The 57,671-nt window shown below is 32.1% G+C and carries 43 protein-coding genes (2 of these 43 cut by a window edge); 20 read left to right on the forward strand and 23 right to left on the reverse strand.

The window, feature by feature from the left end; genetic code table 11:
- Window positions 1-2,006 carry the 3' portion of a peptidase domain-containing ABC transporter gene (locus DG435_RS00265; protein WP_106794118.1) on the forward strand. Its footprint begins 124 nt before the window's first position, so the window shows 2,006 of its 2,130 coding nt (coding positions 125-2,130); its start codon lies off the left edge, out of view; it ends in the stop codon at window positions 2,004-2,006.
- Between the two features lie 93 nt (window positions 2,007-2,099).
- Here the strand turns inward: DG435_RS00265 and DG435_RS00270 are convergent, their stop codons facing one another.
- Both DG435_RS00270 and DG435_RS00275 read right to left on the reverse strand, forming a co-directional pair.
- Entirely contained in the window at window positions 2,100-2,291 is a 192-nt protein-coding gene (locus DG435_RS00270; protein WP_106794117.1) for a hypothetical protein, read from the reverse strand.
- A gap of 155 nt (window positions 2,292-2,446) precedes the next feature.
- Window positions 2,447-4,186 (reverse strand): helix-turn-helix domain-containing protein, encoded by a 1,740-nt coding sequence (locus tag DG435_RS00275; RefSeq protein WP_159025700.1) that lies wholly within the window; start codon window positions 4,184-4,186, stop codon window positions 2,447-2,449.
- Window positions 4,187-4,303: 117 nt separating this feature from the next.
- On the opposite strand from DG435_RS00275, the gene DG435_RS00280 reads away from it, so the two are divergent.
- Window positions 4,304-5,347, forward strand: a complete 1,044-nt coding sequence (locus DG435_RS00280; RefSeq protein ID WP_106794115.1) for a low specificity L-threonine aldolase — start codon at window positions 4,304-4,306, stop codon at window positions 5,345-5,347.
- Window positions 5,348-5,377: 30 nt separating this feature from the next.
- Here the strand turns inward: DG435_RS00280 and DG435_RS00285 are convergent, their stop codons facing one another.
- Window positions 5,378-5,698 carry a YegP family protein gene (locus DG435_RS00285; protein ID WP_106794114.1) on the reverse strand — a complete coding sequence of 107 codons (321 nt, stop codon included), beginning with the start codon at window positions 5,696-5,698 and terminating at the stop codon, window positions 5,378-5,380.
- Window positions 5,699-5,822: 124 nt separating this feature from the next.
- A complete protein-coding gene (locus DG435_RS00290; protein ID WP_106794113.1) occupies window positions 5,823-6,146 on the reverse strand; it encodes a YbaB/EbfC family nucleoid-associated protein in 324 nt (107 codons plus the stop codon).
- Between the two features lie 70 nt (window positions 6,147-6,216).
- On the opposite strand from DG435_RS00290, the gene DG435_RS00295 reads away from it, so the two are divergent.
- From DG435_RS00295 to DG435_RS00305, 3 genes are all read left to right on the forward strand, one after another.
- Complete coding sequence (locus DG435_RS00295; RefSeq protein ID WP_106794112.1) at window positions 6,217-8,352, forward strand: S9 family peptidase; 2,136 nt, start codon at window positions 6,217-6,219, stop codon at window positions 8,350-8,352.
- A gap of 87 nt (window positions 8,353-8,439) precedes the next feature.
- Window positions 8,440-9,480, forward strand: coding sequence for a PLP-dependent cysteine synthase family protein (locus DG435_RS00300; protein WP_106794111.1), 1,041 nt, complete (start codon window positions 8,440-8,442; stop codon window positions 9,478-9,480).
- Window positions 9,481-9,750: 270 nt separating this feature from the next.
- The gene (locus tag DG435_RS00305) at window positions 9,751-11,010 is read left to right on the forward strand and encodes an aminotransferase class I/II-fold pyridoxal phosphate-dependent enzyme (RefSeq protein WP_106794110.1); all 1,260 of its coding nucleotides are present in this window, start codon (window positions 9,751-9,753) and stop codon (window positions 11,008-11,010) included.
- Window positions 11,011-11,132: 122 nt separating this feature from the next.
- Here the strand turns inward: DG435_RS00305 and DG435_RS25360 are convergent, their stop codons facing one another.
- The 4 genes from DG435_RS25360 to DG435_RS25805 form a co-directional block, all read right to left on the reverse strand.
- Window positions 11,133-11,279, reverse strand: a complete 147-nt coding sequence (locus DG435_RS25360) for a hypothetical protein (protein ID WP_159025699.1) — start codon at window positions 11,277-11,279, stop codon at window positions 11,133-11,135.
- 372 nt (window positions 11,280-11,651) lie between these two features.
- On the reverse strand, window positions 11,652-11,834 hold the full coding sequence (locus DG435_RS00310; RefSeq protein ID WP_106794109.1) for a hypothetical protein: 183 nt from the start codon (window positions 11,832-11,834) through the stop codon (window positions 11,652-11,654).
- 235 nt (window positions 11,835-12,069) lie between these two features.
- Window positions 12,070-13,188, reverse strand: a complete 1,119-nt coding sequence (locus DG435_RS00315) for a GNAT family N-acetyltransferase (protein ID WP_106794108.1) — start codon at window positions 13,186-13,188, stop codon at window positions 12,070-12,072.
- Window positions 13,189-13,324: 136 nt separating this feature from the next.
- Window positions 13,325-15,040, reverse strand: coding sequence for a transporter (locus DG435_RS25805; protein WP_234420900.1), 1,716 nt, complete (start codon window positions 15,038-15,040; stop codon window positions 13,325-13,327).
- A gap of 61 nt (window positions 15,041-15,101) precedes the next feature.
- Between DG435_RS25805 and DG435_RS00330 the strand changes: the two genes are divergently transcribed.
- Genes DG435_RS00330 through DG435_RS00340 form a run of 3 tightly spaced genes read left to right on the forward strand, consistent with a single transcriptional unit; the run spans window position 15,102 to window position 19,146 of the window.
- Window positions 15,102-15,371, forward strand: coding sequence for a DUF4834 family protein (locus DG435_RS00330; protein WP_024769555.1), 270 nt, complete (start codon window positions 15,102-15,104; stop codon window positions 15,369-15,371).
- A gap of 32 nt (window positions 15,372-15,403) precedes the next feature.
- The gene (locus tag DG435_RS00335; protein ID WP_106794107.1) at window positions 15,404-17,845 is read left to right on the forward strand and encodes a YfhO family protein; all 2,442 of its coding nucleotides are present in this window, start codon (window positions 15,404-15,406) and stop codon (window positions 17,843-17,845) included.
- 8 nt (window positions 17,846-17,853) lie between these two features.
- Window positions 17,854-19,146, forward strand: coding sequence for a glycosyltransferase family 4 protein (locus DG435_RS00340; RefSeq protein WP_369871529.1), 1,293 nt, complete (start codon window positions 17,854-17,856; stop codon window positions 19,144-19,146).
- A gap of 53 nt (window positions 19,147-19,199) precedes the next feature.
- On the opposite strand, the gene DG435_RS00345 is transcribed toward DG435_RS00340, so the two are convergent.
- Together DG435_RS00345 and DG435_RS00350 are read right to left on the reverse strand one after the other, a co-directional pair.
- Window positions 19,200-19,817 (reverse strand): response regulator transcription factor, encoded by a 618-nt coding sequence (locus DG435_RS00345; protein WP_106794105.1) that lies wholly within the window; start codon window positions 19,815-19,817, stop codon window positions 19,200-19,202.
- 13 nt (window positions 19,818-19,830) lie between these two features.
- Entirely contained in the window at window positions 19,831-22,731 is a 2,901-nt protein-coding gene (locus tag DG435_RS00350; RefSeq protein WP_108840537.1) for a two-component regulator propeller domain-containing protein, read from the reverse strand.
- Window positions 22,732-23,236: 505 nt separating this feature from the next.
- Between DG435_RS00350 and DG435_RS00355 the strand changes: the two genes are divergently transcribed.
- The 7 genes from DG435_RS00355 to DG435_RS00385 all read left to right on the forward strand — a co-directional run bounded on the left by DG435_RS00355 (window position 23,237) and on the right by DG435_RS00385 (window position 33,663).
- Window positions 23,237-24,778: a BspA family leucine-rich repeat surface protein gene (locus DG435_RS00355; protein ID WP_106794318.1), complete on the forward strand. Its 1,542-nt coding sequence runs from the start codon at window positions 23,237-23,239 to the stop codon at window positions 24,776-24,778.
- A gap of 261 nt (window positions 24,779-25,039) precedes the next feature.
- Entirely contained in the window at window positions 25,040-25,915 is an 876-nt protein-coding gene (locus DG435_RS00360; RefSeq protein ID WP_106794348.1) for an ion transporter, read from the forward strand.
- A gap of 40 nt (window positions 25,916-25,955) precedes the next feature.
- Entirely contained in the window at window positions 25,956-26,426 is a 471-nt protein-coding gene (locus tag DG435_RS00365; protein ID WP_106794319.1) for a sporulation protein, read from the forward strand.
- Window positions 26,427-26,522: 96 nt separating this feature from the next.
- A complete protein-coding gene (locus tag DG435_RS00370; RefSeq protein WP_106794320.1) occupies window positions 26,523-28,232 on the forward strand; it encodes a cadherin repeat domain-containing protein in 1,710 nt (569 codons plus the stop codon).
- 315 nt (window positions 28,233-28,547) lie between these two features.
- Window positions 28,548-29,900 carry a BspA family leucine-rich repeat surface protein gene (locus DG435_RS00375; RefSeq protein ID WP_159025727.1) on the forward strand — a complete coding sequence of 451 codons (1,353 nt, stop codon included), beginning with the start codon at window positions 28,548-28,550 and terminating at the stop codon, window positions 29,898-29,900.
- Between the two features lie 307 nt (window positions 29,901-30,207).
- A complete protein-coding gene (locus tag DG435_RS00380; RefSeq protein WP_159025728.1) occupies window positions 30,208-32,022 on the forward strand; it encodes a BspA family leucine-rich repeat surface protein in 1,815 nt (604 codons plus the stop codon).
- A 183-nt stretch (window positions 32,023-32,205) separates the two neighbouring features.
- A complete protein-coding gene (locus tag DG435_RS00385; RefSeq protein ID WP_106794323.1) occupies window positions 32,206-33,663 on the forward strand; it encodes a polysaccharide biosynthesis C-terminal domain-containing protein in 1,458 nt (485 codons plus the stop codon).
- A gap of 64 nt (window positions 33,664-33,727) precedes the next feature.
- On the opposite strand, the gene DG435_RS00390 is transcribed toward DG435_RS00385, so the two are convergent.
- Entirely contained in the window at window positions 33,728-35,059 is a 1,332-nt protein-coding gene (locus DG435_RS00390) for a hypothetical protein (protein ID WP_106794324.1), read from the reverse strand.
- A gap of 238 nt (window positions 35,060-35,297) precedes the next feature.
- Between DG435_RS00390 and DG435_RS00395 the strand changes: the two genes are divergently transcribed.
- Entirely contained in the window at window positions 35,298-36,278 is a 981-nt protein-coding gene (locus DG435_RS00395) for a hypothetical protein (RefSeq protein WP_106794325.1), read from the forward strand.
- A 139-nt stretch (window positions 36,279-36,417) separates the two neighbouring features.
- On the opposite strand, the gene DG435_RS00400 is transcribed toward DG435_RS00395, so the two are convergent.
- The 3 genes from DG435_RS00400 to uvrA all read right to left on the reverse strand — a co-directional run bounded on the left by DG435_RS00400 (window position 36,418) and on the right by uvrA (window position 41,705).
- The gene (locus DG435_RS00400) at window positions 36,418-37,512 is read right to left on the reverse strand and encodes an amidohydrolase family protein (RefSeq protein ID WP_106794326.1); all 1,095 of its coding nucleotides are present in this window, start codon (window positions 37,510-37,512) and stop codon (window positions 36,418-36,420) included.
- Window positions 37,513-37,805: 293 nt separating this feature from the next.
- Window positions 37,806-38,471: a hypothetical protein gene (locus DG435_RS00405; RefSeq protein ID WP_106794327.1), complete on the reverse strand. Its 666-nt coding sequence runs from the start codon at window positions 38,469-38,471 to the stop codon at window positions 37,806-37,808.
- A gap of 453 nt (window positions 38,472-38,924) precedes the next feature.
- Window positions 38,925-41,705: an excinuclease ABC subunit UvrA gene (gene uvrA, locus DG435_RS00410; RefSeq protein ID WP_106794328.1), complete on the reverse strand. Its 2,781-nt coding sequence runs from the start codon at window positions 41,703-41,705 to the stop codon at window positions 38,925-38,927.
- 241 nt (window positions 41,706-41,946) lie between these two features.
- Between uvrA and DG435_RS00415 the strand changes: the two genes are divergently transcribed.
- Entirely contained in the window at window positions 41,947-42,531 is a 585-nt protein-coding gene (locus DG435_RS00415) for an RNA polymerase sigma factor (RefSeq protein ID WP_106794329.1), read from the forward strand.
- A 234-nt stretch (window positions 42,532-42,765) separates the two neighbouring features.
- Here the strand turns inward: DG435_RS00415 and nth are convergent, their stop codons facing one another.
- From nth to DG435_RS00435, 4 genes are all read right to left on the reverse strand, one after another.
- Window positions 42,766-43,434 carry an endonuclease III gene (gene nth, locus DG435_RS00420; protein WP_106794330.1) on the reverse strand — a complete coding sequence of 223 codons (669 nt, stop codon included), beginning with the start codon at window positions 43,432-43,434 and terminating at the stop codon, window positions 42,766-42,768.
- A 69-nt stretch (window positions 43,435-43,503) separates the two neighbouring features.
- Window positions 43,504-44,253: a LytTR family DNA-binding domain-containing protein gene (locus tag DG435_RS00425; protein WP_106794331.1), complete on the reverse strand. Its 750-nt coding sequence runs from the start codon at window positions 44,251-44,253 to the stop codon at window positions 43,504-43,506.
- Window positions 44,254-46,644 carry a tetratricopeptide repeat protein gene (locus DG435_RS00430; RefSeq protein WP_106794332.1) on the reverse strand — a complete coding sequence of 797 codons (2,391 nt, stop codon included), beginning with the start codon at window positions 46,642-46,644 and terminating at the stop codon, window positions 44,254-44,256. It lies immediately after the preceding gene.
- 154 nt (window positions 46,645-46,798) lie between these two features.
- Window positions 46,799-48,958 (reverse strand): tetratricopeptide repeat protein, encoded by a 2,160-nt coding sequence (locus DG435_RS00435; RefSeq protein WP_106794333.1) that lies wholly within the window; start codon window positions 48,956-48,958, stop codon window positions 46,799-46,801.
- 264 nt (window positions 48,959-49,222) lie between these two features.
- Here DG435_RS00435 and bcp point away from each other — a divergent pair, with 264 nt between their 5' ends.
- Window positions 49,223-49,672 (forward strand): thioredoxin-dependent thiol peroxidase, encoded by a 450-nt coding sequence (gene bcp, locus DG435_RS00440; RefSeq protein ID WP_106794334.1) that lies wholly within the window; start codon window positions 49,223-49,225, stop codon window positions 49,670-49,672.
- 76 nt (window positions 49,673-49,748) lie between these two features.
- Here bcp and DG435_RS00445 read toward each other — a convergent pair whose 3' ends face one another.
- Complete coding sequence (locus DG435_RS00445) at window positions 49,749-51,197, reverse strand: TonB-dependent receptor (RefSeq protein WP_024769540.1); 1,449 nt, start codon at window positions 51,195-51,197, stop codon at window positions 49,749-49,751.
- Between the two features lie 167 nt (window positions 51,198-51,364).
- On the opposite strand from DG435_RS00445, the gene DG435_RS00450 reads away from it, so the two are divergent.
- Together DG435_RS00450 and DG435_RS00455 are read left to right on the forward strand one after the other, a co-directional pair.
- Window positions 51,365-52,126, forward strand: coding sequence for an MBL fold metallo-hydrolase (locus DG435_RS00450; RefSeq protein ID WP_106794335.1), 762 nt, complete (start codon window positions 51,365-51,367; stop codon window positions 52,124-52,126).
- 3 nt (window positions 52,127-52,129) lie between these two features.
- Window positions 52,130-52,627 carry a hypothetical protein gene (locus DG435_RS00455; RefSeq protein WP_024769538.1) on the forward strand — a complete coding sequence of 166 codons (498 nt, stop codon included), beginning with the start codon at window positions 52,130-52,132 and terminating at the stop codon, window positions 52,625-52,627.
- Window positions 52,628-52,684: 57 nt separating this feature from the next.
- Here DG435_RS00455 and DG435_RS00460 read toward each other — a convergent pair whose 3' ends face one another.
- From DG435_RS00460 to DG435_RS00475, 4 genes are all read right to left on the reverse strand, one after another.
- A complete protein-coding gene (locus DG435_RS00460; protein ID WP_106794336.1) occupies window positions 52,685-53,527 on the reverse strand; it encodes a DUF4249 family protein in 843 nt (280 codons plus the stop codon).
- 12 nt (window positions 53,528-53,539) lie between these two features.
- Window positions 53,540-55,900: a TonB-dependent receptor gene (locus DG435_RS00465; protein ID WP_106794337.1), complete on the reverse strand. Its 2,361-nt coding sequence runs from the start codon at window positions 55,898-55,900 to the stop codon at window positions 53,540-53,542.
- Window positions 55,901-56,194: 294 nt separating this feature from the next.
- Window positions 56,195-57,232, reverse strand: a complete 1,038-nt coding sequence (locus DG435_RS00470) for a leucine-rich repeat domain-containing protein (protein ID WP_159025729.1) — start codon at window positions 57,230-57,232, stop codon at window positions 56,195-56,197.
- Window positions 57,233-57,513: 281 nt separating this feature from the next.
- Window positions 57,514-57,671, reverse strand: partial view of an esterase-like activity of phytase family protein gene (locus tag DG435_RS00475; RefSeq protein ID WP_106794339.1) — the 3' portion only. 2,710 nt of this gene lie beyond the right edge of the window; 158 of the gene's 2,868 nt are visible here — the last part of the coding sequence; its start codon lies beyond the right edge, outside the window — the gene reads right to left on this strand; its stop codon occupies window positions 57,514-57,516.

Below are 57,671 nucleotides of genomic sequence, written 5' to 3' on the forward strand. Positions count from 1 at the left end.
AATTGGATCTAAACTCGTTGCGCCGTAAATATTCTATATCTTCTAAAGGAGCAACATTACAAGGTCTTATAAAATTAGCAGATAACCTTCAATTTAGTTCCAGACCATTGCGTCTTGAATTAGAAGAGCTTTCGCAATTAAAAACTCCATGTGTTTTACATTGGGATTTAAATCATTTCGTAGTACTTACATCAGTAAAAGGAAATAAAATCACGATCCACGATCCAGCGGTAGGAAAAAGAATAATGAAGCTATCAGAAGTTTCGAAACATTTTACAGGAGTAGCTTTAGAGCTAACGCCTACACCTGATTTTAAACCAGAAAAAATTTCGAAACGAGCAAAGTTATCTGATTTCTGGAGCAGAATTACGGGTTTAAAAAGAGTATTAATACAAATTCTGATACTGTCATTATTATTACAGCTATTTGCTATAGCAACTCCATTTTATATGCAGTTGGTGGTAGATGATGTTATTATTAGCAGAGATCTGGATTTATTATTGATACTAGCATTAGGTTTTGGCCTTATGAAACTGGTTAATTTGGCAGTTACTGCGTTACGCGGAGTCGTTATTTTGTATATGGGAACACAACTCAATATCCAGATGGCAGCAAATCTATTACGGCATTTGTTAAAACTACCAATGGATTACTTTGAAAAAAGACATATTGGTGATATCATCTCCCGATTTGGATCTCTAGAAGATGTAAAGCAATTACTAACTACCGGTCTTATTGAAACTATTGTAGATGGGATAATGGCTATTGGGCTTTTGGTAATGATGTTTGTATATAGTACTACACTAGCTTTTATCGTTATGGCAGCTGTAGCGTTGTATATTATTGTACGATTAGCATTATATCGCCCGTACAGGCAATTAAAAGAAGAAGCTATTGTAGCAGATGCCAAACAGAATTCTAATTTTATGGAAACCGTTAGAGGTATCCAGAGTGTGAAGCTATTTGGTAACGAAAGTCAACGACAAACCGTATGGCATAATTATTATGCCGATGCTATGAATACAGGGATACGAATTGGAAAACTGGATATCGGATATAACTTTATTAATGGATTTTTATTTGGCGTCGAAAATGTTATTGTGATTTATTTGGCAGCCTCATTAGTGATGGATAGCTTAATGACTATTGGGATGTTATATGCTTTTATGTCTTATAAAAGTCAGTTTACAGAAAAGGCTTCTGCTCTGGTTAATAAATTTATACAGTTTAAAATGCTTTCCCTTCATATGGAACGCCTAGGGGATATTATCCTTACCGAGCAAGAAGAAGATATTGATAGCAAAAGACAATTGCCACAGGTAAAAGGAGAGCTTGACTTGGAGAATATTAGTTTTAGATACTCTGATAATGAACCGTATTTGTTTAATAATCTTAATTTTAAAATAGAAGAGGGGAGTTCTATAGCAGTAGTGGGAGCATCCGGTTGTGGAAAAACTACCCTTATGAAGGTGATGTTGGGATTACTAAAACCAGAAACAGGTACCATCCTTATTGATGGGTATGATATAAGAAAGGTTGGGTTAAGAACATATAGAAATTTGATAGGTACAGTAATGCAAAATGATCAGCTATTATCGGGAAGTATAGCAGATAATATTTGTTTTTTTGACCCGGACTCTGATCAGGAATGGATAGAACAAAGTGCAAAAATGGCGGCTATACATCAAGATATCATGGCAATGCCAATGGGATATCATACCTTGATAGGGGATATGGGGAGTAGCCTGTCTGGAGGACAAAAACAAAGGTTATTGTTAGCAAGAGCTTTATACAAAAAACCTAAAATATTGTTTCTCGATGAAGCTACCTCACATCTTGATGTAGGGTTAGAGTCTGTAGTGAATACTACCGTAAAAAAGTTGAATATTACAAGAATAATTATCGCGCATAGACCAGATACTATTGCTATGGCAGACCAAGTAGTTATCTTACAAAACCGTCAACTGTTAGAAGTGAAAATACCGGATGTTGCTGTAGCGGTTTAAAGAATAAAAAAGGCCTACTCCTTGAATATTAAAAATAGGAAATAGGCTTTTCTATAAGTGATGCAACTTTTAAGAATCTATATGAAAAATTGTTTAAATCCCTCCTCCAGTATGGCTATTACATGGATTGCAAGAATTACTATGACATATTCCTCCTCCGCCACTTGCATCTTGGGCAGGGCCGTTAAAATGAACACCGCCATAAATTTCATTTAGATTGTTAATTTTAGAGATTTCAAACTTTTTTAGTGTAAGTTTTTTAGACTTGAATGATTGCTTTTTCATTAATTATTATTTAGAATTTTAGAATATCGAAAGTATATAAAACTTTATTTTTTACCCAGAAGTATAAACTCTATTACACGAAATTCCAGAATCTAGAGTAACTTCTTATCAAATTTTACTGCGGTGAATTCGATGTGTAAGTGGCACAACCCTTTTTATTTTGTTACTTGTTTATTATCTTCATTTTTTCGTAATTCCCTAATAAAATAGGATGGTTTAATTTTAATTTGTTTATAAAAAGCATTAGAAAAAGTTTCTGCACTATTATATCCCATCTCATTGGCGATAGCTTTTATAGTAAATTTTCGTAATGTGCTATTTGTCTTTAGCTCTTTTACTGCGTGTGCTATACGAAGTTCATTGAGATAAGTAGTGAAGGTTTTATTCTTATAATAGTTAATCACCCTAGACAAATATTTAACATTGGTATCAATATCATTAGCTATTGATTGTGCGCTGATGCCAAGAGTAAGATATTTTAGTTCTTTTTCAAATTCATCTAATTTACTTAATATATGAGTTACATGTTTTTCAGGGACTTGTATAGTTTTATTAGCAGCAACAGTTTCTGTTTTTTTATCCATACGTAGAGGCTCAGAAACTGCAGTATGTTCTTCCATTAGTTTTTCAAATCTTAAACGATACAACCTTTTTTTTCTATATTGATAATAGAGCAAGCCACCAGAAGATAATAGTAATATAATAAGTATCAGTATACTTGATATATATGTCCTATTGCTTTTATTCAATTTTTCTATCAATACACCTTGTTCTTTTTTTAATAAGGGGATGTCATAATCTTCTTTTACTTTTTTACTAATAAAAATTTGATCATTTAAATATTTATCCAGAACAGTATTGAGTTTATTAAGGTATTTATTTTGATTTTGTAAATCATTTATGCTCTTGTAATAATTTTTTAGATATTCATAAGTCTTAATATGAGCATATTGAGGAGTAGATTTTAGCGTTTCTAATATAGAATCTGTTTTTTTAAAATAAGATATTGCCTTTTCTCTATTACCTAGGTCATTATATGATTTTCCGAGATAATAATAACTATCAATTGTCTTTGCCTTATCCTCAAACTCAATCATTGTGGGTAGAGCTTTATTAATACTATCAATAGCCGTTTGATACTTTTTTTTTACATATTGGTTAATACCTTCACAAAGTATAAAGTACGACTTCATGGAAACTACATTAGAATCAGTGCTTATAGAAGCTTTCTTATAACCCAGTGTATTGTAATAGGTAGTAGAATCATATCTTTTGAGTCCTAAATAAGTTTCAGCAATGATATGTAATGTGTATAAATAACGAAACTTATGTGTATATTCAGTTTCATTAGAATAATATTTCTCACACTTTTTAAAAATAACCAAAGCTTTTTCTTTGTCATTTAAATGCTCACTTTTAATAGTAGCAATATGATAATCTACTCTGTACACTAAATCAATGTTTTTATTTAAAATGGCGTGTTTACGTGCTTTGTTTAGGTTATCAATTGTTTTTTTAATATTTCTTTTTTCGTACAAAAAAAGTTGAGCTTTAGCAAAATAAGCAAGAGCTGGATATTCTTTATCTTGCTTATTCTTTGTAATCAGTATTATACTATCTAGATATTTTTGTTGTTCTTCATAGTTTGATATAAAGCTAAATAGATCTAGGCCTTTAGCAATTTTTAAAGTGTCTCTATTATGTTTTGCTCTTTCTAAATAATATTCAGCAATTTTTTTAGCTTTTGTAGAATCTGTCTTTCGAATTTCGAAAAACTGTTGAACAAGTTCTTTGTAATTCTTTTGTTGTAAAGAATCTGTAAAATTTTGTACCGTTAGTGAGGTCGAAGCAAAAAGAAATTGAAGTAAAAGATAACATATGAAAAACCTATACATAATATTTTTTTGGAGGAACATTTATTTTAGAGCAATATGCTAGTGCCATTCGCAAAAATAACATTATTTTTATTGGTCGAGTAGATTGCAATATAAATCATATAGTATAATAAAAAAATGAAAATAGATCTTAGAAGCGATACGATTACCAAGCCTACTCCAGAAATGCTTACCGCTATGATGAATGCTGAGGTAGGGGATGATGTATATAAAGAAGACCCTACAGTAAATGCATTAGAAGAAAAGGTAGCACATATGTTTGGTAAAGAAACTGCATTGTTTTTCCCCTCGGGGAGTATGGCAAACCAGGCAGCGATTAAGTTGCATACACAACCTGGCGAACAATTAATTGCTGATGAATATGCTCATGTGTATAATTATGAAGGAGGAGGGGTTTCTTTTAATAGTGGCGTATCTTGTAAATTACTAAGTGGGCATAGAGGTATGGTTACAGCTACCCAGGTAGAAGCAGCAATTAATCCGCCAGATTTTTATCATAGCCCATTAACAAGTTTGGTGTGTATAGAAAATACAACCAATAAAGGAGGTGGAGCATGTTATGATTTTGAAGAAATTAAAAAAATAAAGCAAGTATGTGATCAGAATGATCTGGGATATCATTTGGATGGAGCACGACTATGGAATGCCCTTGTAGCCAAAAATGAAAGCGCTATACAATACGGAGAAATTTTTGATTCGATCTCTGTTTGTTTAAGTAAAGGTCTGGGAGCACCAATAGGATCTGTTTTGATTGGCGATGCTAAAATTATGGAGAATGCAATCCGAGTCAGAAAAATCTTAGGAGGAGGAATGCGTCAGTTAGGGTATTTGGCAGCAGCAGGATTATATGCTATTGAGCATCATATCGACCGATTAGCAGAAGATCATAAAAGAGCTAAAGAAATTGGCGAAGTATTAAAAAAACTACCTTTTGTAACACAAATCGAACCCATAGATACCAATATAGTTATATTTGTTGTAGATGGCGATGAGGAAGATTTTATTGCACAGATGGCATCAAAAGATGTTCATTTTTATGGAATGGGGCAAGGCAAATTAAGATTTGTGACGCATTTGGAATATACCCAGCAAAAGCATGAGCACTTTTTAGAACTGTTAACTTCAGTAACTCTGAATAAAAATAAAGCTGTTCATATATAATGAACAGCTTTATTTATAAACACTTAAAAATTAAATTTCTTTAGTATCGGCACCAGATGCATTTTCTTTTACAGAATTGATACCATTTTCCATTCCAGACTCAGAAGCATACATTTGACTACTACCTATTATCTGGCCATTACCAGCTTTTAGGTTAAAATAGAACTTACCATTTTTAGCTGTTTTACGTTCGTATCGACCATCTTCAGATGCATTTTTCTTAACTGAAGCGATTCCATTTTCAGCAGCAGATTTACTGTTGTAAACCTCACTACTTAAGATAACTTGTCCGTTTTTTGCTTTTAAGGTAAAATGATAGCTGGACCCTTCCTTATTTTTGAGTTCAAACATATTGTCAGATTTTAGTTAATTTTTTAGCTTTTGTTAAAATTATAGAATTAAAAGGAGAAAGAAAAATATAAAAATAGCTAACTGCATTTTTTTAAAGCCAACGTCCTTATAATTGATAACAAGGCTATTTAAATAAATCCAGTCCAGGAATATTTGGCATACCTTCCTTTGCTACTGCAGCCAATTCTGTTTCATTAACCTGTGTTGCTTTTGCAATAACATTATTTAAAGCTAAAATTAAATAATCCTCTAACTGTTCTTTGTCTTCTAATAGTTGATCAGATATAGAGATTTTTTTGACTTCTCTATTAGCTGTGAGTGTGATTTTAAGCAAACCATCAGGACTTTCTTCATCTACTAAAACGGTGTTTAACCTTTCTTTAGTTTCCTCTACTTTTTTCTGAGTTTCCTTTAATTTACCCATCATCCCCATCATATCTCCAAACATGTGTATGTGTTTTTAAAATTTATAAACACAAAATTAGTACTTTGGCTGTTAATAAACTAACAAGATTATTATGAAAACTTCATTCATTATATTCTTATTATCTCTTATTTTCGCAACTTCTTGTAAAAAAAACACCATGACGACATTGGATTCTAAAGTTCAACCACCTATAGTAGCTAAAAAGCCTACAAATCTTGAAAAGCATGATGATGTGCGTGTTGATAACTATTTTTGGTTAAATGACCGTGAAAACCAAGAGGTAATTGACTATTTAGAGCAAGAGAATACCTATAATGATAAAATGACTGCTCATACAAAGAAGTTTCAGACAGATCTTTTTGAAGAAATGAAGAGTCGTATTAAAGAAGATGATTCTTCGGTTCCGTATAAATTAAATGGGTATTGGTATTTAACCCGTTTTGAAAAAGGAAAAGATTATCCTATATATTCTAGGAAAAAAGAAAGTCTTGATGCAGAAGAAGAAATCCTCTTTGATTGTAATAAAGAAGCCGAGGGACATAGTTATTATAGATTATCTGGACTTAGTATTAGTCCTGATAACACACTGGCGGCATTTGGTGTAGATACTGTAAGCAGACGTAAATACACTATACGAATAAAAAACCTTGAAACGGGTGAAATATATCCAGAGACTATAGAAACAACGACAGGTGGCAGTACTTGGGCTACAGATAGTAAAACTTTATTTTACACCAAAAAAAATGACGAAACATTGCGGTCTGATAAAATTTATAGACATGCTTTGGGAACTCCGGTATCAGATGATATAGAGATTTTTAATGAAACAGATGATACCTTTTCTACATTTGTTTATAAAACCAAATCTAAAAAATATCTTGTCATAGGATCAAGCAGCACATTAACTTCAGAATATAGAATTTTAAGAGCCGATGATCCTACAGGAGAATTTAAAGTTTTTCAGCCAAGAATAAGAGGAGTAGAATATGGAATTGCCCATTACGATGATCATTTCTATGTATTGACTAATGCAGATGAAGCTACTAATTTTAAACTAATGAAAGTGTCTGAAGGTAATACTGTCAAAGAGAACTGGAAAGATGTTATACCACACCGGAAAGACGTTTTGCTTGAAGATGTAGAGATTTTTAAAGAGTATTTAGTTATTAGTGAGCGTAATAATGGTCTTAATAAGATTAATATTAAACGATGGGACGGTACAGCTAATTATTATCTTCCTTTTGATAACGAAACCTATACCGCTTATGTGAGTACAAATCCTGATTTTGATACCAAAAACCTTAGGTATTCTTATAATTCTCTTACCACTCCTAATTCTGTAATTGATTTTGATATGGAATCTAAGAAAAAAGAAGTGAAAAAGGAACAAGACGTACTTGGTGGTAAGTTTGATAAAAATAATTATGTTTCAGAAAGAGTATGGGCAACAGCAGAAGATGGAACTAAGATTCCTATTTCATTAATATACAAAAAAGGAGTAAAGAAGGACAGAAATAATCCATTATTACAATATGGTTATGGCTCATATGGATCAACTATTGATCCTTATTTTTCTACAGCCAGATTAAGTTTATTGGATAGAGGGTTTATTTATGCCATTGCTCACATAAGAGGAAGCGAATATCTGGGAAGATCCTGGTACGAGGACGGAAAACTTCTTAAAAAGAAGAATACATTTACTGATTTTATTGATTGCTCAAAATCTTTAATCGCGCAAGGATATACCTCTGCCAGCCATTTATATGCAATGGGAGGTTCTGCCGGAGGATTATTGATGGGAGCGATAGTTAATATGGCTCCAGAATTATATAATGGAGTAGTGGCAGCGGTGCCTTTTGTAGATGTTGTAAGTACGATGCTTGATGATAGTATCCCGTTAACCACAGGAGAATACGATGAATGGGGTAATCCTAATGAAAAAGAGTACTATGCGTATATGAAATCATATTCTCCTTATGATAATGTTGTAGCTCAAGAATACCCAAATATGTTAATAACTACTGGTTTACATGATTCTCAGGTGCAATATTGGGAACCGGCAAAATGGGTAGCAAAATTAAGAGAGTTAAAGACAGATAATAATTTATTAGTATTGCATACAAATATGGAAGCCGGACATGGAGGAGCTTCAGGGAGATTTGAAGCACTTAAAGAAGTAGCAGAAGAATATGCCTTTTTATTAGATTTAGAAAGTATCAAAGAGTAATTAAAAAAAAATAATGTAACTTCGTACCGTTTTTGTAACAGTTAGTGGACCCCCATTTTATTCCACGAATCTGTAAAACACATTTATATGAGAGAAGATATTAGGGCTTATAATAATGTTTTAGAGCTTATTGGCGATACCCCGCTTATAAAATTAAACAGAATTATGAAAGACTTTCCGGGAAATTACTACGCAAAAGTAGAATCTTTTAACCCGGGACACTCCACCAAAGATAGAATTGCACTTTATATTATAGAAGAAGCAGAAAGAAGAGGTATTCTTAAACCCGGTGATACCATTATTGAAACAACAAGTGGTAATACAGGTTTTAGTTTAGCAATGGTTAGCGTGATCAAAGGCTACGATTGCATTCTTGCTGTTAGTTCTAAATCCTCTAAGGATAAAATTGCAATGCTTAAGAATATGGGAGCAAAGGTATATGTATGCCCGGCCCATGTAAGTGCTGATGATCCAAGATCGTATTATCAGGTGGCAAAAAGACTTCATGAAGAAATAAAAGGATCTGTATATATAAATCAATATTTTAATGAATTAAATATTGATGCTCATTATAATTCTACAGGACCAGAAATTTGGGATCAAACCAATGGTAAGCTTACACATTTTATTGCATGTTGTGGAACCGGAGGAACTATCTCAGGTACTGCAAGATTTTTAAAAGAAAAAAACAGTAATGTACGTGTTTTAGGAATCGATGCTTATGGATCGGTTTTAAAAAAGTACCATGAAACCAGAGAATTTGATGAGGAAGAAATATATCCTTATAGAATTGAAGGTCTAGGTAAAAATTTAATCCCTACTGCAACAGATTTTGATGTTATAGATAAATTTGAGAAAGTAAGTGATGAAGATAGTGCACATACAGCTAGAGAATTAGTAAAAAAAGAAGGGCTGTTTTTAGGATATACAAGTGGCGCAGCTATACAAGGTGTAAAACAACTTGCTGAGCAAGGTGAGTTTGATGAAAATAGTAATGTTATTGTTATTCTTCCTGATCATGGATCACGATACATGAGTAAAGTATTTAGTGATGATTGGATGACAGAGCAAGGATTTTTTGATAGCAAGAATGAAATTGATGCAACAAAAGTTCAATTCATTAAATAAAATATATTTAAAATAGAATTATAAACATCTCGATATTTCGGGATGTTTTTTTTGATATAATTTTTACAATATGCTTCTTACTTCCTCAATTGTTGATATCAATTTTATTTATTAAATTACAGAAAATCATTAAAATACTTGTGGTTCATTGTGTAGTAGATTTTATAAAGTGTTAAAATAACACTTTATAAAAGTGAAATTGAATATAATTATGTCATCAAATCAATTTTCCGTATTTTCGCACACTTATAAGAAACAATTTTTTGATAAATGAGAGATTTATTTGATAAGATTTATAAAGACAAAGGACCATTAGGAAAGTGGGCGGATCAGGCAGAAGGATATTTTGTTTTTCCTAAACTAGAAGGGCCTATATCAAATAGAATGAGGTTTCAAGGGAGAGAAGTAATTACCTGGAGTATCAATGACTATTTGGGATTAGCAAATAAAGAAGAAGTTCGTAAGGTAGATGCAGAAGCAGCTGCAGCTTACGGGTCTGCATATCCAATGGGAGCAAGGATGATGAGTGGGCATACAGATCTTCATGAACAGTTACAAGATGAATTGGCAGAATTTGTCGATAAAGAGGCATCATATTTATTAAATTTTGGATACCAGGGAATGGTTTCTACTATTGATGCACTGGTAAGCAAAGATGATATCATTGTATATGATGTAGATGCACATGCATGTATTATTGATGGAGTACGATTACATCAAGGACAACGCTATACATATCGACATAATGATATAGAAAGTATTGATAAAAACTTGATGAGAGCCACAAAAATGGCACAAAAGACCGGAGGAGGAATTTTACTGATTTCAGAAGGTGTTTTTGGAATGCGAGGAGAGCAAGGAAGATTAAAAGAAATTGTAGCTTTAAAAGAAAAGTATAACTTTAGATTGTTTGTTGATGATGCACATGGATTTGGTACATTAGGAGCAACAGGAGCAGGAACAGGTGAGGAGCAAGGTATTCAGGATCAAATTGATGTGTATTTTGCAACTTTTGCTAAATCTATGGCTAGTACAGGAGCGTTTATTGCTGCCGACCAAGAGATTATAGATTATTTAAAGTATAATTTACGTTCTCAAATGTTTGCAAAATCATTGCAGATGCAATTAGTAGTAGGAGCTCTTAAGCGTTTAGATATGCTTAGAACAATGCCTGAACTAAAAGCTAAGCTATGGCAGAATGTAAATACTTTGCAGAATGGGCTTAAAGAAAGAGGTTTTGACCTAGGAACTACACAGAGTTGTGTTACACCAGTATATTTAAAAGGAAGTATTCCTGAAGCTATGGCTCTGGTAAAAGATCTTAGAGAGAATTATGGAATTTTCTGTTCTATTGTAGTATATCCTGTTATACCTAAAGGATTAATATTATTGAGATTAATCCCTACAGCTTCTCATACTTTGGAAGATATAGAAGAAACACTTAATGCGTTTTCTGCAATACGAGAACGATTAGAAAACGGAACTTATAAACGTATGTCTGCTGCTGTTGCTGCTGCAATGGGAGAATAAAGAGCTAACTTCTATATTTCTTGAAATAAGGAGTTGATTTGACTACAAAATAAATAGAATTATAAAAAAGGCTACTAAAAAGTAATTTTAGTAGCCTTTTGAGTATAAATACTCTAAGTATTTTAGCAATGACAAGTCACATTTAATGTTGGGTCTTTGGTGATCTGCTCATCCATACGTGCTCCACCAACAATTTTTCTAAGATTTAATTCTGTAACAGTTGACTTTTCAAGGGATAATTTTTTGAAATTTAATTTTTGTTTTTTCATAATCGTAATGATTTAAAGTAAATTAATATTTAATAGATTTTTCCCGAACCATTATAGACACTCAGGCATATGTCTTTGTGTTTACTGTTGTTACATTTTGTAACTGAGGTAAATGTATAATTTGACTATAATGTTATGTCCTGATTCTTTTAGTCTTCAAGAAATCAGGACAATATTTTGATGAAAGAAAAACATATAGATCAAACTGAGACCAAATCTGGATGTTTAGCTACTTGGGAAGTTGTTAAGGAGATAATCAATATCTATCATATAAGGAGGTGCCATATTGATTAGCTCTTGACTATATTAAAAAAAGGATCCAACTTTAAAAAGTCAAACCCTTAATATTTTTGTTTTTAGATTGCTTTATATCTATTTACAAAAATGTCTGTCAAATACACACGTTCCATTTTCGCAACGACATTTTCCATCAAGCCTTTCTGCACAATTAAGAAGCAGACAGATATCTGGACCACGATATCCTCCAATAATGGTTGTCTGTTCTTGTTTTTTTAGCTTTTTAACTCCATTTACATTTAAAATGTTTTTTAACATGATTTACAGTTTTAAGAATTTGAAAACTCTGATTTTTTTAAAGACACTCAGACTTTATGTCAAAGTTTTATATCTACTTATTATAAGTAGGAATGTTGGTCTTACTAAAAATAGATAAAATCTAAGAAGATGGTGTTAGCTATTCATTATTTAACTAAGTATTAATAATTTTAAATATAAAATTAGGATTACAATAATCCTTAACACATTAATATGTAGATAAAACTAAAGGACGTTAAATACTTTTTCTAAACGTTCGCCTCATCTTGTGTTGCTCATGTTCATAGCCATTCCAAAGGGCCTGGATTGCTTTATTTTCTTCAAGTTCGGGATTAGTTTCGACAACTTCGATCCCATTACGAAGAAAAGCTTCATTCATTTCTTTAAAAATAAGTGCAGTAACTCCTTTATTTTGGTATTCAGGATCTACTCCTATAAGATAAAAAGCTGCTGTATCATTTCTACGCTGTGCTTTTAGGATATGAAGAAATCTTAGAGGGTATACTTTACCATTCATTTTTTTCAAAGCTTTGGAAAATGAAGGCATTACGATAGAAAATGCTATGAGTTTACCTGTTTTATCCGCGATGCAGGTAATATACTCGGGATTTAGATATGGTAAGTATTTTTTCTTATACATATCTATTTGGTATTGCTGTATAGGAACAAAAGTTTGTAAACTACTATAGGTTTTATTTAGTAGATCAAACATGTCATCAGCATATTGAAGTATCTCTTTGCTTTTGTTAAATTTAAGGAGTTGAAGCTGATAACGTTCTTTAATAACCTGAGCAAATTTTATTACCTTTTCTTTGGTCTTTTTCGGAACTCTTATTTTGTATTCTACCCATGTAGCAGCAGGTTCAAAATTAAGTTGCTCCATATGTTTCGAATAGTAAGGGTAATTGTACCAGGTAATCATGGTATTTAACTCTTCAAATCCTTTAATTAGAATTCCTGCTTTATCCATATTTGAAAAACCTACAGGGCCCTCCATATATTCTAAACCATGCTGAGTTCCATATTCTGAAACTTTTTGTAATAATGCTTTGGTTACTTCAATATCATCAATGACATCAAACCATCCAAAACGTACTTTTGGTTTTTTTTGTTCGTTTACTTCAATCCAATTGATAATTGCAGCGATTCTTCCTACTATGGTATCGCCTTTGTAAGCTAAGAAATATTTTGCATCAGAGTTTCTAAAAACAGGATTCTTCTTTGGATTCATCACATCTACTTCTTCCTTGATAATAGAAGGAACATAATATGGGGAATCTTTATATAATTCAAAAGGAAATTTAACAAACGTTGTTAAATCTCCTTTTGAAGTAATTTCTTTAATCGTAATCATATATCATCTCTAATTCATCACAAATATATAATCCTTTTATTAAATATTATGATTGCATACAGATCATTTTAATAATAATTGCATTAGATTCTTTATTTAAATGCTTAAAAGAGTTTTATTCCTGCTTTTTTCACCACTACTGATCTATTTTTTCTAATTCTTTGTCTAGATCCGAGTCATCGGTCTTATTATCTTTTTCCTCTTTGTTTTTGCGTTTTTGTTCTTCTTTTTTTCTTTTCTTTTCTTCTTTTTGACGCTTCTTTTTCTCTTTTTTTCTTCTCTTTTCTTCTGCTTTCTTATTTTTTTCTTGCTCCTTTTGGTACTTTTCGTACTCAGCATCTACATCTTCCTCTTGCTTTTTCTCTTCTTTTTCTTCTTGCTTTTTCTCTTCCTTTTCTTTATTGTCAGAATCTAGCTCTTTTTCCATTTTTTCGAGTTCCTGGAGCTCTTTATCTATATCTTGTAGCTCTTGATCAACCCCTTGTTGTTTCTCCATTTTATCCAATTCAGCATCAATATCATCGATCATTTTTTGCTTTTCTTTCTCTGCTTGGATTTCAGCTTTTTCAGCTTTTCTAGCTTCTTTTGCTTCACGTTTTAGACGTCTAGCTTCTTCTTTCTTAAATTTCTTACCTTCTTTTTTAGCGATCTTTTCATTTTCGATACGCTCACGCTCCAGTCGTTCTGCAGTTCGTCTTTCATCAAGATCTTTTTCAATACCTTCTCTTAGACTATCATCTTCAAAATCATTAACAAAAGGAGTTGTTTCTAATTTAAGACTATCATTTTCATTTTCTTCACCTTCTTCACGGTCATCAAACTCATCTTCATTTTCTTCATCATTTTCTCCTTCACCTTTATTCTCTTCTTTTTCTCCGTCTTTAATACCACCTTCTAATCCTGGCTGTTCAATGATCTCGTCTTTGGTATGCCAGTCAAATCGATAAGAAGCCCCAAAACTAAAAGTAAAAATAGAAGGGGTATCTTTAAAATTGAATGCAATATTTGCATCCAACTGTAAGTCTTTATTATATAAATAGGCCCCTCCGAGTCTAAGAATATTATCACTGTAAAAATCACTTTTTTGTCCCTGGTATTCTCCAAAAGCTGCCCATTTCTCATTAATTGCATGGGTAGAAGTAATAATCCAACCAATAATCGGATCATCTGTAGTTACTTTATCAACAATCAAGTTGGTCACTAATACCCAGTTTCCATTTAAACTAGTGGTCCAGTTATTCTGAGTCATTAAAACAATCTTTGGGCTAAAAGTATCGTCGTTTGGCGCAGTAAATGGATTGTCCTTTGATACAAAATTAGCTCCAACATAAGCAGAAACTGCTGGGATAAGGCTTTTCCACTTAAACCTGTAGCGCTCTTTCCAGCTTTTTAATTCATCATAATTAGTAGAATCTTTTTTTGGTCTCTTATAGGGATCGTAAATAAGGTATTTTGCACCAATCGTATTTACTTCAAAATTACTTCTCTTTATTTTTTCTTCGTTACCGCCAATGGTTTGTCTAACCCCATCTGCTCTAAATGTACCATTTAACCTAAGTTCTAATTGTTCAATTAACAAGCCATATCGCACAGAATAATCAAACTTAAAAACATTAGTCTTTGTATTAAGGAGTTTATGTTTCTCTTTTCCAAAACCAAAACCACCTTCTAATTGTAAAACATTATTACCAACCGAAAAAGCACCTTGTGATGTACCAGGTCTATTGGTATTGATCTTCTCGGTATATTGTGCAGAAACCGTTAGGCTACATAAAAATAGGGTAATTAATAACAGAATAGACTTAGGGCACATATTCAATAGATTTGGTTCAAATATAGCAGATTTTATCATTTTTTTAGGACTGTCTACCTGTAATTGTATGCAGAGTTCATTATTTTTGAAAAAAAATGTTATGCAAGAAGCATCACTACAAGGGGTATTAAAGATAATTCTCATTATAATCTTAGTATATTATGGACTAAAGGTAATAACGCGATTATTTGGTCCTCTATTGCTTAGATATGTTACAAAGAAAGCAGGAGAGAAATTTAAACAACAATTTGATCAATACCAACAACCCCAGCAGTCTGCAGAAGGTGAAGTAACTATTGAAAAAAAATCGAAACAAAATTCTTCTAATAAAGATGTAGGAGAATATATCGATTATGAGGAAATTGATTAATTTGGCTCTTTATTAGTAAACTCACACACATCATGTCTTTAATCAAAAGATTCTTACCTCATATACTTGTCATTTTAGGTTTTGTAATAGTTTCATTGGCTTATTTTAACCCAGTATTAAGTGGGAAAATGCTCTATCAAAATGATATAAAGCATTATGAGAGTATGGCTAAACAACAAAACGATTATCGGACTAGTACCGGTAAAGAAACGTATTGGAATAATTCTGCTTATGGGGGAATGCCTACTTATCAGCTAGGAGCAAAATTCCCACATGATTATATGGATAAATTGGATCGTTTGATTCGTTTTTTACCTAGACCAGCAGATTATCTTTTTCTTTATTTGCTTAGTTTTTATATTCTGATGCTTGTCATGCGTATCCCATGGAAAATTGCGATTTTAGGAGCATTAGCCTTTGGGTTTTCTACATATTTAATTGTCATAATAGGAGTAGGGCATAATTCTAAAGCACATGCAATCGCTTACTTTCCGTTGGTTCTTTCAGGGATTATAATGGTTTTTCAGAAAAGATATGTTTGGGGATTTTTATTGACAGCACTGGCCATGGGCTTAGAGATACAAGCCAATCATTATCAGATGACATATTACCTGGGGTTACTTACTCTGGTTATGGGAGTAGCTTATTTTATCGACGCTATACGAAAAAAAGAAATTCCACATTTTTTAAAATCTGTAGGTACATTGGTGCTAGCGGTGCTATTAGGGTTGGCGACAAATGCAACAACTTTATTATCTACATCAGAATATGTTGATACCAGTATTAGAGGTAAAAACCTATTAGCAGAAACTACAGCGACTTCTTCAGAGAAGAATGGATTGGATTATGAATATATTACAGAATACAGTTATGGTAAATTAGAATCATTAAATCTTTTTGTTCCTAAATTAATGGGATTAGGTAGAGCATCTGATTTGGGTACAGATTCTGCTTTTTATCAAAAATTGATTGAATTAGGACAGCCTAGAGATCAAGTTAATTATTATGCTAAGGTTACAGGACTATATTGGGGAGAACAACCTTTTGTAGAAGCTCCTCCATATTTAGGAATAACAGTAGTGTTTTTAGCACTTTTAGGATTGCTATTGGTTAAAGGAAGGCTTCGCTGGTGGCTGATAGCAGGAATGATATTATCACTGGCTTTGAGTTGGGGTAAGAATTTAGAGTTTCTAACAAGGTTTTTTATTGATTATGTACCTTTTTATAATAAGTTCAGAGCAGTATCAAGTATTCAGGTCATTTTAGAGTTATTAATACCTATTGCTGCTGTTTTTGGGTTACACCGTTTCTTTAATGACAAAATATCTATTGAAGAAAGGCAAAAGAAATTTTTAATTTCATTAGGAGTTTTTGGAGGATTGTGTCTGATTTTCTGGCTATTTGGAGGAAGTTTATTTAGTTTCAAGTCGTCTTCAGAAGTTCGATTAGGAATTGAACAACCTGCTATTTTTGATGCTATCAAAGAAGATCGAATTGCAATCATGAAAAGTGATAGTTTGCGTTCACTTCTGTTTATAATTCTAATGGGAAGTGTGCTTTGGCTTAGTTTAAAGAAAAAGTTTTCAGAAAATATTACCCTTATCGCACTAGGAGCACTAATTGTAATAGATTTAGTTACTATAGATAGACGTAGTGTTGATAATGAAGGTTTTATCTCTAAGCGTGAATACAGAAACTATTTTCAACCAACTGCGGTGGATAAAGAAATTTTAAAAGACGAATCTTATTTTAGAGTATTAGACCAGGCTAGAGGTTTTAATAATTCACACACGAATTACTTTTTTAATTCTATTAACGGATATACTGCAGTACGTCCCAGAAAAATGGAAGATATGTATTTCGGCCATATTGCCAAAGGTAATCTGGAAGTAATCAATATGCTTAACGTAAAATATGTAATTCAACAAAATAAAGAAGGACAACTAGATGTTCAACAAAACCCTTCAATTAATGGAGCAGCTTGGTTTGTTGAAGAACTAAAATTTGTGGACAATTATAAGAAGGAATTTGAATCATTAAATACCATAGATACCAAAAAGACGGCGGTTATTAGAAAAGATTATCAAGGAGATTTGGAAGGTTTTACTCCTAAAAAAGATAGCATTTCTACAGTGTCAATTTCTAAAACCCAGCCTAATCATCTAGCATATAATGTATATGCTGCTAATCCAGGTTTTATTGTCTTTTCTGAAACATATTATAAAGATGGTTGGAATGCATATATTGATGGGAAAACTACACCTATATATCCGGTAGATTATATGTTAAGAGGTCTAAAGGTACCAGCAGGAAAGCATTCGATAGAATTTAAATTCGAACCTCAGGTTGTAAAAACAGGAAGCACCATTACACTTACTAGTTCTATTCTTTTTGTTTTATTAGTACTTGGTGGATTATATTTTCAATATAAGAAAACGGGGAGTTTACTATCTTTAACCAAAGAAGATAAGTAAGGTATATCGTGAAGGTCCTGATCGTTACATATTATTGGCCACCTGCAGGAGGCCCTGGAGTACAGCGGTGGCTTAAGTTTGTTAAGTACTTTAGAGATTTTGATATAGAACCAATAGTATATGTGCCCGAGAATCCTACATACCCTCTAGAAGATACTTCGTTATTATCTGAAATTCCTGAAGGAGTAGAAGTATTAAAACAGCCTATTTTTGAACCTTATCGTTTTGCTCAGGTATTTTCTAAAAAGGAAACCAAAACAATAAGTAAAGGGATTATTGCCGGGAAAGAGAAGCAATCTTTCATACAGCGACTGCTATTGTATATACGAGGTAATTTTTTTATCCCGGATGCCCGTAAATTTTGGGTAAAACCTTCGGTTACCTACTTACAGAAATACCTTTCAGAACATAAAATTAATGTCGTAATTACTACAGGTCCACCCCATAGTATACATTTGATAGGGAAGGAGTTGAAAAAACATACAGGAGTAAAATGGCTTACCGATTTTAGAGACCCCTGGACTACCATTGGATATCATGACAAGCTAAAACTTACAAAGCGATCTATGCAAAAGCATATATCTATGGAGAAAGCGGTATTAAACACTGCTGATCATGTTGTTGTTACCAGTTTTACGACAAAAGAAGAGTTTAAAGGGATTACTGATACTCCAATTTCTGTAATTACTAATGGTTATGACAAAGAATCGATCTCTAAAACGGTTTTGGATACTACATTTACTATTTCACATATAGGATCGTTATTGTCCGGTAGAAATCCAACGAATCTTTGGAAAGCCTTGTATGATTTAACCAAGGAAAATGAAGCTTTTTCTGAAGCATTTCGATTACAATTGGTAGGAGCAGTTAGTAATGATGTATTATCCTCTATAAAAGAGGCAGGATTGTCTGATTTCTTGATGTTAAAAGGATATGTACCACATACAGAAGCTATCCAAATTCAAAGAAGTTCACAAGTTTTACTATTGATTGAAATCGATAGTAAAGATACCCGATGTATTATTCCGGGTAAATTATTTGAATACATGGTATCTAAAAGACCTATTATAGCGTTGGGGCCAGCAGGTGCAGATGTATCCAAACTTATTTTTGATACAAATTCAGGATGCTTTTTTGAATATCATGAATACGAAAAGATAAAAACACAAATACTCGAATATTTTGTTCAGTTTCAAAAAAGAACATTAGCATCTCATGTTATTGGTGTTGAAAAATATAGCAGGAGGGAGTTAACTAGATCAATATCTGGTTTATTAAAAGAAGTAATTATAAGAAAATAAAATTTGAGGTATCTAATGATAATTAATTGAGGTTTTTATTTTAGAAGGGCAACCTAATTACCATATTTTTTTATAATTTCCTCTCTACTATTCACTTGTAATTTTTCATAGATATTTCTGGTATGAGTTTTTATTGTGTTTATGGATACATTAAGCTCATTACCAATTGAGGCGTAACTTTTTCCTTTTGATAAGAGTTGTAGAACATTATTCTCTCTATCAGATAAACTTTTCTCTTTTGGTAAGACAAAAGAATCTACAACTTTTCTGGCGATTAATGCACTCATCGGTGCTCCTCCATTATATGCTTCGGTTAATGCATTGATTAATTCTTCAGGCTCTGTGTTTTTGGTTAGATATCCAATAGCTCCTGCACACAGTGCATCAAAAATATACTTTGTATCGTTGTATACCGTAATCATTATAGACAGAAGGTTTGGTTTGATGCTTTTTAATCTTTTAACGCCTTCAATTCCATTTATACCAGGAAGTCGTATATCAATAAGAGCAATATCAGGGTTATCACTTTTTATATTTAAAATAGCTGTTTCGCAATCTTCATATGTGCCTATAACTTTAAATATCTCGGCTTCATTAATGATGTCTTTGTAAGAATCTAATAAAGTGATATTGTCCTCAATGATTATTACTTTTATTTTAGAATCACTCATTTTTTAAATAAAATTATGAATTTAAGTTACCTACAAAGGTTATTTTTAACCCGTTTTCACTTTTTATATTTACTTCTGAATTAATTTTTTTAGCTCTTTCAATCATATTGACTAATCCGTTTTTTCGTTTTAGGGATTCTATTGCGCATCCAATTCCGTTATCATGTAATGATATTGTCAATATGTTATCCTTAATGTTTAGATGAAGTATAACTTCTGTAGCTTTGCTATGTTTTATACAATTGGTCATTGCTTCTTTAAAGATAAAAATGAGCTGTTTACTCCAATAGTAGGGGAGTGAAATCTGCCTGGGTATCTCTAGATTTTCTACATAAAAAGTGATGTCTGAATTAGAAAACAGATCTTCTCCAAAGTCTTTTAGATAACAAAAAACATGATCTAACTCATTACTATTTTGATCTAACGACCAAATAAAATCTCTCATTCCAGAGTATAAAGAATTAGAATCTCTATTGATTTTTTTTATTTGTTTAAATTCTTTGGTATTCTCTTTCATTTTTTTACTCATTAGATTAGAGAGTACTGATATACTAGCAATTTTGTTTCCTAATTCATCATGAAAATCCTGAGCAATATTTTTATGAACGTTAGCCAATTCTTTTTTCAAAAGTTCTCTTTCGTGTAATGTAGCTTTTAGGAAAGAGTTCTTTGCTCTACTATGGTTCAATTTCAAGCTAATAATAACGAGAAGTAAGACCGAAGTTATAATGACAAGAAAAGTAATAAACCAGGGACGTTCGTACCATGGATGATACATGGTAAAAGATTGTGGTGAATTTATTTTCCAATCACTTAATCCGTCTTTATATTTAAATTGAATTTTGTGTTTACCATGGCTTAAGTGTTGTAACAATAATGTATCTGTATTTAAATGTCTCCAGGAATCTTTATTTATTTTATACTGTATTTTTGTACTATTGGGATTTAAATAATTTATTGGGTTAACAATAAAATTTGCTCCTTTTTTTTTAATGATAATATCTGTGTTCGATTTTACTTTAAAAGGGTAAAGATTATTTTTAATAAACATACCTTTATTACCAGATATATATATGTGATCATCTAACTCCATAATTGCAGTTACAAAAGAAGATTTTTGCCCAGAATCTTTATCTAGGGTGTATACAATATCATTTTTATAAATGTTTACACCTCTTTGGGTTGCGATCCATAATATGTTATGCTGATCAAAATAGATATCATTAATATGGTTACTTAAGAGTCCTTGCTGCTCACTAAATTTATTTTGTATCTTATTTCCTTCTACGATAAATAAACCTCTGTTTGAAGCAATCCACATTTTGTGATTATGAAATAATACTTTAGTTACTTTTTGTAAAGGAAACCCTGTTGTTTTATCCCAGGTTTCGATTAGCGTTCCTGTATTGGCATTATAAATTCTTATACCCGGTTGATTATCTCGAATAATGTAAAGTTTACCTTTATGTAAATAAACCTCTTTTAGCAAATCTCTTTTAAAACTAATACTATATATTTTCTCACCATTTTTATAGGCATTTAACTCACCTCCATGGTTAACATTTTTATTGGAAATGAGGATGTTACTATCTTCAGTTAGCAATTCGAATTGTTTAGTGACGACGACATTAACTGGTGTTCCTTGAATTTTATATTTTTTACCCTCATAACTTCCAAATATGTTAATGCTATGGTTGTTTTTATTTGCCTGAATTTTTTCGCGATGTTCGGTAATACTAATAGAACTTAAAATTTGTTTATTCTTGATTTTGTATAATCGATTTGTAGATAAAACATACAAAGTGCTATCAAGTTTTTCAATATCTTTTAGATCATGGTTTATAAATGTGTTACTTCCTAAAAAAAATGGTGGATCCTTAGGAAGCATGTAGACTCCTTCTCCATATGTTGTAATCCAAAGATTACCATTTTCATCTATTAAATTATCTGAAACCATACTTTTAATACCGATTTCTTTTGATACATCAATAAGTTTTTCAGACTCTAAATTATATTTCAGGGTGACTCTACTTGCATCTGTTATACTTTTACCTATGCAATATAAAATAGAATCTTTTACTTGTATATCAATAATAGTTCTTTGCATATTGGTTGGAAGTACGATACTATCAACCATTCTATCATCTTTGTACTTGTAAATAGTGTTTAGTCCACCCAAAAAAAACACGCTGTCTGCTTTAGTAACGGTATAGATTTTTTTACTTTTTACTTCATGAAAAATAGAATTAACTTTCAAAGTTTTGGTGTCTAGCATATAAACACCTTTAACATTGTTAGTAAAGCGATCTACTTGGAAGCTTGAATGTATAAATAGAGTATCGTTTATAATACTTTCATTAGACAGTATTGAGGTGTTTGCAGAGTCATTTTTCGAGAAAATTGTATCTAAGTAAAGTTGTTGTTTTTCCTTATTTTTATTTTTTAGATAGTAATTTTTAGTTTCATTTTTATTAAAATCATAAATCGAGAAATTATATCTATTTACGTTTGCGTATAACAAATTATTAGATAATAAATGTATCTTATCAATCTTTGTTAATTTTTTTTGGCCAACAGAAGTGTGATAAATACTATCATTTTTTAATTGATAAACTCCTGCTCCCCATGTGGCTATATAAAAGGATTGATTAGAACTGTTTTCAATTATATCTATAACAAACGAAGAGTCTAATCCTTCTTTATAGTTATACGATTTAAAATGATTTCCATCAAACTTTACTAAACCGTTATCTGTACCCATCCATATAAACCCTTCTTGATCTTGAATGATTTGATACGTAATATCATGAGGTAAACCATTATCTGTTGTAAAATGTTTGAAAAACTGAGATTGTGCATTAAGAATCACACCATTTAGGACAAGAGTATAGCATATTATAATAAATCTCGACATAGATATGATTATGTTTTTACAAAATTAGTAATCTAAAATAGATAGTATTATTGATTGTCGATATATTTTATTAGTATGAAACACTTGATTAGTACAATAAACCTACACTTTAAAATTTACTATTTAATAGTTTACATATAGATTTCAAAAGTGTCAAAATAAATTAATAAAAAAATCACCCTAAACGGGTGAAAATTGAAATTGAGTAATGAGATATTTTTGGCGTATAATTTAAATCCAAATATATCATGAAAAAAAACTACAATCTAAACTATTTCTTCGCAAATACTAATCAAGATTTTGATTGTCCGAATTAAAGTATTTGACATATTAACTAAATTAATTTAAGGAATACATCTATTCTTCTAGACATATTTACTTGAGATTGTGCTTAAAATAAAGACATAGTGTTTTCTGCAGTTAGCCATGAAAACTTAACCTATTATTTGTACGCTCAAGATAAATAGTAGCATCTCAAAAAATTACACCAAAATAAAATTTAATTATGAAAACATATTTAACAAAAGGAATTATACTACTTATGGTATTGGTAACATTCTCATGTAGTAATGATGATGAACAACCACAAACCCCTCCTGTAGTTAATAAAGCACCAGAGATCAGTGCTCAAACATTTACTGTAGCTGAAGATATTGCAGATGATGCAGTTATTGGTAAAGTAGCAGCCACAGATCCAGAAAACAAAGCACTTACATTTACATTGACTAAAAATAGTGATGCTCTTTTTGAGTTAACCGATACAGGAGAATTAAGTTTGGTAGCTGGTAAAAAACTGGATTTTGAAACCGCTACTTCGTATACGCTTTCTGTAGAAGTATCAGATGGTGCTCATAAGACCAGTGCAGATATTAAAGTTGCTGTAGAGAATGTTGCAGAACCTTTTATCACCACCTGGAAAACAACTGAAGCCAATGAAACGATTACTATTGGAGTTACTAAGGAATTAACATATGACTATACCATAGATTGGGGTGATGGTACTATTGAAAAGAATCAAACTACGTTTCCTAGTCATACTTATGTAACAGCCAATACATATACAGTTAAAGTTTCAGGAAAATTTCCTAGTATCTCTATGAACGAGGGAAAAGATGCTCATAAACTACAGACTATAGAGCAGTGGGGAGATATTAAATGGAAATCGTTTTACGGAGCTTTTGTAGAATGTAACAATATGATTTATAATGCCAAAGATGTACCTGATTTATCCCAAGTAGCCAGTATTGCAGGTATATTTGCTCGTTGTACGAAGTTTAATGCAGATCTTAATGATTGGGATGTTAGTACCATTACAGATATGAGAGCAGTATTCTTAGGTGCTTCTTCCTTTAATGGTAATATAAGTAATTGGGATGTAAGTAAAGTGACCGATATGTTTGGAATGTTTGGAGAATGTAGCAAGTTTAATGGAGATCTAAGCAATTGGGACGTAAGTAATGTAACTAATATGGGAGGTATGTTTAGTGATGCTACATCTTTTACTCGAGATCTAAATAGTTGGAATGTAAGTAAAGTTACAGATATGACGGATATGTTTTCCAGCACTGATTCTTTTAATGGAGACCTTAGTAAATGGGATGTGAGTAATGTTACTAAAATGATAAGAATGTTTATTAATGCTACATCTTTTAATGGAGACCTTAGCCAATGGGATGTAAGTAATGTTACCGAAATGGGACAGATGTTTTCTGGCGCTACATCTTTCAATGGAGATGTAAGTCAATGGGATGTAAGTAATGTTACCGGCATGCCCTTCATGTTTATGGATGCTACTTCTTTTAACCAAGATATAAGTGATTGGGATATTCAAAATGTTATTTCAATGGGTAGTATGTTAGATAACACCAAACTATCTACAGTCAATTACGATGCATTACTTACTAAGTGGTCAGCGCTACCAAATATACAATCTAATGTAATTTTTGGAGTAGAAGGATTAATCTATTGTAATGCAGCTAGAGAAAGAATCAATTTAACAGACGGTAAACGTTGGAGAATTATTGGGGACACTTCTTGCCCTAGATAAATATAAGTGATCAGTAACATAAAAAAGGAAGCTATCATATAATTTGAGAGCTTCCTTTTTTACCAGATTTTGAATATTCTATATTCAAATTATCAACCAGTTCCTTTTAAAAACGTGTGCACAATACTTGGCAAAAAACTACTGCTGTATTACCACTAATAGCTAGTCATAATAAAATAAGAACTGATATCTGTTACCTGAGATACTATTAAAATTTTGAAATACTACTTAACTAATAAGTAGTTGTTAAATAAAACTTTTATGGTAAATTTCTGTAAATCAATAAGTAAAAGTAAATGGTTTCAAAACCTGGTCACCATTGCAATTTTAGTTGCTGGTGTTCTGGTTGGGATTGCTACGTATCCCAAATTTTCTTCAAAACATGAAATTGTACTAGAGGTATTAAATGAAATAATTTTAGGAGTTTTTATTATAGAAATTGTTGTTAAAGTTATTGCAGAAGGAAGAAAACCCTGGTTGTATTTTACAGATGGGTGGAATGTTTTTGATTTTATAATTGTAGCAGCTGCATTTCTTCCTTTTGGAGGAAGCTCTATTGCCATATTACGTTTATTGCGTTTATTACGAGTTTTAAAACTTATAAAAGCATTACCAAAACTTCAAATGTTGGTAGGAGCCCTATTAAAAAGTATTCCTTCTATGGGATATGTTTCTATTCTATTATTGTTGCTCTTTTATATCTATGCTGTAGCCGGTGTGTTCTTCTTTTCAGAAAATGACCCAATACATTTTCAGGATTTACAAAGATCAATGTTATCCTTATTTAGGATAGTAACATTAGAAGATTGGACAGATATTATGTACATAAATATGTTTGGATGCGAGAATTATGGGTATGAAGGAAACATGAATCTTTGTATAAATTCAAAAAGCACTTTAGTGCTCTCGGTTACTTACTTCGTGTCATTTGTCCTTATCGGCACTATGATTTTCTTAAACTTATTTATAGGGGTTATTATGAATGGTATGGACGATGCTAAAAATGAAATGCTACTAGAAAATCAAGTGCAATCTGGAGAAAAAGATACAAGTATCGAAGATGTAGAAAGCAAAATATATGAATTACAAGAACTACTGGTGCTCTATAAAATTCAACAAAAAGATGATGAAATTTAAAAGTAAATGGGATTCAATAATTAAATAAAAACTAATAAAAATGGGATTTTTTGATAAAGTAAAGAATAAACTAGGTATTGGAGGAGTAAAAGTAACCCTACAAATTCCGGGACATGTTGCTAAAGAAAGTGAACAAGTAGAGGGTAAGGTGGTGTTAACCACCAAAAGCGAACAAGAGATTATCGAAGTCGAAATCAAATTTATAGAAGAATTTACAAGAGGACGAGGAGATAATGCAAGTACAGAATCTTTTGATTTGGGTGTGGTTAAGTTTACTGAGACTTATGCTATTAAACCAGGGGAAGTAAAAGAGATCCCTTTTGTTTTACCATTTAAGTTGTTAAAATCTAAAGCAGATTCATTAGCAGAAAAAGGAGGAACTCTTGGCGCAATCGGAAAGATGAGCAAATTTGCTTCTAACGAAAAATCAAAATATATGGTAGAGGCTAATGTAGATGTAAAATCAGCTATTCTTGATCCTTCCGATAAAAAGGATATTAAATTAACCTAGAAATGGTTGCATCAAAATATCAATTATTAAAAACAAAATTACGTATACCCCTCTGGTTTTTTGATCAGAGCGTAATCCTGATAAATTAATATACAAATGAAGAAACAAAAACAAATTAAAGTAAGCGCATTGGCTTTATTTATAATGGCTATAATAGTAACAGGATGTAAAAGCGATGACGAAAATATTGCACCGATCACGGTGACAACTGCTGATTTTACTATAGCAATAGATGAAAACCCGACAGTAGGGCAAAGTATAGGAAAAGTAACCGGCAAAGCTAGCCAGGGAGAAGTGTCTTTTACTCTGACCAGTCAGGATCCTAAAAATGCAATATCTATTGATGCTAAGACAGGAGAATTAAAAGTGAAAGAAGTATCACTGTTTGATTTTGAAACCCGTACTTCGATTATTGGAGTAGTTACTGTAAAAAGCGGTACAGTTTCAAAAGAAGCTAAAATTACGATAACAATTGCAGATGTTGATGAAACAGATCCACCAACAGTGATCGTAACGACAACCGATTTCAAAACAGAAATAAATGAGAACCCAGAAGTGGGACAGAGTATTGGTGTGGTATCCGGTACAGCGAGCGAAGGAGATGTCACTTTCAGCATCACTTCTCAAGAGCCTGCAGACGCTTTAAGTATTAATAGTGCTACAGGAGAGTTAAACGTAAAAAATCCATCTTTATTTGATTTTGAAACTCGCACTACTATTACAGCAGTGGTAAAAGTAATGAGTGGAGAAGTATCAAAAAACGCTACTGTAAACATAACACTAAAAGATATAGCTGCTAGCTGGAAAATAGTAGGTAAAGCAGGATTTTCTGTAGGAAGAACCTATGAACATAGCCTAGTTATTTCTAATGGAATACCTTATGTTGCATATGGTGATATTGGAAACGGGTTTAAGGCTATGGTAATGAAGTATGAAAATGGTAGTTGGAAACATGTCGGATCAGAAACTGGGGTTTCTAAAGGAGGAGCGGGTCACCCAAGTTTAAAATTCTATAATGGAATCCCTTATATGGCTTATAGTGATCATAATAGTGAAAGAAAAACAAGTTTGGTGAAGTTTGAAGGAGGAGTATGGAAAAATGTTGGTGTTGCCGGTTTTTCTGCTGTTAGAGCATCTCATCAAAGTTTGGCTATTAACAATGGAGTGCCATATGTAGCTTACAGTCAGAATGGGAATGATGGAAAAACTACAGTAATGAAGTTTGAAGCTGATAAATGGATAAATGTAGGTGAAGAAAGGTTTTCTGCAGGTTTTGCCAGTTATCAAAGTTTAGTGATTGATAATAATATTCCTTATGTAGCATATAAGGATCAGAATAATGGTAATAAAACTACTGTAATGCATTTTAAAGATGGAAAGTGGAGCAATGTAGGTAATACTGAAGTATCAGCAGGACGAGCAGAATACCAAAGTATGGTAATTGATAATGGAATACTATATGTTGCATATAAAGATTATGTGAATGGCGGAAAAACAACAGTGATGAAATATGAAAATGGTGCTTGGAGTACAGTAGGAAATCCTGGTTTTTCTACACGTTCTGCAAGATACCAAAGTTTAGTGATTCATAATAATATCCCTTATGTGGCATATATAGATGGAGGTACTGAGGTTACTGTTATGAAATTTGAAGAAAATAAATGGCAAAAAATAGGAACTGCTGCTGGATATACTCTATCAGAAGCAAGATCTGTAAGTTTGGTAGTCGATAATAAAGTACCTTATGTTTCATATTCAGATTCTGTAAATGAAAGTAAAACTACTGTGATAAAATTTGATGAATAGTTATTTTTTTGAGTCATTTTATACTTCAAAAAAGTGTTTTTCTGGAAAGGTTGCCATTATTTGGCAACCTTTATTTAAGTAGTGTTTCACTATAGTATCAGTTTTTATAATATTAATAACTACGTATAATCAAATATCAAATAAAACATAACGAATAACTAACAGGATATACCGAATAAAAAATAACATCTTTTCGTGTTCACCATCTTTCTAGGTTTGTATCAAAATATCAAGTATTAGAAACAAAATTATGTAAGCTCTGAGATTTTCTTTACAGAAAAACCGAGAGTGAGCCTCAAAAAAAGGGATGCAAAAATGATGAAACGAAAACAAGTAAAAGTAAATGTATTGGCACTATCGATGATAGCTATATTGTCTATTGGATGTAGTAAAGACGATGATGTACAACCACGGGCAGAAACTCCTGGTGAAACCCCAACAGCAGAAGTTAATAAGGTACCAGAGATCAGTGCTCAAACATTTACTGTAGCAGAAGATATTGCAGATGATACGGTTATTGGTAAAGTAGCAGCTACAGATCCAGAAAGCAAAGCACTTACATTTACACTAACTAAAAATAGTGATGCTCTTTTTGAGTTAACTGATACGGGAGAATTAAGCTTGGTTGCTGATAAAAAACTAGATTTCGAAACAGTTACTTCACATACGCTTACCGTAGAGGTATCAGATGGAAAACATAAAGTTAGTGCAGATATTACGCTTGCTGTAGAAAATGTAGTAGAACCTTTTATTACTACCTGGAAAACTACTACCGTTAATGAAAGGATTGCTATGTTTATAAATGGTGGATTTACATACAACTATACTATCGATTGGGGTGATGGTACTATAGAAGAGAACAAAACTGGCTCACCATCGCATACTTATATAACAGCTGGGACCTATACCGTTGCTATATCCGGAGATTTTCCTGCAATAACATTGCGTGAGACCGGAAGTGCTTCAAAATTAGTAACAATAGAGCAATGGGGAGATAATGAATGGGAATCTTTTTTAGAAGCTTTTATGTTTTGCGAAAATATGACCTATAACGCAACAGATATACCAAACCTATCTAAGGTAACCAATATGAAGTATATGTTTTATGGAGCTACACTTTTTAATGGAGATTTAAGCAATTGGGATGTAAGTAATGTGACTAATATGGAAGGTATGTTTACTATTGCCAGGTCTTTTAGCGGAGATCTAAGCAATTGGGACGTGAGTAATGTGACGAATATGAAAGATATGTTTGCTAATACTAACTCTTTTAATAGTGACCTAAGTAGTTGGAATGTAAGTAAAGTGACTAATATGTATGCGATGTTTTCTCGTGCAGGCTCTTTTAATAGTGATCTAAGTAATTGGGATGTAAGTAATGTGACCAATATGTATGCGATGTTCTGGAATGCTACTTCTTTTACTGGGGATGTAAGCAATTGGGAGGTAAGTAAAGTAACCAACATGGAAGGTATGCTTAGTAATACAAAACTATCTACAGCTACTTATGATGCATTACTTACCAAATGGGCAGCTTTACCAAATTTGCAATCCAATGTTACTTTTGGAGTAGAAGGATTGGTTTATTGTGATGCATATGCAGCTAGAAACATGTTAATAAACGATAAAAACTGGACACTCAATGGTGATAAGAGTTGTCCTAGATAGGTAATTGAGGGAAATTTGTAAAAAAATAGGTTGTCTGATCAGACAACCTATTTTTTTATCAGGTTTTGAATGTTCTATATTCAAATTAGCAATCACTTACTTTTAAAAAAGTGCTCATACCACAGATATCAAATAAAGCATAGCGAATATCCAACAGCCTATAGCGAATACAAAACAACTTCTTTTCGTGATAAACATCTTGCTAGGTTTGCATCAAAATATCAATTATTTAGAAACAAAATTACGTAAGCTCCTCGGGTTTTCTTTTTTTTGAAACCAGAGTATGCGCCTCAAAAAAAATGTACAAATGAAGAAACGAAAACAAATTAAAGTAAGTGTATTGGCCACGTTGATGATGGTTGTACTATCTGTTGGATGTAGTAAAGATGATGACGCACAACCTCAACCTCTTGTAGTTAATGAAGCACCAGTGATTAATGCTCAAACATTTACTGTGGCCGAAAATGTTGCTGATGATGTAGTAATTGGTACTGTAGTAGCAACAGATCCAGAACAAGCTTCGATTACTTTCGAACTTACTCAAAATAGTAATGATCTTTTTGAGTTGACCGAAGCGGGAGAATTAAGCTTGGTATCGGGTAAAAAATTAGATTTTGAAACAAATACTACCTATACGGTTACCGTAGAAGTATCTGATGGTACTCATAAGGCTAGTGCAGACGTTACTATTTCTTTAGAAAATGTTGAAGAATCTTTTATTACGACCTGGAAAACTACGGCTGCTAATGAAGAAATTATTTTTCAACTTAATGATGAGCTAACCTACAACTTTACCATCGATTGGGGTGATGGAATCATAGAGGCTAATGTAACAACTACCCCAAAGCATACCTATGTAGAGCCAGGTGTACATACCGTTTCTGTTTTTGGAGTATTACCAGCAGTTCAATTTAAAGATAAACCTGGTGAAGTTGAAGGAGATGGTGCGGTTTCAAATGCTGCAAAATTACAAACGATAGAGCAGTGGGGAGATAATGAATGGGAATCTTTTGCCGAAGCTTTTATTTTTTGTGAAAACATGACTTATAATGCTAAGGATATACCAAATTTATCAAAGGTAACAGAATTGCGATCTATGTTTTATGGTTGTGCTAAGTTTAATGGAAATCTTAACAATTGGGATGTAAGTACTATAACAAGCGTGAGAAGGATGTTTGAAGGAACCAAATCTTTTAATAAAGATCTTGATCAATGGGATGTTAGTAATGTAACGGATATGACAGGGATGTTTAGTGGTACTACTTCGTTTAATGGAAATATTAGTACATGGGATGTAAGCAAAGTAGAGCGTATGGGATCTATGTTTTGGAATGCTACTTCTTTTACAGGAGATCTTAGCAAATGGAATGTAAGTAATGTAACTTTTATGGGATCTATGTTTTATAATGCTACTGCTTTTAATGGTGATTTAAGCCAATGGAACGTTGGTAATGTAACTGAAATGGGGTCTATGTTTGGCCAGGCTTTTTCTTTTAATGGAGACCTTAGTAATTGGAATGTTGCTAATGTAGTCAATATGAGAGGAATGTTTTCTATCGCAAAGGTTTTTGCAGGAGATCTTAGTAAATGGGATGTGAGTAAAGTGGTATATATGGAGAACATGTTTAATGGAGCTATTGCTTTTAATGGAAACATCGATGCCTGGAATGTAAGTAATGTAATTACTACCAAAGGAATGTTTACTCATGCTCAATCTTTTACAGGAGATCTTAGTAACTGGGATGTGAGTAAGGTTGGTAATATGAATTCTATGTTTTCTTACGCTACATCTTTTAATGCAGATATTAGTACATGGAATGTGAGTAGCGTAGTAAGTATGTCATTTATGTTTAATAATGCTACGTCTTTTAATCAAGATCTTAGTACATGGGATGTGAGTAAAGTAATGAATATGTCTGGAATGTTAGATGATTCTATGCTTTCTAATCATAATTATGATACGCTATTAATCGAATGGTCCAAATTACCAAACATACAATCTGATGTAACTTTAGGAGCAAAAGGTCTAGAGTATTGTAATGGTAATGTAGAAAGAAACACTTTAATAGTTGCAAAAGGCTGGACTATTACAGGGGATGTGGCTAAGATTTGCCCTAGATAAAAATATATATAATGTCATTAAAAGAGGTTGTTATTTCTAACAACCTCTTTTTTATTATAACAAGTACTACTGTAGTATGAAAGAATTTGATATGAAAAAATAATGAAATCGTAATAAGCTATTATCCCTAATCTCGTATTTTGTACTTTTAGGCTTTAAAATTAAAACTATCGAGAAATAGTAATGGGAGTAGTCGTTAATCAAACCATACGAAATATTATTATTACCTGTATGGGGTTTGGTATTGGAGCCATAAATACATTGTTCTTATTCACCAATTTTATGGACGAAGAACATTATGGATTGGTTTCTTACTTGATTACAGCTTCAAATCTAATATGGCCTTTAATGGCATTTGGTGTACACAATACTCTGGTGAAGTTTTTTTCATCCTATTCAGACCAGAAGCAACAGGATAAGTTTCTAACTATGATGTTGATCTTACCATTATTGATCGCTCTAATTCTTGGAATAATAGGTTCGTTTTTCTATACTACAATTCTGGACTTATTTAGTAATAAGAATACGATAGTACAACCTTATGTTTGGACTATTTTTATTCTGGCGTTTGCAGTGTCTTATTTTGAAGTGTTTTTTGCATGGTCTAAAGTAAAGCTGAAGAGTGTATTCGGAAACGTAATGAAAGAGTTGTTTTTAAGGTTATGTATCAGTATTCTTTTGTTTTTGGTATATTTTAAAGTTCTTACAATTCAGCAATTCGTATACGCACTTATGATTGCATATGTATTGCGTACTGGTATTATGCAAGTATATGCGTTGAAGCTTCACCGTTTTAGACCACAGTTCTCATTACCCGGTAATTATATTTCGGTACTTAAATATTCTGGATTGATATTGATTGCTGGCTCTGTGGCGACCTTATTAATTGATTTGGATAAGACGATGATAGAGCGCTATCTTCTTATAGAAAATGTGGCTAAATATGGGATATGCGCATATATCGCTAGTGTGATTATAATTCCTTCTAGAGCTATGCACCAGATTACATATCCATTAACAGCTAAATTAATTAATGAAAAAGCAAAAGATCAATTGCGAGATTTGTATAAAAAAAGCTCTCTAAATCTTTTGGTAACCAGTGGATTACTTTTTGTGCTAATTATTTGTAATGTACATCAGCTTTTTGAAATTATTCCTGATGAGTATGAACTGTTTATTTGGGTTGTAATTTTAATCGGAAGTGCTAAATTATTTGATAACCTTTTGGGAAATAATAATGCGATCCTATATAGTTCTGATTATTACAGAATGGTATTGTATATAGGAGTAGGGATGGCAATTCTTACTGTTATACTCAATATGCTTTGGATTCCTGCTTTTGGAGTTACTGGTGCAGCTATTGCTACATGCATTGCAGTGTTTTGTTATAACTTTGCTAAGTTATGGATTGTCTATGCTAAATTTGGGATGCATCCGTTTTCGAAAAAAACAGCTTTGGCATTAGTGTTAATTATAGCTTTTGTTTTTGGGTTTTATTTTTGGGAATTACCATTTCATCCGATTCTTAATATCATTTTTAAAAGCATTATAATTGGCTTGGGATATGCTACTATTTTTTATATCCTAAAAGTATCTGTAGATATTAACAATTTAATACAGAAAATCCCTCGAGATGCTTAAAGCATACTACTCTGAGGGATTTTCCAACTAACCAACCAAAAAATTTAATGTCTTATATGTTTTCTTAGCTTCTACTTCTGCTGCTACGAGAACGAGAATTGTTTGATCTCGATGCTCTGTTAGAAGTATTGCTTCTTTGTCTATTTATTGTTGCTCTGGACTTATTTGTTCTCTTACTACTATATTGACTGTTATTAGAACGTTTTGTTACATTACCAGAGTAATTTCTACCAGAACTTCTTTGTCTTCGAACCTGATTTGTCTTTGCTACAGTACTTCTAGACCTACTGCTTCTGTCATACTTAGGTCTGTTGGTTACAGCACTTCTAGTTCTTTGTTGAGTTGATTGAACTCTTTGTCTAGAAGGAGTACTTCTATTGTTTGATTGTACTCTCTGTCTGGTTTGAGTATTTCTACTCGTTGTACGTGTTCTTGTATTTGGCGTTACAGAACGTGTTCTGTTTACATTTCCAATTTTATTGTTATTTGATCTACTTCTGGTAGTAGTTCTGGTACCATAATTATTTGATCTACCTCTAGCACTACTTCTGGTGCTATAATTGTTTGATCTGCTACGAGTCACATTACTTTTATTGTAATTAGATCTGCTGCGAGCTACTCTACTACTATAGTTACGATCATTTCTTTTGTACATTGCTGTTCTATGATCTCTTGTTCTATAATTGGTGCTTCTGGCACGAGAACCTCTATATCCTCTGTTATAACTTGATACTCTACTATTAGGTCTGTAATAATTACGACTTCTATAAGGTCTGCTGTAATATCCATTATAATAATTAGATCTGTATACAGTATATGAACATCTATAAGGAGTATAATATCTTCTATATGGTCTTTCATATACAATACATCTACTTACTACAGGTACTGTGAAATAAGCGTGAAACGGTCTATACTCATAATATCTGTTATATCTGTTAATATAACCTGTACAGTTTAAGAAATTTCCGTAGTTATTATAATGAACATATAATCCACCAACTCTTGAGATACGTCCATAATTATTATAATTGATATATATGTCTCCAGCTTGTACAATTCTACCGTTATAGTCATAAAAGATAGGTACATCTTCTATTTGTACTACAGCTCCATAATCATCATACTGTACATAGGAATCATAATCATATCCAGAGTTAAAACTTATGTTTACTCCAGGAGTATTAACTCCAATACTTACATTGCTTCTTTGTCTATTGATATAAAAATCAAATTGACCATCTGCATATACCGAAAAATTAATTCCTCCTTCAGAGAAGATAAATGATTTTCCATAATTGTAATATCGAGCAGATGATTCTGTATTCGTTTCGGAAGCGCTAGCCGTAAATGATGCTAACAATAAGCCTGTAAAAAGTAAAACAAAATTTTTCATAATCTGTGGTTTTAAAATGAGAACAGAAATTAATTTTTCATTCTCAATTTTATAGTATCAAGCAGTGTGCCAAAAACATAAATACCTGATAAACAGTATTTTGTGTTTTTTTGGTGTCTAAAACTGTTCTACTCGTATGTACACTATCTAGAAAAGGATTATAAAAAGATATTCATAATAGGGGTAACAATATTCTTTGTGTATTGATATGAAGATGTAAAACTTTAAAAATAAGATGATGAATACGTTAAAGAATATATTCGGAATGATATTGGTATTATTAACTGCTTTTTTGATAAGCAGTTGTTCAAAAAATGATGATGAACTGATACCGCAACAAGGAATTCTTGGTTATCAAGATATCCTGGGATTTTATGAGGCAAATGGTGTACAAAAACAAGATTTTACAGTTGATGCAACTACAGGAGGTACTATTACAGGGGAGGATGGGACTAAAGTGATTTTTCCTCCAAATTCTCTGGTCGATAGTGATGGAAATTTGATTAGCGGTACAGTAGATGTTGCTATGAAAGAAATTTTTACGGCAAGTCAAATGATTTTGTCAAACAAACCTACTAATGCAGTTAATTTTTCTGACGAAAATACCTTTCTTCTTTCTGAAGGAGAGACAGAAGTTGTGGTTACTCAAAACGGAAATTCTCTGAATATGGCACCAGGTACATTTTATCAGGTTCAGGTTCCATCTGCGGGAGGTGCTGATGATGATATGCTTCCTTTTGCCGGGACGGAAACAAATGATGGAAGTATCGTTTGGAATGCAACACGAGATGTAGGGATTGGTAATGGAACAAGTGGTATTGTGTATAATGCAGCTCCATCCTCTTATATCTATGATGTATTTGAAACGGGATGGTCAAATTGTGATAAGTTTTATGCATATCCAGGGGCGAAAACCACAAATTATATCAATTTAACGAATAGCCCTAATGCTACAGAAACTGCTGTGTATTTAGTCTTTGAAGAAAATAACTTGCCTGCTGTTGTTAAGATCTTTAATGCCGGGACTCCAATCATACAAAGCTATACAGACTCTTTACCAGTTGGGTTAGCAGTTACCTATATAGTCATTACTATCGAGAATAATCAACAGTATTTGGCGATTAAAAATGTAATTATCTCTGAAGAAGAAGAGCTTTCGTTTAATTTTGAACCTAAAACAACACAAGAAATTTTGGACGTCCTGGCATTATTAGATTAAGATTATAATTGGTTTATGGTTTAGATTGATATTGGATTATTATTAATTATGGAGTGTTTGACATCAAACACTCCATAATTTTTATATACGATACTTTACCAATTGTATCATTATATGGAAATAACGAATAGTTTATTTTTTACTTTGGAAATAAACTTTTATCAATATTGGGGATTACTTTTAGTGCATTTTTATAGTATAGTTTTTTTAATACTTCATCATCAAGATCTAATCCATACATTTTCCAGAAAGCATGATATCTTTTGTAGTAGGGGAAATACTCATCGTTTGATTCTAAAACCCTGAAGTAGGTATAGTACTCTTCGGGGTTCCATGAATCTTTTCCGAACATTACTCTGTCTTGGTATTTGGTAAGGAAAGCTTTTGCATTACGGGGTTGTCTACCTAATTCTGCTATGACCGCTCCAATCTCGCTATACATATTTGGCATTTCATCCATAAGCTCAGCAAGTTTTGCAAGGTTGTTTCCGTACCAACCTAAATGTGCATTGATAAATTTGGTGTTTTTATGTTTTTTAAAAATATTGTGTTGTTCTTGTATAATGGTTTCCCAGGAACCGGTTACTTTGGAATCTCTTTTTCTTCTTGATCGCAGCTTAAGTTCTAGCCAGCGCTCATTTTTATTGTCATGTGCATCCCAAAATGATTTTGGATCTGCAGAATGTATCAAAACCGGGATACCGAGTTGACCACATTTTTCCCATACAGGCCCTATTCTAGGATCATCGATTTTAATACGGTTACCTTTACTATCTTTATTATCCATCCCCTGGCTTTTATAGATCTTCAATCCATTGGCTCCCATAGCTACATCTTTTTCTATTTGAGCAACTGTTTTTTCTGTCCATCCAGGTTCATCTATTCCTTTAAGATCAATATTTGTAAATACGATGAATCTGTTTGGGAAATTTGTTTTAACGTTTTCTAGTGATTTGATAAGATGTTCATCAGACCCTCTACCTCTTCCTGATAGATTTACCATAACACCCATGTTTAGTTTATCCATTTCGGTAACAACCTCTTGCAGATTTTGCGTTGGCATTCTAAATTGATGGTTATGAACATCGATAAAAGGAAATTTTGCTTTTTTAATTTCTACTCCGGGAACAACTAGAGTAGAGGGTGGGTCGTAGTCCTCGAATTGCATTTTTTGGGCATTTATTGATGCACTAACGATTATAAAAAACAATAAAAAAGTTTTGCAGAAATTCATATTTTTTTGATTTGATATTTATAGAAATGACTACTGGTGTAAGGTATAAATATATAATATTCATGCTGTCTTGAAAAAAGGTTAACAACACTTTAAAATTAAATAAGAAATGAGATTAATCAATTGTATGTGTTTTGCGTTAGGGATAGTAGTGTAAATCCCACAGCACGCCAATAGTGTGCGAGGAATTGCAACGGATAGCCCGCTCGAACGCCCTAAATAAAAAACCCCGCTACCAAATACTCGAGGCAACGGGGTTTAAACAACTAACCAATCTTTATACAATCTATTTTTTAATCATCATCATCATCATTATCATCGTCATCGTTATATCTTTTTTTTCTTTTTCTATTCTTATAATAGTGGCCATCATCGTCGTCATCATTATGTTTATACTGTTTATATTTCCAATTCTGATTATAGTATGGAGAATGAGTGATTGAACATCCATCTATTCCACAATATCCACAGCCATCATAATGTACATTACCTTCTACATATTTTATTCTTCCATATTTTTTATAGTAGATATGTAGCCCTCCTATTTGATATACTAATCCTCTTCTATTATATCTCATAGATACAGAGCCTATTCTACGTACTCTATTATATCGATCATACGTTATATAATTACGTCCTACCTTTTTTAATCTACCATAATAATCATATCTAATGAAGTTGTTATAATGTCTACGATGTGCATATGAACCTGGTGTATTATAAGTGTTACGGCTCCAATTGCCATGATGAGATCTACCTCTTCTTTTAATGATTCTGTAATCTATGTCTCCATCTGGATACACAAAAAATTGTACTCCGCCCTCTACAAATACAATGGGTTGTGCATGGTGATAGCGTTTTGTAACCCTATCCTGGTGATCCGAGTGTTTTTGGTCGGTCGCTTGTGCAGTTGTTCCTACTAGTAATAATACTGCAATAAAAAGTATCATTTTTTTCATAACTTACATGTTTTGGGTTTGTGCCTACTCATTAGCTTTTCGGCTTCCGCTATTTGACAAGTAGTGTTTCAAATGGTGTGCCAAAAATTTGCAAGAAATCAAAAACTGATTGTAATTAATTGATTTATAGGGAGTTATTTTTTAGAGATATTTGTATTCTCTATAACCTTCTATAAAGAAGTGGTAGCTGATAATTCTATCTTGATGGATTATAGAGATTAGAGTTATAAAAATTTATATAAATTTTGGTTGGATTTTTAAGTGAATATTATTTTATAAAATAGTATTCAAAATACTTTGAATTTGCATGTTCTGGTAGGTTGTATTGATTTTGGATTAGTGAAATATATAACAATTTGACCTATTGTATACTACGTAATTATGAAGTAAGAAGTATTAGAACGTACAACGGGTTAAAGTGGCATTACTTTTGATAAGGAAATATCGCTAAAATTATAACTTCTCTTTCAAATATTCTCCTGTATATGATCCTTTAATTTTTACAATTTCTTCGGGTGTACCTTCTGCAATGATATTACCCCCATTTTTACCACCTTCGAGTCCAAGATCAATTATATAGTCGGCACATTTTACAAGATCTAAATTGTGTTCTATCACTAAGATAGAATGCCCTTTTGCAATCAATTCATTAAAAGACTTGAGTAATTTCTTAATATCATGAAAATGAAGCCCCGTAGTTGGTTCATCAAAAATAAATAATGCTTTGTCTTTGGTATTTCCTTTTACCAAAAAGGAGGCAAGTTTAATTCGTTGAGCCTCACCACCAGATAGTGTAGATGAACTTTGTCCTAACTGTACATATCCAAGACCAACATCTTGTAAGGGTTGTAGTTTTCTTTGAATTTTGGTTTGATTATGATCTGAAAAGAAATCAATAGCATTATCTATGGTCATTGAGAGTACATCATGAATATTTTTATCATGAAATGTTACTTCGAGAACATCTTTTTTAAAGCGTTTTCCTGCACAGGTTTCGCATTCTAGATGTACATCTGCCATAAACTGCATCTCTATCGTAACTTCTCCTTCTCCTTTACATGTTTCGCATCGACCACCATCTACATTAAAAGAAAAGTGCTTTGCTTTATAGTTACGAATGCCAGATAATTTTTGGGTAGCGAATAAGTTACGAATATCATCATAGGCTTTAATGTAAGTAACAGGATTAGAGCGAGAGGATCTACCAATTGGATTTTGATCTACAAACTCTACATGCTTTATATTACTATAATTGCCTTTAAGTTCTGTAAACTGTCCAGCTTTTTCTCCATACCCTCCTAATTGTTTAAGTAAAGAAGGGTAGATGATTTTTTTGACAAGAGTACTCTTGCCGCTACCAGAGACTCCTGTAATAGCTGTAAAGGCTCCGAGGGGAACTTTTACATCAATATTTTTTAGATTATTCTCACGTGCGCCAATGATTTCGACATAATATTTTGAAGTTCTTCTAGTTTCGGGAACTTCGATTTCAAGAGTTCCATTCAGGTATTTTGCAGTAAGAGAATCTGCTTTCAGGATTTGATCAAAAGTACCTGTTGCAACCACATGACCGCCATATGTACCTGCTTCGGGACCTATATCGATGATTTCATCGGCAGCTTTCATAATATCCTCATCATGTTCTACGACAATTACTGTATTTCCTAAATCACGAAGAGATTGTAGTACTTTGATTAGCTTTTCGGTATCTTTTGGGTGTAATCCTATACTAGGTTCGTCAAGAATATACATAGAACCAACCAGACTACTTCCTAACGAGGTTGCCAGATTAATACGCTGTGACTCTCCTCCGGATAGTGTATTTGATTTACGATTAAGTGTTAAATATTCTAGCCCTACATTTTGTAAAAATTCTAATCGACTATTAATTTCTTTAAGAAGACGATTAGCGATTTTAGCGTCGTACTCGTTAAGACTAATATTTTTAAAGAAATCGGCTAATTCATTTAAAGGTTTTTCTACCAAATCTGTTACTGTGGCTCCATCAATCTTTACATAATTTGCTTCTTTACGCAAACGCTTTCCTTTGCAGATGTTACATTTCGTTTTTCCGCGGTAGCGAGAAAGCATTACTCGATTCTGAATTTTATACGCTTTGGCTTCTAGTTCTTTAAAGAAACTGGTAATACCTTCAAAATATTCATTTCCTTGCCATAATAATTCTCTATCCTGATCTGATAATTCAAAATATGGTTTATGAATAGGAAAATCAAACTTATAGGCACTATTTACCAATTGATCTTTATACCATCCCATACTATCACCTCGCCAGGGAAAAACGGCTCCTTCATACACACTTAATGCGGTATTTGGGACAACAAGATCATCATCTATACCTATTACATCACCATAACCTTCGCATTCTGGACAGGCACCATACGGATTATTAAAACTAAATAAATGTATATTGGGTTCGAGGAAAGAAACTCCGTCTAATTCGAATTTATTACTAAATTGTCTTAGGTTACCACCATTTAGTGTTTCGATAAAGCAAGTGCCTTTCCCTTCAAAAAATGCAGAGCCAATAGCATCTGCCAAGCGGTTATAAAAGTCTTCTTCATCTCTTTTTACGATACGATCAACAACCAAATAAAAATCATCATTTTCTTGTATAGAAGCGTCTTCTATCCTGGTTACAGAACCATTATTTTTTATACGTGCATATCCTTGTTGTTGTAATACTTTTAGTTTTCCTTCTAGTGTACGACCATCTTCGATATGAATAGGGGAGAGTAGTAATAGTTTTTCACCATCTTCAAAAGATTTTACATATTCGATCACATCGGTTACTCTATCTTTTTTTACCTGGTTACCAGAAACAGGGGAGTAGGTCTTACCAATTCTGGCAAAAAGTAATTTTAAGTAATCATAAATTTCTGTGGTAGTACCAACAGTAGATCTTGGATTTGTAGAGTTTACTTTTTGCTCTATTGCTATTGCCGGCGCTATCCCTTTTATGTAATCTACTTTGGGTTTATTAAGACGCCCTAAAAACTGCCTGGCATAGGAGGAAAGGCTTTCTACATATCTGCGTTGCCCTTCGGCATATAAAGTATCAAAAGCCAAACTAGATTTACCAGAACCAGATAATCCTGTAATGACTACTAATTTGTTTCTGGGAATAACTGCGTCTAAATCTTTCAGGTTGTGAAGATTAGCTCCTTTAATAATTATATTCTCTTTTGGATCTAAGGTTGTAATGTCTTGAATCATAGTAAATATGCGGTAAGAGCGCAAAGATAAGGATTACTAAACAAGTATTATAATGTATGTAGATTGAAAGTTTAGTTAAAAAAATTAACAAGAAATTGTTTGAAATTAAATGAATGTTACTATATTAGCCCCTAATTAAGTAACCAAAATTTAAACAAAACTGCCTATAGCATACCTTTACTTTAAAAGTTTAACATAGCACGAGCCCCCACGCTTGTTTGTACTAAATAATAGTCAAGGTATGAAAAATTACACCCTAACAGACGCAGTTCTGGTTAATAACTACATTAATGGTGACGAATGTGCACTATCTGTTCTTATCGAACGCCATAAGCAACGTATTTACAGTTTTATTTATTCAAAAGTTTTTGATAGAGATGTCTCTGAAGATATTTTCCAGGATACTTTTATTAAAGTGATCCGAACTTTAAAAAATGGAAAATATAATGAGGAAGGGAAATTTCTTCCTTGGGTAATGCGTATTGCCCATAATTTGGTAATTGATCACTTTAGAAAAGGAAATCGTATGCCAAAATTCGAAGATAATGGAGAATTTAGTATTTTCTCTGTAATCAGCGATGGAAATCTAAATGCCGAAAAGAGATTAATAAAAGATCAGGTAGAAGAAGATTTACGTAATTTGATTCAAGAATTACCAGATGACCAGAAAGAAGTCTTAATAATGCGTATGTATAGAGACATGAGTTTTAAAGAAATATCTGATAAAACCGGTGTAAGTATAAACACTGCTCTTGGTAGAATGCGATATGCATTAATTAATTTAAGAAAAGTAATAGAAAAAAATAATATTGTTTTAACAAATTAATAACTTTTTTATACAATAAAGCAGAATTAGTGCCGTTATCCTTATATAACCCTTTAAATTTAAGATTATATAATATGGCAAAATTTTACTTTAAGTCTTCTAAAAAAGAGGAAAAACATTTAGTACCAAGCAGAAGAACAATAGATTTTCTTCTAAACTATTCAAAATCGTTACAGGTTGTAGAATATAACAATCTTAAGTTTGAAACGATTTTAAATTAAACTTATAAAAGGCCTATTTCTTAATAGGCCTTTTTGCTTTTTGGTACTCATCTAAAACAGTTTTTCTGCCTATAGTTTTGGTAATAATATCTTTATCAAGATCCCAGCCTCTTGCAGGAGAATATTCTCTACCGTACCATATGATTTGAAGATGCAGATCGTTCCATAGTTCTTTTGGAAATAACCTCTTGGCGTCTTTTTCGGTTTGCGTAACATTTTTACCGTTAGTAAATCCCCATCTATACATTAATCTATGAATATGTGTATCTACAGGAAATGCAGGTACACCAAATGCTTGAGACATAACTACACTAGCGGTTTTATGACCAACAGCTGGTAATTCTTCTAAAGCCTCAAAACTTTGAGGAACCTCGCCATTATGCTTGTCGATCAATATATGTGATAACCCATGAATTCCTTTGGCTTTCATAGGGCTTAAACCTACTGGTTTTATAATTTCCCGAATTTCTTCTACAGATAATCTAATCATTGCATAGGGATTATCTGCTCTGTCAAATAGGAGCGGAGTGATTTTGTTTACTCTTACATCTGTACTTTGTGCACTCATTAATACTGCAATGAGTAAAGTATAAGGGTCTTTATGATCTAATGGGATTGGTATTTTAGGATATAATTCCTGAAGTGTCTTAATAGTAAAATCTACCTTTTCCTGTTTGGTCATATTACAAAATTAATTTGAGCTAAAGTTAAAATAAAATTAGTAGTCTGAGGTTTAATAGTTATTAAAACATTAATTGAGGTCATTTATTAACTTCAGTAAAATTTCTTTTTTTCTGGTAGCCAGCGGAATTTTACTTTTATCTTTTAATACCAGATAATCTCCTTCTCGTTTATCATATCTTAATAAATAATCCAGATTTACTAAATGAGATTGATGACATCTAAAAAATTGTTGCGAAGAAAGCATATTTTCATATTCTTTAAGTCCTTTAGATACAAGTAAGCTATCCTGATTATGGATGAAAAATTTGGTGTAACTACCGTTTGCTTCCAGGTGTATAATGTCTTTAACAAATACAATCTGAATACCATATTTATCTTTTAGAACCAAACGAGTAGGTTCTTTTGATTGATCATTTATATTATCTATAAGTGTTTGTACTCTCTGTGGTGTCTTATGATGCTCAAATTCTGATTCTGCTTTTTGGACGGCTTCTATTAATTCTTCGGGATCTATAGGTTTCAGGAGGTAATCCAAGGCGCTAAATTTTATTGCTCTTAGCGCATATTTTTCATGAGAAGAAGCAAATATTACCTGGAAATTGATTTCTGGTAATTTTCGTAATACATCAAACCCGGTACCATCTGGCATCTCAATATCAAGAAATACAAGATCTGGTTTACTAGCGGTAATTAGTGCAACTCCTTCTGCTACATTTGTCGCTTCTCCTATAAAATCTATAGTAGGACAATACTCCTTAAGTAATTCTAAAAAATTTCTTCTTGCCGCTGGATTATCTTCTATTAGGACTACTTTCATTTATATGTGTTGAAATGGTAAATTAAACGTTATTTGTGTACCTTGAGAAAGATCTTGAATATCAAATGCAATTTTTTTCTTTTGCATTTTACGATAGAGATCTATTCGCTCTTCGGTTATTTTTATAGCGTGAGATACATGATCTTTACGTTTTACCTTTATAGCATCTTCAATCCCTGATCCATCATCTAATATTTTTAAGACCAAATGGTCTCCTTCCATCGAAAAATGAATAGAAATAGTTGCTCCTTCTTTTATAGTAGTAACACCATGTTCAATAGCATTTTCTACAAAAGGTTGTGCAAACATAGGAGGAATGGCGATTTCATCAGTAGTTAAACCGTCTTCTACTTCAATTTTGAAAATAAAAGGATGATCACGTTTTAAGTTTTGAATGCTCAAGTAATTATCGAGCATATTAATTTCCTGATCCAGACTAATAAATTCACTTCTTGAATTGTCTAACACTTGTCGAATGAGCTTAGAAAACTTTACCAGATATAAACTTGCTTTTTTTGCATCTCCCTGATTCATATAATCCTGTATAGAAGTCATAGCATTAAAAATAAAATGCGGATTCATCTGCACACGCAGTAGGTTTTGTTCTATATCCTGTGCTCTTTGTTGTAATGCTAATCTCTTTTGTCGATTTACCAAATACAATACTAACCCCAGAAGCAATAAAACCACACTTACAATACCAAAAATGGTTTTATTAAAATTAGCTTGCTTTAATTCTAAAGATTGGATAGAAGCTTGCTGTGCTAAACTCTTGATTTCCTGTTCCTTTTTCTCAGTTTCGTATTGTACTTGTAATTGTGATAATTGTTTTGATTTTTCTTCACCGAGCAGAGAATCATAAGTGGCATGATACAATTCATAAGATGCTAATGCAGCTTTATGATTGCCCAATGCTTTCTCTACTTCAACAAGGGTTTTTGTTGCATCTCTTAGATAAGTTTGGTTTTTGATCGCCTGAGCAAGCTTAATACCTTCTGTAAAATATTCTTTGGCTTGAGTATATTTTTTTAATTTCCAATCAATCGTTCCTATGGTTATTAAAGCTTTACTTAAGGTTAATTTATCTCCAATTTCACGACTAACTTTAAGGCCTTTTAATGAATGGTCTAAAGCCTTAGGATACTTTTTTTGATATACATAAACGCGGCCAATATCTACAGAATTTACAGCAATAAATTCTTTGTTATTTAGTTCTTCTGCAATTTTTAAAGACGTAAAAAAGTGTTCTAATGCTTTTGTCGGATTATTTTGTATATAATAAATGGTTCCAATATGATTATTGATTAAAGAAATCTGATTTTTATCATTAATGTCTTCAGCAATTTTTAAGGCTTTAAAAAAATATTCAAAAGCTTGAGTTATACTATTCATCTCCTGATAAATACTACCAATATTATTATAGCCAAAGGCTATACTAGCCTTGTCATTTATTTCCTCAAGGACATCTACCGACTTAAAATAATAACGCAAAGCTTCTGTGTAATTACCTTGATCGCTGTGTACAGAACCTAAATCAATTTGATTAATAGCAACCCCTTTTTTGTGTCCTAGTTCTATATCTATACATAAAGATTTTGAATAATATTCTATAGCTTTTGAATTGTCGCTTTGTTTGGCATAAATAGTTCCTATATTATTATAACAAAGTGATATTTGATCTTTGTTTTCAAGCTGTTCAGCAATTTTAATAGCTTTAAAATGATAATCTAAGGCTTGTGGGTAATTACTTTGTTCTCGATATAAAACACCAATATTTAAATAGCTAAGTGCCATTTCGCTCAGGTCATTTAACTCCTTTTTTATTCCTAAGGATTCCTTATGATATTCTAAAGCTTTAACATAATCCCCTTGGACTTCGTATAAAATACCTATATTATTAAGTGTATTAGCAGTTTCTGATTTATCATTTAATTTTTTTCTAATTTTTAATGTTTGAAGAAAATAATCAGTTGCCTTAGCAATATCTCCTTGGTGGTAGGCGATAATTCCTAAATTATTGTAGATACCACTTTTTCCTTTAGGGTAAGTGTTGTTTTTGTCTAACTCTAACGCTTTATTGCCAATATCTACTCCTTGTTTATAATCCCCTTTTTTTAAGGCTATTCCAATTATTTGAATATAACTGTCAATAATTCCATGTGAATAATCTATTGTTTTTGCCAAGTCTATAGCATGTTCGAGATAGTTTAAAGTTTTAATAGAATCTACTCCCTTATACTGCAAGGCCAATAAATTATATGTATCAACTTTTTCTTTCTCAGAAATATTTGTTTCAAGTGCCTGTAAAAGCGAATCAATTTTAGTCTGATTTTGTGCAAAAACATTGAAAGCAATTAAAAAAGAAAAGATGGTTAGTGTATTTTTTTTCATAGTATATATTCATATCTATTTCGAAATACAAGATTTAATTATTTTTTAATTAATTCCTCTGTCTTTTTTGCAAGAGTATTGAAATGATAATTAGTAAAGGCAAATTTATAAAACTTCTTCTTGCTGTATAAATGTTTTGAAAAAGAATTATTTTTTATAGATATTGAAAAGGTAAATTAAACGTTACTTGTGTGCCTTGAGAAAGATTTTGTATATCAAATGCAATTTTTTTCTTTCGCATCTTACGATAAAGGTCGATACGTTCTTCTGTTATTTTTATAGCATGCGATACATGATCTTTACGTTTTACCTTTATAGCTTCTTCTATCCCAGATCCATTATCCAATATTTTTAGTACCAAATGGTCTTCTTCCATCGAAAAATGAATATGAATAGTTGCACCTTCTTTTATAGTAGTAACACCATGTTCAATAGCATTTTCTACAAAGGGTTGTGCAAACATAGGAGGGATGGCGATTTCATCAGTAATTAAACCGTCTTCTACTTCAATTTTGAAAGTAAAAGGATGATCACGTTTTAAGTTTTGAATGCTCAAGTAATTATCGAGCATGTTAATTTCCTGATCCAGACTAATAAACTCACTTCTTGAGTTATCTAACACTTGCCGAATGAGCTTCGAGAATTTTACGAGATACATACTGGCTTGTTTGGCATCTCCCTGATTCATATAATCCTGTATAGAAGTCATGGCATTAAAAATAAAATGCGGATTCATCTGTACACGCAATAGATTTTGTTCTATATCCTGTGCTCTTTGTTGTAACGCTAACCTTTTTTGTCGATTTACCAAATACAATACTAATCCTAGAAGTAATAAAACTACACTTGCAATACCAAAAATAGTTTTATTAAAATTGGCTTGTTTTAATTCTAAAGACTGGATCGAGGCTTGTTGTGCCAAACTCTTTATTTCTTGTTCCTTTTTCTCAGTTTCGTACTGTACTTGTAGTTGCGATAATTGTTTTGATTTCTCTTTTCCTAGGATTGAGTCATAAATGGCATGATATCGTTCATAAGATTCAAGAGCAGCTTTATGATTACCTAATGCTTTCTCTACTTTTACTAAACCATACGATGCATCTTTTATTGCAGAAAGAAAACCAATCTCTCTAGCAATAGCAATACTTTTAATAAGATGTTTTTTGGCCTGTTGATAATTTTTTAATTCTAATTGAATTTCACCTATAGTATTCATTACGATAGTAGAAGAAGATTGTTCTCCAATTTCCTGACTTAATGATAATCCATTTTTTAAGTACTCCAGGGCATCTTTATATTTTTTTTGACTGAGATATATTTCACCTATTAAGCAATAATTAGATATCATAATGCCATTAATATTCAGGTCTTTGGCAATTTTCAAGGATTTAAAAGAATACGTTAAAGCCTTGGTATTGTCACCTTGTTCAAAATAAATATTTCCAATGTTTAAATAATCCTCAGATATACTTGCTTGGCTTTTAGTTTCTTCACTAATTGTTAAGCATTTAAAATAGTATTCTAATGCTAAGTCGTAATCTCCTAAAGTTTCATAGATAAACCCAATATTGCTAAGAGAAACAATAGCTTTTCTTTTACTGCCTATTTCATCATTGATTTTAGAAGCTTTTATAAAATACTCTAATGCAGAAGAATAATTACTTTGATACACATTGATCATTCCCATACTATTGTATCCAGAAAAGATCCCATTCTTGTTATTTAGTTCTTTAAATAACTCTAATGCTTTAAAATTATAATCTAATGCTTTGCTGTAATTTCCCAATCTGGCATGTACTTGTCCAATATTACTATAACAGAAAGCTATATCTTTTTTATTTCCTAGAGAATCTTCTATTTTTAATACTTTTGTAAAGTGCTCTATTGCCATAGCATACTCACCTTTCTTTTTATAAGTAAGTGCTAGATCATTATATGCTTTGGCTCTACCATTAACATATTTTGTTTTTTGACGTATATCAAATACTTTATCAGAATGTTCTAATTTTATAATAGCCTGACTTATATTATAATGCGCATCAGAAATTCCTTCAATATAATTTAATTGTTTAGAAAGATTAATAGCTCGATTTGCATAGCTAAAGGTTTTAGTAGAATCTGTAGAAGAATATTGAAAAGCTATACTATTGTAGATATCTACTTTTTCTTTATCTGTGATTTCGGTTTTAAGTAGTTGTAATAAAGAATCTACTTTGACTTGGTTTTGTGCAAGAGCACTAAATACATTTATATAGATAAAAATAGTGGATAGAAGTATTTTTTTATCAATATTTAGAAATACAAACGACGACATATATCAAATACCATTTATTTATATGCAAGAATACATAAATATCTGAACGCAACAAAAGGGATGTGCCAGGTAATAGAAGTGAAGATTAAAATATCAAATTTATTTCTGAAGTATTACGATAAATTTAATTCTATTTTTTTTGAAATTTTATAACTTGCCCTACTATACAAAAATAAGTAATAGATAAGTTAAATCTTATTGTTTATTACACACAAACTTGGATATTTAGTTACACAGATATAGACTACATTTAATTTATATACAATGACAACATTAAAAGCAGGGGATAAGGCTCCTAATTTTTCGGCATTAGATCAGGATGGAAATACAGTTACTTTGGGGGATTATCAAGGAAAAAAACTAGTTGTTTTTTTCTACCCTAAAGCGAGTACTCCTGGTTGTACAGCAGAAGCCTGTAATCTAAGAGATCATTATCAAACTTTTCTGGCCCAGGGTTATGAAATTATCGGAGTAAGTGCTGATAGCGCCAAACGACAGCAAAATTTCAAAAATAAATATGAATTACCTTACCCATTATTAGCAGATGAGGATAAAGCTGTAATCGAAGCTTTTGGGGTGTGGGGGCCAAAGAAATTTATGGGTAGAGAATATGATGGGATTCATCGTACTACTTTTGTTATTGATGAAAAAGGAATAATTTCTGAAGTCATTGCAAAGGTGAAAACCAAAGATCACGCTGCGCAAATTTTATAGACGTGGGAATACTATATTTAAAAAGCAGTATAGTTATTTACTATACTGCTTTTTAAATGCATTTTGTATCTGTAATTTACTTTACAGTTTCTATTGTTTTATATCCAAAAAAGTTATTGGCTTTTATCATTTCAGGAATAAGGTCTGGCAATTGATCTTCCCATCCAGATTCTCCCTCTTGAATTTTTTGCAATACTTCTCTTGAGAAAATATTCATAATAGAAGGATCATAATCCGTAATATCTTGTAGCTTACCATTATACTTAAAGAACTTATAAAGTTCTTTCATTCTTGGGTGTACTTTAAGGGTGTCACTAGTGGTTATCTCTCCTGTTTTATGATTTTTTAATGGATATAAGTATACTTTTAAATCTTTAAAGAATAGTTTACCAAAAGCTTCCAGAATACCTCCACTAAGGTGTCTGTAGTATTTTTCATCAAAAATATCTACCAAATTATTAACCCCCATAGAAAGTGCCATACGTTCTTTGGTGTAATTAGAGAAATACTCAACTACTTTGTAATATTCTTTAAAATTAGAGATCATTACTGTTTGTCCAAGAGAACAAAGTAACCTGGCTCTAGCCATAAAATCTTCTTCGTCGATTTCACCTTCGGCCCTTAAGTTCGATAGTGTTACCTCAAAGATGACTACGGTTTTGTCTTTGTTTACTTTATTTTCACTCAAGAACATATTGAGTGATTTTTTATAGATATCCATATTAACCTTAGTCACGGGTCTAAAACTCCCACGCAGTGCCAATATGTTTTTCTTATATAATATTGCAGCAGGTAAAATATTATGTCCGTCGGGTCCAAACATTACCGCTTCGGTCATTCCATTCTTAACCAATTGTAGACTCATCAATCGATTATCTACTTTTGTAAATCGTGGTCCAGAAAAGTTAATAGTGTCAATCTCTATTTGATCTTTATCCAAATGATCGTACAGATATCTCAATAATTTTTTTGGATTATCGTATTTGTAATATGCCCCATAAATAAGGTTAACACCTAATATCCCTAAAGTCATTTGCTGCAATCGGGCATCATTTTCATGAAACCGAATATGGAGCAAAATTTCATTATAATCTTCATTTGGTGTTGTCTGATATCGAATGCCTACCCAACCATGACCTTTATATTTCTTAGCAAAATCAATTGTTGCTACAGTATTAGCATAACTAAAAAAGAGCTTATTGGGATGTTTCTCTCTGGTAATTCTTTCTTCGATAAGACCAACTTCATGTCGAAGCATTTTTTTTAATCTTGCTTCGGTAACATAACGTTTATCGTTTTCGATACCATAAATAGCATCACTAAAATCTTTATCATATGCGCTCATTGCTTTTGCAATGGTACCAGAAGCTCCACCAGCTCTGAAAAAGTTTCGAGCAGTCTCCTGACCCGCACCTATTTCGGCAAAAGTACCGTAGATGTTTTGGTTCAGGTTAATACGCAAAGCTTTACTCTTTATTGAAGGGACAGATTCAAATTCTTTATCTCCCATTATCTTAATAGGCATAGTAAAAAGGGCTTTTTTTGTTTACCGTAAAGGTAATAATACAATGAGTATTAAAAAAGGTTTGAATGTAAATTTCTATATTCCCTAATATTTTAAGTATTATTTATGGGAAATATGTGATTTTTGACCAAAAAAATATAAGTACATTTGCTCTAGTTTATTAAAATATGGAAGTAACTTTTCTTGGTACAGGTACATCACAAGGGATTCCGATTATAGGAAGCACTCACCCTGTTTGTTTAAGTGACGACCCGAGAGATAAGCGACTTCGTGTTTCTATACTTGTATCTTGGGATGATTACCAGTATGTTGTGGATTGCGGACCAGATTTTAGGCAGCAAATGCTCTCGAATCAGGTATCTCGAATTGATGGAGTAGTTTTTACTCATGAGCATGCAGATCATACTATGGGATTAGATGATATACGACCATTTTTTTTCAGGCAGGGCGATATTCCTATCTATGCGCATAAAAGAGTTTTACAAGCACTAAGAACGAGGTTTGAGTATATTTTTGCTTCAGAAAACAAATATCCCGGAGCGCCAAGTGTTATTGAAAATGAACTTACTAATCAACCTTTTCAGTTAGGGAATCTGGATGTTATTCCTATAAATACGTTTCATAATCGTTTGCAGGTTTTTGGATTTCGATTTAAAGATTTTGCATATCTAACAGATGTAAAAACGGTTGAAGAAGAGGAAAGATTAAAATTAAAAGGAGCTAAAGTTTTAGTGATTAATGCACTAAGAATAGAACCCCATCACTCGCATTTTAATTTGGAAGAAGCTCTCGAATTTATTGAAGAAATACAACCAGAAAAAGCATACCTTACTCACATAAGCCATATGTTAGGGTTTCATGCGGAAGTAGAGAGATTATTACCTAAAAATGTATATATAGCTTACGATAATTTAAAAATAACCATCTAGAATATGAAAAATAAGATCTTTTTATATCTATTCATTTTTGCAGCATTATTTATTCTTTTTCAGTTTATGAATGCCAAAAAAGCAAAAGAATCCTATGATACAAAAATAGAGAACTTAAAGACCAAAATCACAACAAAAGAAGCGACCATTGATTCACTAATTAGTGCTAATATGGATATTACCTATTTTACTTTAGAAAGTAATGAGGATGCAGTAAGTTACTTTGAAGAAATGGGGTATGATGCCAATAAATTAGCTTTAACTATAAGTGACCAGATTATTGGGCAAAATAAGGCAGGAAAGGATAACCCATTAATCCCATTTGTAGGGATGGAAGGTAATATGAGTATTAATAAAGTAAGATTGCTAAATCATAAATGGATTATAGCTGATTTTACTGATGGTGTGTATTGGGGAGAGCTTTTTATTATTTATGAAGTGAAAGAAGGTGGTGTGATAGATTTTGAAGTAGAAAAATCATTTTTGTACCCAAAAGACTAGAAGAATACCTAATTTAATAAAGGCCAAATGTACATTTGGCCTTTATTAAATATATCATTAATTAAAAGTATACGTTCTTCGTGATACTTGTGTTACTCTAAAATAACCATTGGCGTAGTTTTTCGCATTATCCAGGTTAATACAATTTCCTTTTAAAGCAACTGGAGTTGCGCTAAAAAGGCCGAGACCTTCAGATTGCTCGATGAGTATTCTTATATAGTTATAATACCCTTCAGAAATACCGTATAAATCAATATTTACAACATCTCCGGGTTTAAATTCTTCGGTTTTGGTTTCGGTATCTTCTTCTTTTTCATAATACCAACTAATTTCATTACCGTTTGCAAATTCATCGTCAAAATCTTCAAATTCTGCTAGGAGATCGCCCACTTCTTTAAATCTAAAAAGGTAATAGTTATCTTCATCTTTTGGATCATCGAATTTAAGGTTAACCTCCAGAACTTCATCATCAAAACCATCTTCAGTTGATTGACTAACTTCTTTGATATCAACAACAGGCATTAATGTTTCTTTGGCAGAATAATTTTCTCCGTTATAGATCACTTCTAGTGTATAGGATTGATTAAGTACTGGTACAAATTCTGTAGTTGTATATTCTCCATTATTTTGATCAGTAAAAACGAATTCTACCCCGCTAGAGTCATTCGTTACTTTAACCGAAGCACCGGTAACACTTGTATTAGAAGTTGTATCAAAATATGCAGTAGATGTACTTAGTTTTATGGTTTGATTGTTTCCCGTAGTGCCTTTCTCCCAATCTAATGAGGCTTCAATAGTTAATCGGGCAGGAGCAGTTTGTACATCCACATCTATTACATCTTCACAAGAGGTAAAGATGATAGTAAAAAGAAATATTGTGATTCTTAAATAAGCTTTCATATGTCTATTTTTTTAAAATTTGAAGTTATAGATTACCGACGGTACTATACCAAAAATTGCTGTTCTTGTAGCTTCATTTGCCCCTGTCTCTACATTTTGACCAAAGGATATTGAAGCTGCATTTTTCTGATTATATACATTGTATATTCCAAAGATCCATTCTCCTTTCCATCTCCTGTTTGGTTTTCTGTTGGGTCTGTATGTTGCAGAGATATCAAGTCTGTGATAAGCGGGTAATCTATCAGAATTTCTAGGGGCATAACTAGCTACAGACAATCCTTCATATTCGTATTGACCATTAGGGTAGGTTACAGGTCTTCCGGTTTGAAAAACCAGATTAGCTCCAAAACTCCATTTATCAGTTAGTTTATAAGAACCTGTTACCGAAATATCATGTGTTCTGTCATATGCCGTATTATACCAATCTCCATTATTGATTCCTGGACCTCCTGCATTACTACCAAGACTTCTTTGTTCTGATTTTGATAAGGTATAAGAAACCCATCCTGTTAATTTACCTTCATTTTTACGTACCAAAAGTTCCAATCCGTATGCTCTGGATTCTCCATTCAATATTTCGGTTTCAATAGTATTGTTTCCTATTAAATCAGACCCATCAATATAATCAATTCGATTATCAGTGGTTTTATAGTAACCTTCTACCTCTAAGGAGTACATTTTATCTTTAAAGTTTCTAAAATACCCTAATGCATATTGATCTGATAATTGTGGTTTTATATATTTTCCACTTGGTGTCCACACATCTAATGGTGTAACAGAAGTAGTATTGGATAATAAATGGATATATTGTGCTGCTCTTGAGTATCCCATTTTAATAGAAGAAACATCATTTAATTGATATGCTAAGGATGCTCTGGGTTCAAAGTTTCCAAAACTTTTGATCGTTTCACTTTTCTTATAATCGGTTTCTCCTATTTCGATACCTCGTTCATAAAAACCTAAAGTATTATTATAAACAACAGGTTGGTCATTAGCATAATTTTTCAAAGCTTGCCCACCTAAACGACTAAAAGCACTATATCTAACCCCATATTGTACTGTTAGTTTATCGGTAAGTTTATGCTCTGCATTTACATATACACCACTTTCCAAAGCTTTTTTTCGATCTAGAGATAAAGGGTTTATCGAAGAAGATTCTGATGTTGGCTGCACTTGTCCTGGATCAAAATCATAATAGATACCGCTAATCCCAAAGTCTAATTTGAACTTATCACTGGCATAATATTTAAGATCATATTTGGCATTGTAATTATTAATTGACGAAACCCATTCGAATTGTTCGATAGCAATATCTAAATCATAATCATATTTACTATAGATAAGGGATAAGTTCGAAAATAATTTATCATTAAAGATATGATTCCATCTTAAATTTCCTGATAGGTTTCCGTAGCTGGTTTTGAAATTATTTCCAAATTTAAAGGTATCTCTACCATAATATCCAGATAAGTATAGCTTATTATTTTCGTTTAATTTATAATTGGTTTTAAGGTTTACATCATAAAACCCTACGGTATTTTTCTCTCCAGCTGCTTTTAAGATAAGATCGACATATGAACCTCTACCTGCAACCAAAAAAGAACCTTTATCATTAAATAAAGGACCTTCGGCAGCTAATCGGCTAGAGATTACACCAATTCCCCCGGTAAGACTAAATCTCTTATTGTTTCCATCCTTTTGGCGAACATCCAGAACAGAAGAAGTTCTACCACCAAAACGAGCAGGAATCCCTCCTTTATATAATTTAATATCTTTAATGGCATCTGCATTAAAAACAGAAAAGAAGCCTAATAAATGAGAGGTATTATAAATTATAGCTTCATCGAGTAATACTAAATTTTGATCCGCAGCTCCACCTCTTACATGAAACCCACTAGAGCCTTCACCATTATTGGTTACACCTGGCAGCATTTGAATAGATTTTATAATATCTACTTCTCCTAATACTACTGGCATTTGCTTTACAGTTTTGATGTTTAGCTTAGAGACACTCATTTCGGGTTTCCTAAGACTTACACGTTCTGTCTCTTCACTTTTAATAATTACTTCATCTAATTCTGTAGAAGATTCAATAATATCAAAATCTATTTTTTGATTTTTGTCAAGTATTACTTCTTTGTTAATATCTGCATACCCAACATAGGAGGCAATAAGGGTATAGTTTCCTTTTGGGGCGGTAATGGAATAAAAACCATACTCATTAGTGATAACACCAATAGAAGTACCCTTCAAAAAAACGGAAGCACCAAAAAGTGTCTCCCCATTATTATTATCTTTAATGGTACCACTTATTGTATAGTTGTCTTGTGCCATCGCACTGGTACTAACAAAAAATATAGTCAAACAGCACATTATTAATTGCTGCGTCCTTTTTTTTAGATTTCTAAATTTAAAATGTCGATGCATATTGGTTTGTTTTATAACTTTTGATTTGATTGAGTTGTTAAAAAAAAATAATTACGTATTAATGATTTTGTATTTCATAGACAATTTAGAAAACCAAGGGTTGCATGGATAACAAAATATTTAATTTTCGCTTTACATATAAACCTTTAAAATCCTGTTATTATAGAAACTTTTGAAAAGAAAAACCTCTCTTGGTAGTAATGCCAGAGAGGTATATTAAATTATTTTGTTATCATTTTACTATGGGGTGCAATCACTAGAATAACTAACAGATGCATCTTTTTTCCAATCATTTAGGTATGTGGCAGTAGGATCATCTACTTCTATACAGGTGAGGGAGGGGTTGTCGGACATGTTTACATCCATAAAGTCGACAGTATTTCGGTTTTTAATGTTTAGAGAGGTGAGTTGATTTCCGTAGCAGAATAAGTAAGATAAATCAATGTTTTTACTTAGATCTAGTGTTATTAATTCGTTGTAGTAACACCATAACCACTTTAAAGCCGTATTATTACTCGTATCCAGATTAGTAAGTTGATTATTATCACAATACAACTTAGTTAATGCGATGTTTTTACTTAGGTCTAATGTAGACAGTTGAGCATTTCTACAATGTAATTGAGTTAAAGCAATATTTTTATAGAGGTTTAATGTGGTTAATTCATTACCTCCACATTTAAGCTCAAGCAACTTTGTGTTTTTACTAATATCGATATCAGTGAGTTGGTTTTGATCACAAATAAGATAGGCCAAATTTACATTTTTGCTAAGGTTGAGTTTATTAATTCGATTTATACTACAATCCAGATAGTTTAAAGCAGTGTTTTTACTTAAGTCTAATGTAGTGATTCGATTTATATAGCAATATAGGGAAGTGAGTGCGGAGTTTTTACTCAAATCTAATACCGTTAGTTTATTGTTTTGACACCACAAGCGATTCAAATTTGTAAAATACTCAATTCCTGATAGATCAGAGATATTTTTATTGTGTACATCTATGTCTTTGATCATTTTAGCTTCTTCTTCGGATATTTCTCCATCGTTATTAATATCTATAACAGGGTCTGTATGTTCTATTAATGCTTTTTTAAAGTTGAGGTCAGAAAAGACAATGTTTTTTGTGTCATCTTTTTTGTTTACTATAGATCTTGTTATGGTTTTTAGCATTACCAACCCTTGTTTTTCGGTATGTATTTTGTTTATAACAATTTTAAAATCTTTTACACTAAAAATGATAATACCTATAAGTAAAACAGTGATGGTGTTTAAATTTCTCATATTTTTTATTTCTTGTAGAAAAGCTGTATTCAATTTATATATAAACAGAAATGATTTAAAAGCAAAGGTTGATAATAAATTTTTCATTTGTAACCCTGTTTTCAGGGATTATAGAAAATGTTTTATTATCAGAATAGCTTCTATATACGTTCAGATATACTAAGATTTTTACTATGTTAACTATTAAATAAGTCCCAGTGATGTTATATAAAAAAACCACCTGCGTAGGTGGTTTTTCTGTTTAGTTAGTTTATTAAGTGGTGTGAAGTTAGTATGCGATATTATTTTTTTAAGAGCTTCTTTTTGATAAACTCTCCATCGATCTCGATTACAGCAATATAGATTCCTTTAGAAACTTCAAAACCATTTTTTGATGTACCGTTCCAGGTATATGTAAAGCCTTCATCATTTTGCTGTTGATCTACTAATTTTCTAATAA

The sequence above is a fragment of the Aquimarina sp. Aq78 genome (genome assembly GCF_900299525.1).
In the GTDB taxonomy this organism is placed as follows: Bacteria; Bacteroidota; Bacteroidia; order Flavobacteriales; family Flavobacteriaceae; genus Aquimarina.

Coding starts and splice junctions, on each gene's coding strand:
- DG435_RS00270 (WP_106794117.1), bottom strand. CDS start 2,291: ATGAAAAAGCAATCATTCAAGTCTAAAAAACTTACACTAAAAAAGTTT.
- DG435_RS00275 (WP_159025700.1), bottom strand. CDS start 4,186: ATGTATAGGTTTTTCATATGTTATCTTTTACTTCAATTTCTTTTTGCT.
- DG435_RS00280 (WP_106794115.1), top strand. CDS start 4,304: ATGAAAATAGATCTTAGAAGCGATACGATTACCAAGCCTACTCCAGAA.
- DG435_RS00285 (WP_106794114.1), bottom strand. CDS start 5,698: ATGTTTGAACTCAAAAATAAGGAAGGGTCCAGCTATCATTTTACCTTA.
- DG435_RS00290 (WP_106794113.1), bottom strand. CDS start 6,146: ATGTTTGGAGATATGATGGGGATGATGGGTAAATTAAAGGAAACTCAG.
- DG435_RS00295 (WP_106794112.1), top strand. CDS start 6,217: ATGAAAACTTCATTCATTATATTCTTATTATCTCTTATTTTCGCAACT.
- DG435_RS00300 (WP_106794111.1), top strand. CDS start 8,440: ATGAGAGAAGATATTAGGGCTTATAATAATGTTTTAGAGCTTATTGGC.
- DG435_RS00305 (WP_106794110.1), top strand. CDS start 9,751: ATGAGAGATTTATTTGATAAGATTTATAAAGACAAAGGACCATTAGGA.
- DG435_RS25360 (WP_159025699.1), bottom strand. CDS start 11,279: ATGAAAAAACAAAAATTAAATTTCAAAAAATTATCCCTTGAAAAGTCA.
- DG435_RS00310 (WP_106794109.1), bottom strand. CDS start 11,834: ATGTTAAAAAACATTTTAAATGTAAATGGAGTTAAAAAGCTAAAAAAA.
- DG435_RS00315 (WP_106794108.1), bottom strand. CDS start 13,188: ATGATTACGATTAAAGAAATTACTTCAAAAGGAGATTTAACAACGTTT.
- DG435_RS25805 (WP_234420900.1), bottom strand. CDS start 15,040: ATGATAAAATCTGCTATATTTGAACCAAATCTATTGAATATGTGCCCT.
- DG435_RS00330 (WP_024769555.1), top strand. CDS start 15,102: ATGCAAGAAGCATCACTACAAGGGGTATTAAAGATAATTCTCATTATA.
- DG435_RS00335 (WP_106794107.1), top strand. CDS start 15,404: ATGTCTTTAATCAAAAGATTCTTACCTCATATACTTGTCATTTTAGGT.
- DG435_RS00345 (WP_106794105.1), bottom strand. CDS start 19,817: ATGAGTGATTCTAAAATAAAAGTAATAATCATTGAGGACAATATCACT.
- DG435_RS00350 (WP_108840537.1), bottom strand. CDS start 22,731: ATGTCGAGATTTATTATAATATGCTATACTCTTGTCCTAAATGGTGTG.
- DG435_RS00355 (WP_106794318.1), top strand. CDS start 23,237: ATGAAAACATATTTAACAAAAGGAATTATACTACTTATGGTATTGGTA.
- DG435_RS00360 (WP_106794348.1), top strand. CDS start 25,040: ATGGTAAATTTCTGTAAATCAATAAGTAAAAGTAAATGGTTTCAAAAC.
- DG435_RS00365 (WP_106794319.1), top strand. CDS start 25,956: ATGGGATTTTTTGATAAAGTAAAGAATAAACTAGGTATTGGAGGAGTA.
- DG435_RS00370 (WP_106794320.1), top strand. CDS start 26,523: ATGAAGAAACAAAAACAAATTAAAGTAAGCGCATTGGCTTTATTTATA.
- DG435_RS00375 (WP_159025727.1), top strand. CDS start 28,548: ATGATGAAACGAAAACAAGTAAAAGTAAATGTATTGGCACTATCGATG.
- DG435_RS00380 (WP_159025728.1), top strand. CDS start 30,208: ATGAAGAAACGAAAACAAATTAAAGTAAGTGTATTGGCCACGTTGATG.
- DG435_RS00385 (WP_106794323.1), top strand. CDS start 32,206: ATGGGAGTAGTCGTTAATCAAACCATACGAAATATTATTATTACCTGT.
- DG435_RS00390 (WP_106794324.1), bottom strand. CDS start 35,059: ATGAAAAATTTTGTTTTACTTTTTACAGGCTTATTGTTAGCATCATTT.
- DG435_RS00395 (WP_106794325.1), top strand. CDS start 35,298: ATGAATACGTTAAAGAATATATTCGGAATGATATTGGTATTATTAACT.
- DG435_RS00400 (WP_106794326.1), bottom strand. CDS start 37,512: ATGAATTTCTGCAAAACTTTTTTATTGTTTTTTATAATCGTTAGTGCA.
- DG435_RS00405 (WP_106794327.1), bottom strand. CDS start 38,471: ATGAAAAAAATGATACTTTTTATTGCAGTATTATTACTAGTAGGAACA.
- uvrA (WP_106794328.1), bottom strand. CDS start 41,705: ATGATTCAAGACATTACAACCTTAGATCCAAAAGAGAATATAATTATT.
- DG435_RS00415 (WP_106794329.1), top strand. CDS start 41,947: ATGAAAAATTACACCCTAACAGACGCAGTTCTGGTTAATAACTACATT.
- nth (WP_106794330.1), bottom strand. CDS start 43,434: ATGACCAAACAGGAAAAGGTAGATTTTACTATTAAGACACTTCAGGAA.
- DG435_RS00425 (WP_106794331.1), bottom strand. CDS start 44,253: ATGAAAGTAGTCCTAATAGAAGATAATCCAGCGGCAAGAAGAAATTTT.
- DG435_RS00430 (WP_106794332.1), bottom strand. CDS start 46,644: ATGAAAAAAAATACACTAACCATCTTTTCTTTTTTAATTGCTTTCAAT.
- DG435_RS00435 (WP_106794333.1), bottom strand. CDS start 48,958: ATGTCGTCGTTTGTATTTCTAAATATTGATAAAAAAATACTTCTATCC.
- bcp (WP_106794334.1), top strand. CDS start 49,223: ATGACAACATTAAAAGCAGGGGATAAGGCTCCTAATTTTTCGGCATTA.
- DG435_RS00445 (WP_024769540.1), bottom strand. CDS start 51,197: ATGCCTATTAAGATAATGGGAGATAAAGAATTTGAATCTGTCCCTTCA.
- DG435_RS00450 (WP_106794335.1), top strand. CDS start 51,365: ATGGAAGTAACTTTTCTTGGTACAGGTACATCACAAGGGATTCCGATT.
- DG435_RS00455 (WP_024769538.1), top strand. CDS start 52,130: ATGAAAAATAAGATCTTTTTATATCTATTCATTTTTGCAGCATTATTT.
- DG435_RS00460 (WP_106794336.1), bottom strand. CDS start 53,527: ATGAAAGCTTATTTAAGAATCACAATATTTCTTTTTACTATCATCTTT.
- DG435_RS00465 (WP_106794337.1), bottom strand. CDS start 55,900: ATGTGCTGTTTGACTATATTTTTTGTTAGTACCAGTGCGATGGCACAA.
- DG435_RS00470 (WP_159025729.1), bottom strand. CDS start 57,232: ATGAGAAATTTAAACACCATCACTGTTTTACTTATAGGTATTATCATT.